The sequence below is a fragment of the Pseudoalteromonas sp. THAF3 genome (assembly GCF_009363775.1).
GTDB lineage: Bacteria > Pseudomonadota > Gammaproteobacteria > Enterobacterales > Alteromonadaceae > Pseudoalteromonas > Pseudoalteromonas ruthenica.
Genome location: NZ_CP045418.1, coordinates 2,992,652 through 3,050,322, shown reverse-complemented (window position 1 = coordinate 3,050,322; position 57,671 = coordinate 2,992,652). Strand labels below are relative to the sequence as shown.

Sequence of the window (57,671 nt, the reverse complement as noted above, 5' to 3'; positions counted from 1 at the left end):
TAGCTTCTCTAAGTTACGAGCAAACTGGGCTTGTTCGGTATTACTGTCGGTGCAAATGTCGGCTTGTGGTGGCAGCCAGTTTTCACCCTCAATTACTTGGGCAATAGCTTCACTGATCACATCCAAAGACGATGACTTGGGAATATAAGCACTGGCACCAATTGCCATGGCTTGTTCAATAATCTGTGCTTGTTCGTTGGCAGAAACCATAATCACCAAAATATCTGGGTATTGATTACGCAGCCGGGCAAGACCCTCCAGGCCTTGGGCTCCGGGAATAGTTAAATCCAGAAACACCAGTTCTATTTCTGGGTGCTCTGCTAAAGCGCTAAACAGTGCATCAAGGTCGCTGGCCTCTAAAATGGGCTCATCAGCCATGGCTTGCGCTGCGGCTTGCTTTAAAGCGCTGCGAAATAACGGGTGGTCATCGGCAATAATTGCTTGCACACTGGACATCCTATATAAACTCCGTGTTCCTCGTTATAGGGGATTTTTCCTTCCGCAGCAAGAGCATACGGTGAGTGACTAAGAATAAAAAGGTGGCCACATGACCGGGGGAAGGCCGGCCACCTGTACTAGCTGAACATTAGAAGCGATAGCCAACGGTTAACGATACAGTGCGAGGGTCACCATAGTAACCGATCAGTGTATTATCACCGCCTAAGCCTGGCGTGTATTTGCTCACATCACTGGGGTCAGTGGGATCAGGCGTAACAAACTGATAGCCGCCAATCATGTACTCTTCGTCAGTTAAGTTCTTAGCATGCAGACCCACTCGCCACTGGCCGTCTGGGCTATACCAATTAACGCTTAGGTTGAGCAAGCCATAGCTGTCTTGGCTTAGCAGGCTGTCCTCTTCGAACAGTACGTAGTCACCACGATGGTAATAGTTACCGTTTATGACCCAGTCGCCATGCTCGCTGTAAAGGCGGTAAGTCGCGCCTAAATTAAAGGTTAAGTCTGGGGTGTTAGAAATACTAAAGCGGTCTGACTTATCAAACACTTCACCGGTCTCTGGGTCCGTGTCGAGTACTTCTTCAAAGTCAGCATCAATATAGCCCAGTGAGGCATCAAAACTCAGTGCATCGGTGGCTACATAGTTAAGCTCTAGCTCCACACCGTTTGCAGACGATTTACCAATATTTCCCAAGCGCTGATTTAAATCGGCAGAGGTGTCTCCTGGGAGTACCGAAATGTATTGGCGATCTTCATGATCTAAGGTGAATAAGGTGACATTGGCACGCAGGTTATTGTTCCATTCGCTTTTCATACCGAGCTCAAAGGAGTCAACAATCTCCGGGTTGGCGGCTGGCTCGGCGGTGCTGGCACGCGGGTTAAAGGTGCCCGATTTAAAGCCCTGCGCATAGCTGGCAAAGAACATAATATCGTTATTGTATTGATACTCTACACCTACCCGAGGAGTAAACCGTGACCAATCTTTGTCATCATCGAGCACTGTCGGCACCAACTGACCTTCTGGGCGCACATAGCCGGGGATCCAGCCAGACTCAGGGTACACAGTGTCAAACACCAGGCCGTTGTTAACAATGGCTTCTTTACTGTCGCGGGTATAGCGCGCTCCGAGGGTCATTGACCACTGTTCACTTAAATCCACACTGCCTTGAATATAAGCTGCTTTGCTAGTGGAGTTGTTGCAACCACTCACCTCACGAGTGAGCCCCGGTGCTCCTAAGCTTTGTCCGAGTACTTCCAAAATGGCCTGGAATTGCCCGCAAGACTCACCATCGAAGTAATAGAGACCGGAAACAAGCTTGTAATTGTCGCCCTCGTGATTGAGCTGCAATTCGTGGGTAGTTTGCTCGTCATCATAGATGGCCGGCACGTCAAAAATGCGCACTGAGGTATTATCAAAGTCGATATTGGTCGGCGAGTAGCTATCGCGCTGCGCGCCAATATACTTTAATGAAGTGTTGTTATTGAGATACCAGCGCGCGGTAAGGCTGTAACCTTCTAACTCAACCTTATTCCATGTTGGTAAGCTGGTGTAAGAATCATAAACGCTATCTGGCACGGGAGCATCGGTGAGCAAGCTTGGCAGTAAGCGGTAACCCCCTTTGGAGTTCGACTCATCGTCGGTTTTATCCCAAGCGAGGCGGAAAAACAAATCGTCGCTAGGGCGATACTCTAAGGTCACCCGAGCTGCGGTTAGGTCTTTATTGTAGTTCTCACGGTCTTGGTCGGGCTGCGCTGAGGTTAAGAACTCCCCGAAACCATCGCGGTTTAAGGTGGCAAAGCCATAGCCGAGATAAAGCGTGTCATCCACTAAAGGCAGTTGCCCGGTGATCTTCAAGTCGCGCTGATTATAGCTGCCTACCGTACCTTCAACATCAAAGGTCATGTCGCCAGTCATTTCTTTGGTAACGTATTTTATCGCTCCGCCAATGGTATTTTTACCGTAAAGTGTGCCTTGGGGGCCGCGTAATACTTCAATTTGTTGTACATCAAGGAGATCTAAAACGGCGCCTTGTGGGCGGGCCACGTACACGTCATCGATATAAATACCGACCCCAGGTTCATAACCCCACAGCGGGTCTTGCTGGCCGACGCCACGAATAAATGCGGTAATCGTAGAGTTAGTGCCGCGACTCGCTTGTAAGGTGGTATTGGGTGAGAATTGTTGCACTTCTGTCATTACCGAAATGCCGTTTTCTAGTAACTCGGTCTCACCGATGGAGGTAACCGCCACTGGCACCTCTTGTAAGTTTTCCACCGATTTACGCGCAGTCACCTCAATGCGTTCCAACTCCGCTTTTTCGCCACCACCGCCAGCCAGTGCTGCGGTGCTCGTGAGTGCGGTACTAATGGCTAAGGCGATGCTTGAATGCCTTAAAGTTAGTGTGTTCATCCTGTGTCCCCTGTTGTTGTCGTTATGGGTGGCTGTGCTCACCCTATGGGTTGTTGGCAAAATGTCAATTAACTGTGAATGTAGGGGAAAAACATCTCCTTGGGGTTAGTACCTTAGTACTAATGCGCTTCTAGCCCTTATAGAGCAAGGCCTGGCGTCTTTCTATAACCTTAGTACTATGTATTTTATGGCACACTCTAGCCAGACTGGGACTAGCTTTGTTAACACATCTAGGTGCTATGCTGGATGCAGTTAATAGAAAAATAATAACGAAGGAGCGCATTTATGCTCAGTATGGTTGGCCTAATCGGTGGCTTAGTTTTACTTATAATTCTGACTTTGCGTGGCATGAACTTGTTTATCGCCGCGCCTCTGTGTGCGCTGCTTGTTGCTCTAAGTGGCAATATGGCGTTGTTTCCTAGCAGTGGTGTTGAGCTGGATTTTGTCAGCACCTACATGGGTGGCTTCGCAGGGTTTTTAAGCGCCTGGTTTTTCATGTTCTTACTGGGCTCGTTATTCGGTAAGTTTATGGAAGACAGCGGTGCAGCCGACAGCGTTGCCCGTGCCATAGTGAATAAACTGGGTATGAAGCACGCGGTCTTGGCCGTGGTTATTGCCTGTGCGGTGTTAACCTATGGTGGTGTCAGTGTATTTATCGTCGCCTTTTCGGTTTATCCAATGGCCCTTAGCTTGTTTAAAGATGCCGACTTACCACGACGCTTTATTCCCGCTACGCTCGCGTTTGGCTCGGTGACCTTTACCATGACCTCGGCGGGTTCACCAGAGATCCAAAACTGGATCCCCATTAAGTACCTCGGCACCTCACCCTACGCCGCATGGGAAGTCAGTTTAGTGATTGCCGTGTTTATGGCCATCACTGGCTACTGGTGGCTGAAACGGATGATCACCAAAGCGGTAAATAATGGCGAGCGCTTTGAAAGTCGTGATGATGACCCGGAAATACCAGAGCGTGACTATCCGCACCCCATTACCGGTGTTATTCCCTTGCTAGTGGTGCTCGCGCTGTCTTTTAGCTTACACGATGTCCTACAGCAGAGTGCCTTGATAGTGGCATTACTCGGCGGTGTACTCGCACTGCTGGTTATCAACTTTAAACACTTTCACAATCTCAGCGGTGCTATCAATCTAGGCACGACCGGCGCGCTGGTGGCTATCGGTAATACCAGTGCCGTGGTTGGTTTTGGTGCGGTGGCGAAAAACACCGAGGCCTTCCAATTGGCGGTCGAAGTCATGACTAATATGCCAGGTAATGAGTTACTAGGTGCAGCTGTGGCAGTGAGCGTTATTGCTGGGCTCACCGGTTCCGCCTCCGGTGGGCAGGCCATCGCCTTACCTTTAGTCGCTCCTCATTATCTTGATGCTGGGGTCAATCCTGAACAATTACACCGGGTGGTGGCAATCAGTTCAGGGGCGCTCGATACCCTGCCGCATAATGGCTATGTGGTCACCACCATCCGCGCAATTTGTAAAGAAACCCATCAACGCGCGTACTGGTCAATGGCGGCACTGACAGCGGTGATCCCATTAATTGGCGTGGCGCTAGCGCTGGCCTTATTTATCTTGTTTTAAGGAGTGAACACCATGTCTATACTAAAAGTCATTGGCGTTGTTTTAATTATTGCGAGCCATTGGGCGAGTGCGCAAAGCGACCCTATGCTAGTGGAAAAGCAGCGCTTTGCCTTTACAAACTACACCACTGAATCGGGCGAGACCCTGCCCAAGGTGCAGGTCGGTTGGGAAAGCTACGGCACCCTTAACGAAGCCAAAGACAACGTTATTCTCATCACCCACTTTTTCTCCGGGACGTCTCATGCTGCGGGTAAATACAGTGTTGATGATGCCCAGCCCGGGTATTGGGATGCGATTATTGGCCCAGGCAAGGCCATTGATACCAACAAATATTATGTGATCAGCTCTGACACCTTGGTAAACGCCAATTGGCATAACGAACAGGTGATCACCACCGGTCCTGCGTCTATCAACCCTAAAACCGGAAAACCCTATGGTTTAGACTTCCCGGTGGTAACCATTGGCGATTTTGTGGAAGTACAAAAGCGTCTGCTGGATAGCTTGGGAATCGACAAATTACACGCCGTTATAGGTGCATCAATGGGCTCATTTCAAGCCTTAGAGTGGTCGGTGCGCTACCCCGATATGGTCGAGCGGTTGGTGCATGTCATTGGCGCTGCGAAAATGGATGCTTGGACGGTCCCTGCATTAGAGAAGTGGGCATTGCCTATTCGCCTTGATGCCAATTGGAACAACGGCAATTACTACGACGGAGAACGCCCACTCGCTGGGGTGACCGCCACCATGTTGAATATCACCCAAGATGCCATGCATCCAAAAATTTACCAAGCGAGCTTCCCTAATTTTAAAGTGCAGGATGAAGGTGCTAAGCAAGATATTCGTACTTTACCGGCCATTAGCCAAACCTTATATCAACGTGCCGCTGCCCGCGCTCAGACCCAAGATGCTAACCATATTTTGTACTTGGTTCGCGCCTCTCAGCTCTACAGTGCCGGTATGCAAGAAGACTTAAGCGCCGCTGCACAGAAAATCAAAGCAGATATCTTATTGATGCCGGCGAGCAATGACTTACTGCTGCGCCCCGGCCCAGTACGAGCGTTTGCGCAATTGCTAAAAGCACAAGGAAAGAACGTAAAAATAGAAGAAATAGACGGTATTTGGGGGCACCTTGACGGTATTTTCTCGATTCAAACAAAAGCGCCTGTCATTGCCGAGTTTTTAGCGGAGTAACCATGAATAAGCGAATTTTAATTACCGGCGCGGCCAGTGGCATTGGTCGCTACGTAGCCGAACACCTCGGCAATCAAGGGCATGAAATATTACTTACCGACCTGGACGGTGAACGCGCAAAGACTGAGGCTAATCGACTCAAAGAGCAGGGCATTCGAGCCCAAGGACTTGCTTTGAATGTTGCAGACTTGCCAGCGTTAGAGCACTTTATCGCCAGTCAGCCAACAATTGATGTGCTAATTAATAATGCGGGCATTCAGCATGTGGAGCGCTTAGAGGATTACCCTTTAGATAAATGGCAGCTCCTGCAAGATGTGCTGCTTAATGGCCCTGCGATGCTCACCAAAGCGGTGTTGCCGGCAATGCGCGAACAAAATTTTGGCCGCATCATTAATATTGGCTCTATTCACGCTCAAGTGGCGTCCAAGTATAAGTCGGCGTATGTCGCTGCCAAGCATGGTTTGATTGGCCTCGGCAAAGTGCTGGCGTTGGAAACAGGAGATGTGGATATTACCGTAAACACCATTTGTCCTGCCTATGTAAAAACACCGCTGGTGGAGGCGCAGATCGCTAGCCAAGCTAAGCAACATGGCATTTCCGAGCAGCAAGTGATCGATACCATTATGCTCGCGCCGATGCCGAAAAAGGCCTTTATTGGTTTAGATGAAATAGCCCATACCGTTGATTTTTTAATGGCCGACGCGGCGCGCAATATCACCGCTCAAGCCATCGCCCTTGATGGCGGTTGGACCGCGCAATAGGAGAGCACATGGCAGGTTTTAATAAAGTTGTAAGCAGCTACCAAGAAGCAATGGCAGGGTTAGAAAATGACATGACCGTGATTGCCGGTGGTTTTGGTTTATGTGGGATTCCCGAGGGCCTGATAAAAGCAATTAAAGAAAGAGGCACAACTGGACTCACTGTGGTTTCCAATAACTGTGGCATTGATGGTTTTGGCTTGGGTATTTTGCTAGAAGACCGACAAATTAAAAAAATGGTGGCCTCCTATGTGGGGGAGAATTCACTGTTCGAGCAGCAATTGCTCAGCGGTGAATTGGCTGTGGAATTAACGCCGCAGGGCACCCTAGCGGAGAAGATGCGCGCCGGTGGCGCCGGCATTCCCGCCTTTTTCACCGCCACTGGGGTGGGCACTGTAGTGGCCGAAGGGAAAGAGATTAAGCAATTTAATGGCCGTGACTATGTGCTTGAACCGAGTATTGTCGGTGATTTTGCCATTGTTAAAGCATGGAAGGCAGACCGCTATGGCAATTGTGTGTACCGCCATACGGCGATGAACTTCAACCCTATGGCGGCAACGGCAGGTAAAATCACTGTGGTTGAAGCGGAAGAAATTGTTGAGCCGGGTGAGCTGCAGCCCAGTGAGATTCACACTCCAGGTATTTATGTGCAGCGGGTGATCAAAGGGCAATTTGAAAAGCGCATTGAAAAACGCACGGTAAGAGGATAACAGCATGGCATTAACGCGAGAACAAATGGCGCAGCGTGTGGCTCAGGAATTACGCGATGGCTACTATGTAAACTTAGGCATAGGTATTCCTACCTTGGTTGCCAACTTTGTGCCACAAGGCATTGATGTGATGCTGCAATCGGAAAATGGCTTACTGGGAATGGGTGAGTACCCAACAGAAGAGACGGTCGATGCCGATATGATAAACGCGGGTAAAGAAACGGTGACTGCGCGCATCGGCGCGGCTATTTTTAATTCCGCTGAAAGTTTTGCCATGATCCGAGGTGGCCATGTCGATTTAACCGTGCTCGGAGCCTTTGAAGTGGACCAAAATGGCAATATTGCTAGCTGGATGATCCCCAAGAAGTTGGTTAAGGGCATGGGTGGTGCCATGGACTTAGTTGCCGGTGCTAAAAACATTATTTGTACCATGACTCATGCCAGCAAGCATGGTGAATCGAAATTGCTAAAGCAATGCGCACTTCCCCTGACCGGTGTAGGTTGTATAAACAAGGTGATCACCGATTTAGCGTTATTAGAAATAAAAGATGGAGCTTTTCATCTGCTAGAGCGCGCACCGGGTGTGAGCGTGGAAGAAATCAAAGCCAAAACTCAAGGTCAGTTAGTCTGTCCCGATGAAGTGCCAGAGATGGCCTTGGCGTAAAACTTACTTACATTTTCATGGCTGCATAAGGCGGTATTTTGCGGCATGCTAAAGCAGTTAATGCAAAGGAGAAAGTGCAATGCAATGTCATGAAATTGATTACGAAATTATCGGCGAATCGATGCAAATGGTGGAGGTCGAACTGGATCCCAGTGAAACCGTTATTGCCGAAGCGGGCGCCATGAACTACCTCGAAGAAGGGATCAGCTACGAGGCGAAAATGGGCGATGGCTCGCAGGTAAACCAGGGCTTTATGAGTAAGCTGTTCAGTGCGGGTAAGCGCATGATCAGTGGTGAGTCCTTGTTTATGACCCACTTTACCAACCAAGGAGAGGGCAAAAAGCGTGTGGCTTTCGCGGCGCCTTTCCCTGGCTCGATTATCCCTTTAAATATGGCCGAACTAGGCGAGCAAGTGTACTTGCAAAAGGATTCGTTCCTGTGTGCGGCGATGGGCACCGAGGTGAATATCGCCTTTCAGCGCCGCCTAGGAGCAGGCTTTTTTGGTGGTGAAGGGTTTATCTTACAGCACCTCAAAGGTGATGGTATGGCCTTTGCCCATGCCGGGGGCACGGTAGTTGAGAAGCGTCTAAATGGCGAAACCCTGCGCTTAGACACCGGTTGTGTAGTCGGCTTTAGCGGCGATATCGACTTTGATATTGAGCGCGTGAAAGGACTTAGGTCAATGTTCTTCGGCGGCGAGGGGCTATTTTTAGCCACGTTGCGAGGCCATGGCACGGTGTGGGTGCAAAGCTTACCATTCTCCCGACTTGCCGACCGCGTGCTAGAGCATGCCCCGAGAGCGGGCGGTTCGCGCCAAGGTGAAGGCTCTATCTTAGGTGGCCTTGGCGATCTTATTGACGGTGACTAAGGGCTCAGCTGGATTACGGTTTGGCAATGCCGCATAGGTGTTGCCATTCTTGTTCGCTCACCGGCATGACCGATAAACGCCCTGACTTTTTTAAAGCCAGCTCGGCGATAGCGGGGTCTGCCTTAATTGCTTTTAAGGTTATCGGCTGCTTAAAGCTTTGTCGGTATTGCACATCGACACTAAACCAGCGTGGTGACTCTGGTGTGGCCTTAGGGTCATAATAATCACTACTGGCATCAAACTGCGTGGGATCGGCATAAGGGCCTCGCGTTACTTCACCGATGCCGACAATCGCGGGCACCTTGCAACTAGAGTGATAGATAAAGACCTTGTCACCCACTTGCATGCCATCGCGGATAAAATTACGGGCTTGGTAATTGCGTACCCCATCCCATACTGTAGTGCCGTTTTCGGCGGCTTGTAAGTCTGCCAACGAAAACGCGTCGGGCTCTGTTTTTAATAACCAGTAAGCCATGTTCTATCCTGTGCTGAACTAGGTAATCAGGTTCATTGTATAGTATTATCATTGTATTAGCTGCAATGTGGTAATGAGGACGCAATGAGCCAAGCATTAGATAAATTACTTTCCTTACTCAAGTTAGAAGAAATCGAACTCGGTCTTTATCGTGGTGCCAGCCAAGACCTTGGCTTTAAAGCGGTATTTGGTGGTCAAGTAATGGGCCAAGCGCTGTCGGCTGCGAAGGAAACTTTGCCAGAAGGGCGCGTTGTTCACTCATTGCACTCGTACTTCCTGCGCCCTGGCGATGCCTCTCGCCCCATTGTTTACGATGTCGAAAATATTCGCGATGGTCGAAGTCTAAGTACGCGGCGCGTCAGCGCTATTCAGTATGGTAAGCCCATTTTCTACATGACGGCGTCATTCTCTGGTGAATCTCAAGGGCTTGAACACCAAAGCGCCATGCCGGATGTGCCAGCACCTGAGGGGCTGCGCCCAGCACTTGAATTTTATCAGGAGCACGCTCATCAGATCCCCGAGCCAATCCGCAATAAATTTATCAGTGAAAAGCCTATTGAAATGCGCCCGGTGAACTTCCAAAACCCCTTTAAGCCAGAAGTTTCTGAGCCAGTGAAGCACATTTGGTTTAAAGCCAATGGCGAGATGCCAGATGACCAGCGTATTCACAATTATCTGCTAGCCTACGCTTCTGACTTCGAGTTTCTACCTACGGCGCTCCAGCCCCACGGTAAATCATTTATGCACCCCAGCATGCAAGTGGCGACCATCGATCACGCCATGTGGTTCCACCGCCCATTCCGTATGGATGAGTGGATGCTGTATAGCGTTGACAGCCCCAGTGCTAGTGGTGGTCGTGGCTTAGTGCGCGGACAGTTCTTTAATCGTGCCGGCGAACTCGTAGCCTCGACCATTCAAGAAGGGGTGATGCGCGAGCGCTAGGCATATAACTGCTGCGCTCATCAGCACGGCGCTATAAATCGCTTCAAAGCCCACGGCGCGACTGTAAGTCAGGTTTCAACCTGACAATGATTGTTGGGTCGTCGACATTGATGGCCTCTTGTAGGAGGCACTCGTTGTAGGTCAGGCTTTAGCCTGACAATCTATTCGAACAGGTTACCCATAGGTCGGCCTTCGCGCCAAGGACGGCGGTACTCGGGTAACGCAGGAGCAGTTACCTAGGCGCGAATCAAAACGGGAAAGATCACATCTCTTCTAACATGCCACGCGTGTAAGAAACCCATTGGTAAGCGGGAATACTTGAATCAAGATAGAAATCAGGTTGAATGCCTTTACCATCAATTGTCATTTCTGGAATTCGCAGGCTTTTACTAAGGCTGTAGTGCAGCGTTAGATTCTTACTTGGGGAATCGACTTGGTGCATATTAGAGATATCCAAAACACCACGCGTTGGAGCGCCTAATAGCTTCACTTTATAGCTTTGTTTTGCGGCAAGTAAAAACTGCTCTGCTGTGCTGCCATTACTCTCATCGATTAAAATACCCACCTTCTTTGGTAAAGGGTTAACGTTTTCTAACTTCTTTACGCTAACTGATTGTGCATCCAAATTAACAAATTGGCCTAGGCGTTGTTGCAGCGTTTTGTAACCCTCTTTGGCCCATTTTTTATCGTCATCACTGAAATTCTCATCGTCGATGAACTTTAGCATTCTTGAATTATTCAGCGGTGTTGATAAGAACTCAACTCCTACATTGCGTATAGGGTTGGTGTAGATGATAGGCAATATTTCTTCATAACTGATATCACTACCACCGCCGTTGCCGCGTATATCTATGATAAGATTTTCAGTACTTAGAATGGTTTCTAGGTTGTCTCGAATGACGGTATCAATGTGTTTTTTATCGGTATATGAAAATGATGGAATTCTAAGTAAGGCTGTTTCCTTACTTAATTGTTGAACCAATGGTGTTTTAGACTCCATAAGTTGAACATATTGAAGAACTTCAGCTTTGCTCTCTTCTTTGGGGTTCTGTCTTGATAAGGTTAGCCAATTATTTCCCAAGCTAAGATGGTTTTGATCTATAAAGCCTACTGAGTCTACATGGCGTATAGAATGGTCAGCCATATAATAGGTGGCTTTATAAGTACCATCATTCTCCTCATTGAGGATGAGTTTCAGTTGGCCTGGTTGCCACTTTGAATTTGTCGACTCAATCACATAGCCATTATAATTACTGCCTTCTTTTTTTAGTCCAACTGTATAGCTCGGCAAGCGCCATATTCCTTCTATATCCTCTTTGGTTTTATTATTTAAATGCTGTTGGAATTCTGTTTTATTAAAGTTGTGCACAGAAGCGTTATTCTCTTTTTTTACATTGAGGGTGAGTCCTATATGGCCTTCACGGAAAAATAACAACCATTGTTGAAGTCTTTGGTGGCAGTCACTTATGTCGTCAGCATTTTTTATAGCCTTAAGAGATGCTTTATTATGTTCGAGGTAGTTTCTTTCGCCTCTTTGAGATAGCGCATACTGAAAGCCCGCATCGTTGTTCTCAAAAGTTTTCTTTAGCCAATTAAATTCCTGTTCACAGCTATAGTCACTGGCGGTAGATATTAATGGAAAAAATGACAGTAAAAATGCTAACTTTTTCATAGGTGGCGAAGTCCTTTTATATATAAGTAGGGGAGTATGTCAGTACTATACCCTAAGAAATATTAAACCTAGAGCTATCTTTTATATCTATTTGCGTTGGTAGCACGGCTATTTCCCGGCGGATTAAGTGCTATATGTACAATCAGCAGCTTTAGGGCGTTATTTTTATGCGGGAGTTTAGATTATTATAAGTGAAGCTCTACGCTGGTACCTTTTGATACTGCGATGTCTATGATTGCAGTTATTCTTTATAGGGCAGGGCACGTCCATATAGGATGCGAAGAGTTGTAGGCCAGGCTTTAGCCTGACAACTGTGTAAGTTAATCTCGAGATTGTCAGGTCGCCAACAGTATCTAAACTATTTCACTGAGTTGTCAGGTTAAAACCTGACCCACAGATAACAAGCTCGGGGCAGGTTACTAGGTAACTGCTCCTGCGTTACCCTGGTTGGCGGCAAAGCCTGACCTACAGGTATCACCTAACCCGTTGTCGGCGGACCGACAAGATCTAAACTGTGTCACTGAGTTGTCAGGCTAAAGCCTGACCTACAGGTATCACCTAACCCGTTGTCGGCGGACCGACAAGATCTAAACTGTGTCACTGAGTTGTCAGGCTAAAGCCTGACCTACAACGCTTGGCTAATGCGGCAAAGCCAGAGCTAAAAATAGTACCTTTGTCGGCGCAGAGCACCGACCTACAAGTATTCATTCAAGCAAGGCAGTCAGGTACTTCCCCTTTAATAACAAAGGCTTGCACCTGACTCTTCGTTAGCGTGTTGCTGCCACCGTATCACTAATCGATTGCCAAATCCGTGCGGGTAACAGCTGATGTAAATCCTCATTGAGAATAAGCAGGGCATCACTGTGTATTAGTTTATTGTCATCTTGTTTGCTGATTAATTGTTGCTCGCTGAGGTTTGCAATAAAGCTGGAAAGCACTTTTTTGTCAAAGAACTCGGGGCTCTTAATGCCATGCAAAGTGCCTAAACGCTGCGCCACGGCGGTGCTTTCTTTTTCCAGTTCTGCTGGACTTAAGCTTTTGTCTTCGCTGAGTAAGCCAATGACTAAGGCGTAGCGCATCAAGGTGTGATGTACCACTTTACCCAGCATTTCAAGCGTTGCTGGGTTATCGCCGTCTTTAAGTACTTCAAGCTGGTCGCCCTGTTCGCGGATCAGCCCTTGGTCAACAAAGCTACTAAGAATATTGTCGATATACTCATCCTTTAGCTCCAGCAAGAACCATTCTTTGGCGAACAGCGGGTATAGGCGTTTAACCTGGGCTTTGCATTCACTGCGGGTAATTCGGTGGTTGTTAAACAGTTGTTGTGCAATAACGCTAGGCACGGCAAATAAGTGCAGCACATTATTACGGTAGTAATTAAATAAGGTGCGCTCTTTTTCGGTTATGGCAATGATGTCGCCGAATTGATCTTTAAGCACATCAAACTTGTTGAGTGTCAGTGCATGTTCCAGTAATTGCTCGGCGTTTTGTTCGGGCAAGGTTATTTGTTCGCTTAATGGCGCATCGCTGAGCATGCGCAGATAGAAGTTCATTTGCTCAATTAGCTGCACTTTACTGAGCGCAAACTGGTCGTTAGTCAGTAAAATGGTGGCTAATAGGTTGACCGAGTTGATGGCGGCAGCACTATTAATATTGACCATAATTTCATCGGCTAGCTTGCTTACCTGAGAGCCTAGCCATGCTGGTTTTTGTACATCGGTAGGGTGAATGGCGTCGCGCCAATCAGGCTGTTGCTCATTAAGGAATTGATTAACGTTAATGGGGGCGCCAAAATTCACATTACCTCGTCCATAGTTCTTCAGGTTTTTGATGGCTTTAAACACCCCAAAGACCGATTCGTTCTTTTTATTATTACCTGCCAATTCTTTTAGGTAGGTATTAATTTCCATGACGTGCTCGTAACCAATGTACACCGGTACAATAGAAATTGGGCGGTCAATCCCCCTTAGCATCGCTTGCAATGTCATTGCCAGCATTCCGGTTTTTGGCGGAAGTAAACGGCCAGTACGGCTGCGTCCACCCTCGGTATAAAACTTCACCGAGTAGCCTTTAATAAAGAGTTGACTGAGGTACTCTTTGAATACCGCTGAGTAGAGTTTATTACCGCTAAACGAGCGACGAATAAAGAACGCACCACTGCGACGGAATATCGGCCCTGCAGGGAAAAAATCCAGATTAATGCCGGCGGCAATATGCGGCGGTACTAAGCCTTGGTGATAAATTACATACGTGAGCAGTAGATAATCCATATGGCTGCGATGACAGGGGACATAAATGACTTCGTGGCCTTTGTCGGTGAGCTCACGCACTTGTTCGGCGTAACGTACATCAATACCGTTATACAGCTTGTTCCAAAGCCAAGTTAAGATTCTATCGGCAACACGAACCATGGCATCAGAATAATTGGCAGCGACTTCATCGAGTAAACGTAAGGCGTTTTGTCGTGCTTCTTCATGACTTAAGCCTTTCGCTTTGGCTTCATCAGCAATGGCCTTTTTGATCGTCGGTGAGGCCAACAGTGAGTTAAAAAGCTGTTCTCTCGAGGGGAGTTTAGGCCCGGTGGCGGCTAACTTTTGACGGCGAAAGTGCACTCGAGCGACGCGAATAAGTTTGTGAGGTAGCTCGTCTTTATCCCCTTTTTCATGCACTAATTGAGTTAAATCTAGGGGCTGGCTAAAGCGAATAAAGTTGTCTCGCCCGGAAAAAAGCACCACAAATATTTTGCGAAACCAGCTCGGTGTGAGCGAGTGGGAAATTAACGTTCCTAAACCAGGCTTTTCTTTTCCTGGATTACGGCCCCATAAAATGGTCACCGGTATTATTTGGATTTTCTGCTCTGGAGCTTGTTCTAACGCGGCGAAAATACGCTTGCCTTGTTCGGTGGCGTCACTGGGCTTGCTCGTTGAGCCGAACAATGGCGGCGGGTTTTGGATACCAATAAAGCGTGGTAACGACTTTGAAGCCAACAATTGTTCTTTGGTTGGATCTGGGAGGTTTAGGCGTCGACATACCTTGGCTAAGGCGGCGATATCGGTGCGCGAATTGAGTCGACCAATATAAAAGGTCGGTACGTTCACATCAAGCTCGTACTCTGTCACAGGCTCCTTGGGGAGCACCTTGGAGTTCACGCTCAAGGCGTTGAGGATGCGCGCTAAGAAATCTATACCACGGCTTAACACTTTCATGGAATGGGTCACTCACTAAAGCACTTTATCACTTTGCCACCATTGGCAATGGATAAGAAAACACAAAATAGTGCGATAGGATACCAAGTTATCACTGGACTGACCATTTTTGGGCAAGAAGCTGAAGGCTATTCATATTAGAAATCTTCACGTTAGCTTTTCTAATAAGGGGTTACTAATACGTTGGTTATAAAATAACCTGGCTTTAAGCTTGTTGTCAGTTCCCAAAACGGATAATACGAACAATGGCGCTTACATCAAGCATCAGGCTAGGTAATAAGTCGTATCCCTGGGACTGATTACCTCGTTACGAAGGACATGAAGAGGGCGCTTGCATAGCAGCAGCACCCTTGCTCTGTAGGCGTACTTCTTCTTGTCTAACGTACTTCTTTTATTATGCAAATAGTTGTTGCATTTATCACCAATCTCTCTATAATACGCAGACTTTCTTTGCCATAGGCTCGCCTAGGTAGAAGGAAGTTAAATATAGGCTTGGATTTCAAGCAATAAACAGGAGTTCCGATTTGGAACTCAACGTAGATATAAGAGAACAACCGACTCCTTAAAATATTAGGGATGCTTCGGCGGTTTTTTTATGCTCTTTTTAAATGCTCTTTTAATTGAGGTTTTAGAATGTCAAATCAACGCATTCGCATTCGCCTAAAAGCTTTTGACCACCGTTTGATTGACCAATCAACGGCGGAAATTGTGGAAACTGCGAAACGCACAGGTGCTCAGGTACGTGGTCCAATCCCACTTCCTACACGCAAAGAACGTTTCACTGTATTGATCTCTCCGCACGTTAACAAAGACGCGCGTGATCAGTACGAGATCCGCACCCACAAACGTCTGATCGACATCGTAGAGCCAACTGACAAGACTGTAGACGCACTTATGCGCCTAGACCTTGCTGCTGGTGTTGATGTTCAAATCAGCCTGGGTTAATCGGAAGATTAGAGAGGTTTTAGGAAAATGGCATTAGGTCTAGTCGGTCGTAAAGTGGGTATGACTCGCATCTTCACTGAAGATGGCGTATCTATCCCTGTGACAGTTATCGAAGCGACTCCTAACCGTGTTACGCAGATTAAATCTGACGAAACAGACGGTTATAACGCGCTTCAAGTAACCGCAGGCGAGAAAAAAGCTAGCCGTGTAAACAAACCAGCAGCGGGTCACTTCGCTAAAGCTGGTGTTGAAGCGGGTCGCGGTCTGTGGGAATTCCGTCTTAATGGCGGTGAAGGCGACTTTGAAGTAGGTAGCGAAATCACTGTTGATGTATTCAACGAAGTGAAAAAAGTAGACGTTACTGGTACTTCAAAAGGTAAAGGTTTCCAAGGTGGTGTTAAGCGCTGGAACTTCTCCATGCAAGACGCGACTCACGGTAACTCAATTTCTCACCGTGCTCCTGGTTCAATCGGTCAAAACCAATCACCTGGTAAGGTGTTTAAAGGTAAGAAAATGGCTGGTCAAATGGGTAATGTGCAATCCACAACTCAGAACCTTGAGCTAGTACGTGTTGACGCTGAGCGTAATCTGCTTCTAGTTAAAGGTGCAGTACCTGGCGCTATCGGCGGTGACGTTATCGTTAAACCTGCTGTTAAAGCATAAGTCCTGGAGATTTAGTGATGGAATTAGCAATTAAAGACGCGTCAGGCGCTCTTGAAGTTTCCGAAGCTACTTTTGGACGTGAGTTTAACGAAGCCTTAGTACACCAAGTAGTTGTTGCTTATGCAGCAGGTGCTCGTCAAGGTACTAAAGCTCAGAAGACACGTTCTGAAGTAAGCGGTGGCGGTAAGAAGCCATGGCGTCAAAAAGGTACTGGCCGTGCTCGTGCTGGTACAATCCGCAGCCCAATCTGGCGCAGCGGTGGTGTGACTTTTGCAGCTAAGCCGCAAGATCACAGCCAAAAAGTTAACCGTAAGATGTATCGCGGTGCGATTAAGAGCATCTTGTCTGAGCTTGTTCGTCAAGAGCGTTTAGTTGTCGTTGAGAACTTCGCTGTTGAAGCTCCTAAGACAAAAGAGCTTGTAGCTAAGCTTAAAGAGCTTGAGCTTAAAGACGTGCTTATCGTGACTGAGGAAGTAGAAGAAAATCTATTCCTTGCTGCACGTAACCTTTATAAGGTTGACGTCCGTGATGTAGCTGGCATTGACCCTGTAAGCCTAATCGCATTCGATAAGGTTCTTATTACTAAGGGTGCTGTTAAGCAACTTGAGGAGGCGCTAGCATGATCCGTGAAGAACGTCTTTTAAAAGTAATCCTTGCTCCACACATCTCTGAGAAGAGCACTGTATCTGCTGAAGAGAACAACACGATTGTTTTCAAAGTAGCAAAAGATGCAACTAAAGCTGAAGTTAAAGCAGCTGTAGAGAAGCTTTTCGAAGTAGAAGTAACTGGTGTTCGCACACTGAATGTTAAGGGTAAATCAAAGCGTACTGGTATGCGTTTCGGCCGCCGCAGCGACTGGAAGAAAGCCTACGTTACTCTTAAAGAAGGTAGCGAGCTAGACTTTGTCGGCGGCGCCGAGTAATAAGGGGAGTTAGAATTATGGCACTTCAAAAGTGTAAACCAACTTCTGCGGGTCGTCGTCACGTCGTTAAAGTGGTAAACCCTGATCTACATAAGGGTAAGCCATACGCTCCGCTTCTAGAGAAAAACTCTAAATCTGGTGGTCGTAACAACAAAGGTCGTATCACGGTTCGTCATATCGGTGGTGGTCACAAGCATCACTATCGTGTAATTGACTTTAAACGCACTAAAGATGGCATCCCAGCTAAAGTAGAGCGTCTAGAGTATGATCCAAACCGTAGCGCGAACATCGCGTTGGTTTGTTATGCAGACGGTGAGCGTCGTTACATCATCGCTCCAAAAGGTCTTAAGGCCGGTGATTCAATCCAATCTGGTGTAGATGCACCAATCAAGGTTGGTAATACATTGCCTATGCGCAATATGCCGGTTGGTTCGACTGTACACAACGTAGAGCTTAAGCCTGGTAAAGGTGCCCAGATGGCACGTTCAGCAGGTGCATACGTACAAATCCTAGCACGTGAAGGTCAATACGTGACTCTACGTCTTCGTTCAGGCGAAGTTCGTAAAGTTGAGTCAGACTGTCGCGCTACACTAGGTGAAGTAGGTAATGCTGAGCACATGCTACGTTCACTAGGTAAAGCTGGTGCTAACCGCTGGCGCGGTGTTCGTCCGACCGTTCGTGGTGTTGCCATGAACCCGGTAGATCACCCACACGGTGGTGGTGAAGGTCGTACTTCTGGTGGTCGTCACCCTGTATCTCCATGGGGCACGCCTACTAAAGGTTACAAGACCCGTAAGAACAAGCGTACTGATAAGTTCATCGTACGTCGTCGTACTAAATAATAGTTGAGGAATAGCCATGCCACGTTCTCTCAAGAAAGGTCCTTTTATTGACCTGCACTTGCTGAAGAAGGTAGAGAAAGCGTTGGAAAGCGGTGACAAGAAGCCAATTAAAACTTGGAGCCGTCGTTCAATGATCATACCTAACATGATCGGATTGACCATCGCTGTCCATAATGGTCGTCAGCACGTTCCTGTGTTTGTCACAGACGAAATGATCGGTCACAAACTAGGTGAGTTTGCACCTACACGTACTTATCGCGGCCATGCTGCTGATAAGAAAGCGAAGAAACGTTAAGGGGTTGAAGATGGAAGCATTAGCTAAACACAAATTCGCCTCTGGTTCGGCGCAAAAAGCACGTCTAGTTGCTGATCAGATCCGTGGACTACCGGTCGATCGCGCGCTAGAAATCCTGGCGTACAGCCCTAAAAAAGCGGCTGTGTTAGTTAAAAAAGTACTTGAGTCTGCTATCGCGAACGCGGAGCACAACGAAGGTGCTGACATTGATGAGCTTGTAGTAGCGAAAGTATTTGTAGACGAAGGTCCTACAATGAAACGCATTATGCCTCGTGCTAAAGGACGCGCAGACCGCATCCTTAAGCGTACAAGCCACATCACTGTTGTGGTTTCGGATAGCTAGGAGATATAAGTAATGGGACAAAAAGTTCATCCTACTGGTATTCGCCTAGGTATCTCTAAACCTTGGGTTTCTACCTGGTACGCGAATACAAAAGATTTCTCTGAACAGCTTTTTGGCGATCACAAAGTACGTTCTTTCCTTACTAAGGAACTTAAGAACGCTTCTGTGGCTAAAATCGTTATCGAGCGTCCAGCTAAATCAATCCGTGTAACAATTCACACAGCTCGTCCTGGTGTTGTTATCGGTAAAAAAGGCGAAGACGTTGAAAAGCTACGTCAAGCTGTAACTAAAATCGCTGGTGTACCTGCGCAAATCAATATTGCGGAAGTACGTAAACCAGAACTTGATGCACAACTAGTTGCTGACGGCATTGCCTCACAGCTAGAGCGTCGTGTTATGTTCCGTCGCGCAATGAAGCGTTCGGTACAAAATGCAATGCGCTTAGGTGCAAAAGGTATCAAAGTTGAAGTAAGCGGTCGTCTAGGCGGCGCAGAAATCGCACGTGCTGAGTGGTACCGTGAAGGTCGTGTACCTCTACACACTCTACGTGCTGATATCGATTACGCAACTTCTGAAGCTTCAACCACTTACGGCATCATCGGTGTTAAAGTATGGATCTTCAAAGGCGAAGTAATTGGTGGTCTTCCACTAAACGCTGAGCAAGAGAAGCCTGCTAAACGCGGACCGAAGAAAGCCAAGAAAAGTGCTAAGTAGGAGTAGCGAGTAATGTTACAGCCAAAACGTACAAAATTCCGTAAGGTGCATAAAGGCCGCAACCGTGGTCTTGCACAAAACGGTAACAAAGTAAGCTTCGGTACTTTCGGTCTTAAAGCCACTGGCCGTGGTCGTATGACTGCACGTCAAATCGAAGCAGCTCGTCGAGCTATGACACGTCACATCAAGCGTCAAGGTAAAATCTGGATCCGTGTATTCCCAGACAAGCCAATCACTGAAAAGCCGCTTGAAGTTCGTATGGGTAAAGGTAAAGGTTCTGTTGAATACTGGGTTGCTGAAATTCAGCCTGGTAAAGTACTTTACGAGATGGAAGGTGTTTCAGAAGAGCTTGCTCGCGAAGCATTTAACCTAGCTGCTCGTAAATTACCTTTCAAAACCACTTTTGTAACTCGGACGGTGATGTAATGAAAGCTAGCGAACTTAAAGACAAAAGCGTAGAAGAGCTTAACGCTGAACTTATCGAGCTTCTTCGTGAGCAGTTCAACCTGCGCATGCAAGCAAGCACTGGTCAGCTAGCTCAATCTCATATGCTACGTAAAGTACGTCGCGATATCGCGCGTGTTAAAACGGTTATCAACCAGAAGGCAGGTGCATAATGAGCGAGAAGATCCGTACTCTACAAGGCCGTGTAATTAGCGACAAGATGGACAAGTCTTTCACTGTTGCTGTGGCACGTTACGTGAAGCACCCGGTATACGGTAAATTCATGAAGCGTACAACCAAGTTGCACGTGCATGACGAGAACAACACTGCTCAAACAGGCGATACAGTTACTATTCGTGAATGTGCGCCTATCTCTAAGACTAAGTCTTGGACTTTGGTAGACGTTGTTGAGCGTCCTAAGAAAGCTTAATTTTATTAAGTTTGATTAGACGACTGAAAAGCCCCGGCATATGCTGGGGCTTTTTGTTGTTGGCGACCTTAAACCTTGGTGTCATAATGGGTTCACTTACCTAGTTTTCTCTAGCCCAGCTCGAAAAAGGGGCCTCAATGAGCACCTCACTACAAGACGTATTAATCCTTGGCAATGCGCCAATCAAAGACAATTTAGCTGCGCAGGTCGATGCCTTTGAGCGCGTAGTACGTTTTAACTTTTGTGCCGGAATGCCCGTAAATTTGGGTAGCAAGTGTACTGACTTATGGTTAACTGGACGCGGACGTCAGGCTGCAAAACTGTTGCAACAGCCTATCGCTGTGGACCCTGAGCGATTACAAAATGTGGTGATCACTGACCCGCCTGCACAGCCTGTTATGCAATCACTATTTCGACTGATCCGTCGTCAAGGAAAGTATGATCATGGTGCGGCACTGCTGGCTAAGTTCGCCCAAAGCCAGTCTGGTTGGCGTGTTAGTAAAGAGACTCGCAAGCAGTTACTAAAGCGTTTGCATACTTATGGTAAACCGCAATATAAGCCAGTTTGTCCGAGCTCTGGTACCTTAGCGATTGACCACTTCTTACAGCAAGGCCACCGCGTTACTATCACCGGGTTTGGTTTTCAGGGTTGGAAGCGGCACCCTTGGGACTTAGAGCAGCGTTATGTTGCCGAACTTGTCGATACTGGCAAGTTACAGTGGTTAACCTGAACACAAAGCGTCGAGACGACATAGCCTTAGATATCGCCTAACTTGGCATTATGCCATGGTACTTCTAAACTGAGTTTATCAATCACAGCTGTGTCGTGTAGATGAAAAGTGCAGTACCTATTTTATTAATCCTATTTTTGCTCTGTGGCAGCGCCAGCGCCAAGACGGTGCGATATATCGAGCCCTTTTTTGGCGATGCGACCAGTGATAACAGTTTTCATATCCAAGTTCTCAAACGTGCACTTAGTTTGTCAGAGGCCAAGTTTGGTGCAATTTCTGCGCAAGCAATAGATACACCTATGTTGCAGGGACGGCAATTTCGCGCATTGGCGCGTGCCGATATTGACGTATTGTGGTCGATGACATCCCGTGCCCGTGAGCTTGAAGCCCGACCTATTCGCATACCACTTACAATGGGACTCATTGGCTATCGTGTCTTTGTTATTAAGCAGCGAGATCGCCATCGCTTTGCCACATTAACTAGCAAAGCACAACTACAGCAATTACTTGCGTTGCAAGGCCATGATTGGCCGGATACGGAAATTATGAGTAGTAATGGTTTTAAAGTGCGTGGCGTAAGTTGGCATCAAAGTATGTATAAATTACTGGCCGAAGATAAGTTTGATTACTTTCCTCGGGGCGTCCTTGAAATTGGCGCTGAGGGGGAAGGGTTAGCGGCCTATGCGCTGAGTATAGACTCCAAATGGGTGCTTCATTACCCCGCCGCAAGCTATTTTTTTGTGCGTCATGAAGATACCTCATTAGCGCAGCGCTTAGAGTATGGTCTGGCGGCCATGCTGCAAAGCGGCGAGCTAAAAGCCATGATTCTCAATAACCCACACCATGTTAATGCGTTGCGTATGCTTAACTTCTCTGATCGCGAGTTTATTCGCTTGGATAATCCGCTCCTTCCCGATAGTACACCCACGCTGGATCCGAAATATTGGCTCACGCCACAAGAATTATCTGAATTAGTGTATTAAGCACTTGACCTTAAGCTAGGTTCAGGTTTTACAGTTTTGCTATCACACTGATAGTAAAGGAACTGAAGCATGACCCCTATGAACCAATATCTACAGGCGCTAAGTGTTCGCAACTACGAGAATTCATTCGCGCAAGTTAACCAGTTGATCCGCTCTCATTTGCAGCAATTTGCCTTTAGCAGTATCAATTCGCTACTCGGTCGAACGCTGAGTTTAGCGCCTGATGATTTAACCGAAAGAGTGGTTATCAAGCGCCAAGGAGGCTACTGCTTCGAGCACAATAAGCTGATGTACATATTGCTACAGCTCTTGGGTTATGACGTTCGTCCAGTGATTGCAAGGGTCATGGTTAATGGTCGCAATGACAACCCCCGTTCCCATCGCTTAACCGTATTACGGTGGCAGCAAAAAACCTTTCTAGTGGATGTCGGCTTTGGCGTATTGACACCGGCTGTAGCAATAGAGCTCGATAACACTGCTATACAGTCTGCCTTTGGGCGGCAGTATCGTGTAGAGGTGCGAGATGGTGAATATTTAGTATGGCAGGTTGCTCCCGAGCAAGTGTGCTTATATCAGGTTTCTTTGGCGAGATTTTACGAACAGGATTGTGAAGTCGCTCACTTTTATAGCCACCGGCATGATAAGGCGGCGTTCGTCAATAACCTGGTGGTGTCTCGTATTACCGCTGAGCAACGGTGGTTGTTGCGCAATGACAGCTTTACTCACTTTGAGCTTCAACAAGGACAATGGCAACAACACCAGCAGGCTATACGCAGTGTTGATCATTTGCACTGTTTGCTGAGCAATCAACTGCAGGTCAATATTAGCTTGGCAGATTCGCAGCTGCTTTTTCAGCGCTTTGTGAATAACTTTGCATCCGCCAATAGCCAAAGTGCAACCAGCATTGGAAGATGCTTAAAATCAGACCTAAATTTATAATAGCTATCTGCAGAGGCGAATGGTTTAGAGGCTTAAAATTAACAAGCCCTACATTTCTCTAGCGCTTCATACATTGAAGGGAGAAAAACTTTACGCAAAATATACAGCTCACCAGCGAAAATAGCTTTACTATAAAAGCTATAAGTTGATTGTACCTAGAGCTTTGTATGATTCATTGGTGGCGTAGAACTTCTTTCGTAGCCTTGCTTATCGTGTTGACGATTAATCTGCTAGCAGGTCTTTTAGATCATTACTTTTTACCAAAAACTGGCGTATTGTTGCTACTGCAACTGGCCGTCGTTGTCTGCACCTTCTTGTCATCTACATGGGTATCAATATTGGCGGCGTGTTTGTGTGCGCTTAGTTTTAACTTCTTCTTCACCGCGCCTCAATATACGCTACACATGAATGATGGTGAGGACATTATTAGCGTCCTCGTGTTCTTTATTATCGGATTGCTAACCAGTTATGCGGTAGGTTTTTGGCGTCGGCAAAAGCACCGTTTAGCACTTGCTGAACTGCGCACCAGCATGCTGATGTCTGTATCTCATGATTTGCGTACCCCCTTAGCAGCGGTTATGGGCGCATTGGAAACATTGCAAACTTACACTGACAAGCTTGAGCCGCAAGAGCGTGAAGAGCTACTTGCTAGCGCCCGCGCGCAAAGCGAGCGTTTGTATCGATACATTGAAAACATACTGCAGGCCACGCGCTTTGAACTCGACCAAGGAGTCTCATTAATACGCTCCAAACAGCCGCTGATGCCGATTATTGAGAGCGTATGTGCGCGTTTTGATGTGGATGAAGTGCGTATTTCGCACTCGCTCAGCGACCTTAAGCTCTCTGTTCAAGCCCCTCTTTTAGAGCAAGCCTTTCACAACGTGATCGACAATGCAGTGAGCTTCAATGAGGGCAATGCACCAGTCGATGTGAGTGTAACAGCCAGTACCGATAACATACTCATTCAGATTCACGATGAAGGGCCGGGCGTCCCTAAAGCATACAGGGATGAAATCTTTAAACCATTCACATCTTTACGTGAAAAAGAGTCGAGTGATGCTGGCACGGGAGTAGGGCTGACAGTCGCGCAAAGTATTATTCGTGCCCACGGCGGTGACATTTCTCTTGTGCCCTCTGCCAGCGGCTGCACGATGCAAATAACGCTACCGACAAAGCGAGTAGAACAATGAAAAGTACCATTTTATTAGTGGATGATGAGCAAGAAATTCGACGTTTTATTCGCTTGGCTCTCAAAGCTGAGGGCTTTGATTACCTAGAGGCAAGTACGGTCGAAGCTGCACTGAAGCAGGTACACAATGCCATGCCAGATTTGGTGATACTCGATTTAGGCCTGCCTGATGCTGATGGCTTCACTGTACTGAGAAAAATAAGGGAAACCAGTCGCTTGCCTGTTTTGGTGTTGAGCGCGCGCGATCAAGAACGTGAAAAAATTAAGCTACTAGAGGGCGGTGCCAATGACTATCTCACCAAGCCCTTTAGTGTCAAAGAGCTGCTTGCTCGTATTAAGGTATTGCTCCGTGATATTCGTCCAGTGGCACGTAATCTCAGTCTAAACTTCGGTGCTCTGAAAATTGATGCCCAACAGCGCAAAGTACATTTAGGCGATCAGCTTATTTCATTAACCAACAAAGAGTATGCAGTCTTGTATACCTTGGCAGAGCATGCGCAACAATTGGTGAATCAGCAAGACCTACTCGCACAGATATGGGGAGCAAGCCATGAGCATGATAGTCATTACTTGCGTATTGTTGTCAGTCAACTGAGAAAGAAGTTGGCGGATGATGCGAGTGCACCCACTTACATAGAAACCCATCCAGGAGTGGGGTATCGCTTTTTACTCCACCCCAAGTAAAGCAAACACAATAGTTAGCAGTAGCTTCATTTTATATTGAGAAAAAAGGTGAGCGTGTGAATCAATTTACTGTGATTGGCTTAGGCCGGTTTGGCTATGCCGCGTCGTTGGAGCTAGTTCGTTTAGGCAATAGCGTGCTGGGTATTGATACTCGTGATAGCTTGGTGCGAAGAGCGGCTGATCATATTCATTTGGCAACAATTGCCGATGCCACAGATGAGCACGCTCTGAAGGAACTTGGCGTGCAGCAAAGTGACGCAGTACTCGTTGCCATAGGTGAAAACTTAGAAGCAAGTATCTTGTGTGTACTGGCTTTGAAAAACCTCAAAGCAAAGCAAATATGGGTAAAGGCATGCTCAAAAGCACACCATACAATTTTGGCCAAGTTAGGTGTAGATCGCATTATTCACCCAGAGGAAGAAATGGGAATGCGCGTGGCGCAAAGCCTAAACTACCCGATGGTTAATCAATACATGCAGTTAAGTACCAGCCAGTATGTGGTTGAAATTGAGATAAATACGACGAGTGATGGCACCACTTTAGGTCAGTTACTGCGCAAAACTCATGGCGCTATTTGTGCGCTTATGATCTACCGTGATGAGGAAGTGCACGCACACCCTGACGATGAAGCAGTATTGCATTTGGGTGATCGCCTTGTATTGAGTGGCGCGCTAGAGGCGTTGAAAAAAATAGCGCCTAAGTTGAAAGCTTCATGAAAAACTGGTTACCGAGTAATCGACCTTATTCACGTCCGAAAGTGCTACAAAGCCAGATGACTAGCCTGAGCCCTGCGAGTTTGCTGATCATTGGTTTTGCTATCATGATAGCTATCGGCACGTGTTTACTGCTTCTGCCCATGGCCAATAACCACCCAATTAGTCTCAGTGAAGCACTTTTCACTGCTACGTCCGCAGTCACTGTGACAGGACTTATTGTGGTAGATACTGGAAGCCAGTTTAGCGACTTTGGGCAGTGGGTCATTGCCGCTTTAATCCAATTTGGTGGGCTTGGCTTTATGACTTTCGCTGTGGTTATTCTTAAGGGCATCGGCATTAAACTTGACCTTAAAAAACGCCTAATCATGCGCGAGGGTCTAGCGCAAACAAATTTGGGTTCGTTAGTGGATACAGCAAAGGCAGTGATTATCTTTGCGCTGACCATAGAGGCTGTGGCGATTGTTGTTTTAACTTGTCACTGGCAGTCAAGCCTAGGCTGGGAGAGGGCGCTGCACAATGCAATTTTCTACACCATATCAGCATTTAATAACGCAGGCTTCGCGCTACATAGCGATAGCTTAACGGGGTATCGTGATGACTGGGTCGTTAATGGCGTCATAAGCGGACTATTCATCGTCGGTGGCTTAGGGTTCTTGGTGCTGATTGATGTTATCAAAGTGCGAAAGTGGCAAAAGTTTAGCTTAAATAGCAAGGTCGTTATTGTTGCAACGTGCGTCATAAACGTCATAGCAATGTGCATGTTTTTACTATTGGAATGGCACAATACGCTAGCAGCAATGCCATTGGCCGAGCAACTTCAGGCTGCGTGGTTTCAAGCAGTGACCCCTCGTACTGCGGGCTTTAACACGCTCGATATGGCTGCGCTTAATGACTCCACAACCCTGTTAATGATGCTGCTAATGCTAATTGGTGGTGGCTCTATGAGTACGGCAAGCGGCTTGAAGATTGGTACCGTAGTGATCATGATAGTGGCAACGTATGCATCTTTACGCCAGCGTAGCTACGTAAACTTGGCGCGCAGGGAAATAGCGAATGGCTTAGTGTATCGCGCATTTTCTTTGTTCTTTATCTATTTTATAGCTGTGTTTGTGGCGGTGTTTGCACTGGCAGTGTCAGAGCAAAAATCGCTGCTAGATATTGTGTTTGAGGTAGTTTCAGCGGTCAGCACTGTGGGTTTGTCTCGAGGATTGACTGGTGAGCTCTCCGCATTTGGTGAGGGGATCATTATCGTGCTAATGGTTGTGGGTCGTATCGGGCCATTGACCTTCTTATACCTGCTGGCAAAACCTAAGGTTAAATATGCACGCTATGCGCCCGCCTCATTGCAAGTGGGGTAAAGTTGGATAAGCTAACCCCTGCCTTTGCGGCAGGGGTAACTCAATTCCTTCCTTATTCGTCAATCATATTGCGCAATACATACTGCAAAATACCGCCGTGTTTGTAGTAATCCCACTCCTTCGGCGTATCAATGCGCACATCGGCTTTGAACTCGGTTTTGTTACCGTCTTCATCCGTGGCAATGACTACAAGCTCATCAGCTTTGTCGAATAAGCCTTGGATATCGAAGGTTTCCTTACCTGTTAAACCAAGCTCTTCATGGCCTTCGCCTTCTTTAAACTGCAGCGGCAGCACGCCCATGCCGATTAGGTTAGAGCGGTGGATGCGCTCATAACTTTTAGCAATGACCGCTTTAATACCTAACAGTAAAGAGCCTTTTGCAGCCCAGTCACGCGAAGAACCTGTGCCGTACTCTGCGCCAGCAAGCACGACCAATGGCGTGCCTTGCTCTTGGTACTGCATCGCGGCATCGTAAATACTGGCAATGTCATCCTCGGGTTGAGTGCGAGTAATTCCGCCCTCGGTGCCGGGGGCAAGCTGATTGCGCAGACGGACATTAGCAAAGGTACCACGCATCATTACTTCGTGGTTACCACGACGTGAGCCGTAGGAGTTAAAGTCGCCTTTAGCTACGCCATTTTCAAGTAAATACTGACCTGCGGGAGCATCGGCTTTGATGGCACCTGCTGGTGAGATGTGGTCGGTCGTTACTGAATCGCCTAACTTGGCAAGACAGCGCGCGCCTTCAATAGTAGGAATACCTGGGGCTTCCTTACTCATGTTGTCAAAGAAAGGCGCTTTACGAATATAGGTTGAGTCGTCGCTCCACTCGTAACGCTTTGCCTCTGGCACCTTAATATTGCGCCAGCGTTCGTCGCCTTTGTAAACGTCGGCGTAGCTCTTAGCAAACATTTCTTTGGTGACAGTCGATTTCACCAAATCAGCCACCTCGCTAACCGATGGCCAAATATCTTTTAGATAGACATCTTCGCCATTGCTATCTTGCGTCAGTGGCTCGTTGTATACATCTATATCGGTGCGCCCGGCAATAGCATAAGCGACGACTAAGGGCGGCGAGGCCAAAAAGTTCATCTTCACATCTTGGTGAATACGACCCTCGAAATTACGGTTACCGGAAAGAATCGAGCTTACCACGAGTTTGTGCTGAGAAACGGCTTCCTGAATTTCATCAGGTAGCGGGCCAGAGTTACCGATGCAGGTTGTACACCCGTAGCCTACTAGGTTAAAGCCAAGGGCTTCCAAGTCGTCCATTAATTCAGCCTTTTTCAGGTAATCAGTGACCACCTGAGAGCCTGGCGCTAAAGACGTCTTCACCCAAGGCTTGACGTTTAGCCCCATCTCTTTGGCTTTTTTCGCTACCAAGCCCGCAGCAAGAATGACACTGGGGTTGGAGGTATTAGTACAACTAGTGATCGCGGCGATAACGCAGGCACCATCGTTTAACTCGAATTCTTCACCTTTGTAGTTTACTTTGGCAACACCGGTGACCTCAGGTTCAGTTTTAGACTGCTTCGGCTGGCCGCCTTCGGAAACGATGCGAGCTTCGTCTTCAACTTCCAATGCTTTCTTCTCTGCGCGTTCATCTTGGAAGCCGCGCAGGTGTTTGGTGATGGTGTCACCCGCTTCATTGAGCGGAATGCGGTCTTGTGGGCGTTTTGGCCCTGCTAAGCTGGGTACAACGTCACCTAAGTCGAGCTCCAAGGTGTCGGTGTACATAGGTTCGTCGCCTGGCTCTCGCCACATGCCTTGATGTTTGGCGTAAGACTCAATGAGTTCGATTTGCTCATCGCTGCGATTTGTGAGCTTAAGGTACTCTAGTGTTTCTTGGTCAATCGGGAAGATACCGCAGGTGGCGCCATATTCTGGTGCCATATTAGCGATAGTCGCGCGGTCAGCGAGCGGTAAATCTGCTAGGCCGTCACCGTAGAATTCCACAAATTTACCTACGACGCCTTTCTCTCTAAGCATCTGCGTCACTGTGAGTACTAAATCGGTTGCGGTGGTGCCCTCGGGCAGAGCGCCTTTGAGTTTGAAGCCAATCACTTGTGGGATCAGTAGACTTATTGGTTGGCCTAACATCGCAGCTTCGGCTTCGATACCGCCCACACCCCAACCTAATACACCTAGGCCATTAATCATGGTGGTGTGTGAATCGGTGCCCACGAGGCTATCGGGGTACGCTACGCGCTGGCCATTATCCTCTTTGGTAAACACCACACGTGCTAAATATTCGAGGTTAACTTGGTGAACAATACCGGTTGCCGGTGGCACAACTTTCAAGTTATCAAAAGCAGTTTGTCCCCAACGTAAAAATTCATAGCGCTCTTTATTGCGCTCGTATTCAAGTTTGGCATTCAGGTCAAAGGCACCGTCTTTACCATAGCTATCAACTTGGACCGAGTGGTCAATGACTAATTCAGCCGGCGATAACGGGTTAATCTTGCTGGGGTCGCCACCTAATTGCTCCATGGCATCGCGCATGGCCGCTAAGTCGACGATAGCCGGTACACCAGTGAAGTCTTGCATCACTACCCGAGCGGGTGTGAACGCGACTTCTTTACTTGGCTTGGCACTAGGGTCCCAATCAAGCAGAGCTTGAATGTCGTCTTTGGTAATGTTTTCGCCATCTTCATGGCGCAGGAGGTTTTCGAGTAAAATTTTCAACGAAAATGGTAAACGTTTCGCAGCATTACCGAGCGGACGAAGAGAGTGGATATGATATTGCTCAGCATTAACAGTAAGCTGTTCAAGCGTTTTGAAGCTGTTGTTCATTGTGACCCCTTTTATTTTTCCATTATTCCTTCATGGGTAACGCAAGATGCGATCCAACATGAATAATGCCCTTGATTATGACTAAATTTTAGTCATAAATTAGAAGTGGGGTAGAAAAGGATGTTTTCAAGGGGTCTTAGAGTTATCCAAAAGAAATAGGCTTGCGTCCGGTACGCTCATCTCGTTGTGGCTTTTTGGCTTTTTGTTTTTTTGCAGGAGTGTGGGTTTTAGCTTCTGGATGGGGCTTAGGTTGTCGTTGCACCATATTCTCTGCCGCGCTTAACGCAAATAGCTCGCCATTGAAATACAAGGTGTCTCCTGCACGCATTTTCTTGCGCTTTTGTGTGCAGACCTCTCCGTTAACACCTACGTAGCCGTCGGCGATAAGTAGTTTAGCATGCCCACCACCTTCAGCTAAGTCGAGCACTTTTAAGAGCTTACATAGCTCAATAGGCTCTTCCTCTAATTGCACCTCAATCATGTCGTCATTCATAGTTGAACCAAAGCGAATCGTTATTACGTACAGTATACCCGATAGGCTGCACCACAATGAGAAAATTTGCACTGAACTCATGCAAAATTTACCACTCTAATTGCTGTGACCTTCATGAAAGTGCCATTGAGGCCTATTAAAATAGCGCTTTGAGATTTTGGCGCAGTATTTGCTGGTAAGTGCCAGCCAAATATTTCAGGTAGGTGTAATGGCCCACCAACTTTAACAAATGGAGCTAAGAAAATGGGCGCAAGACAAGCTGTATTCGAAGAGCTTTTAAGTAGTAAATTTGCAGACCATTGCAGTGCAGAGCAAGTCCGTACATCGTTAACACGTGCTATTAAGGCTAATTCGCCACAACGTGAGTTGCTCTTCACTTTGTTATCTCGTTTTAATGACAATCATAACCGCATTCTGTACCAAGGGCACAGTGGCGAAGCTGAGCTTACTTATTGCCACCATAAGTTGTTCAAAGAAGTCACTTATCATAAAGATAGCATCAATAAGTGGTTGGCGAATCACGGTGTAAACACAGTAAACCTTTAGCCACTACAATAATGAGTTTATATACGAGCAGCACCTTGTGCTGCTTTTTTAATTGCTGTAAATTAATTGATTACAAGTGTAATCAATTGGTGAGTAATGAAGGAATTATTACTATTTATCGGTATTTTCGTTTTGGCAGGCTGCCAAAGTGCTCGCATTCATATAGTCGCGCCGAGTTTTGATAAGCAGCAAAAGCAGCAGCTAGCACAGCATTTTGCTGATCAAAACTTGAAGGTTAACTTTGCTCAAGGAGTGCTTGCCCCGAGCGAGTTCAATGAGGCAAGCATCACCATGAGCCCAACATTTGCTGACTTCAAGTTATTGGGCTTAGTAAAGGATGCGCTGCGCAGCGCAGGTTATTACAAGGTGGACGAACTGCGTTTCGCTCAGCAGCAACAGTTTTATTATGAAGGGCACATCGGTGTCTATTTATTGTTACCTAAAGAGCAAAGGTTGCCTTTATATGTGGAGAGCGAGGATTGCACCCCTTATCGCACGTTAATGCTAACGCCAGAGGGTCGATGGCAGCTTGATGATTTTGTCTCAAAACCTCTCGCTGGTACTTGGCGTCGCCAAGGTGACCGTGTGGTGTTAACTAGCGATAGCGGCGTTGATACCCACCTTCATTATGAGCGTACCACGCGGATAACCTACCGGGGTGAGCGCCCGGCGCATGTACTTAAAGCGTTGCCAGGCACACAAGGTGCATTCAAGTGCACCTTTGTTGCTATTAATATGAATTAAAGGCGATATTAGTCGTTTAATGCGCTAACGATGAAGTACGGATTGAGGTAGCTGTCTTTTTGGTTGTAGCGCAGTGGCTCACCTTCAATCGTTGTGACCCGGGCTCCGGCAATTGCGGCAACAGCGTGCCCGGCGCCGGTATCCCACTCCGATGTCGGCCCTAAACGTGGATATATATCAGCTTCTCCTTCGGCGACTAGGCATAGCTTGAGCGAACTGCCTTTAGCGACCATATCCACCTCATCGAACTGAGTAAGGTATTGCGCTAACTCCTCAGATGGGTGCGAGCGACTGCCGACCACTCTTATTAACCCTTGGTTTTGCTTTGCCGTCACTTTAAGCTCAATGCGCTCTTCGCCTTGTTGTTTAAAGGCGCCAATCTCTTTTGCAGCAAGATAGCTGACTCCCAGAGCGGGTGCATCAACGACACCCAGTACCGGCTCACCCTTGTCAATCAGCGCAATATTGACTGTAAACTCACCATTTTTCTTTATAAATTCTTTGGTCCCGTCGATAGGATCAACGAGCCAGTAACGTTGCCACTGCTGGCGCTGCTGCCATGAAATACCCGCGCTTTCTTCACTGAGAATGGGAAGCTCCGGAGTCAGTGCTTGAAGCCCTGCGACGATCACCTTGTGAGCCGCTAAATCGGCATCAGTGACCGGGCTTTTATCATCCTTATACTCCACGGCGAAATCTTTGTTATAGATTGTCATCGCAGCTTGGCCTGCGTCACGAGCAAGGTCGAGGATATTTTCTAGCAACTCTGGAGGGTTCATACTCTAGCCTATGATATTTCGGGTACGTAAATGGGCAATGAGCTGGGCGACACATGCTTGTACATCCAACTCAGCGGTATTTAGTGTGAGCTCTGGATGCTGCGGAATTTCATAATCGGAGTCAATGCCTGTAAAGTGGGCAATTTCTCCAGCACGGGCCTTTTTGTATAAGCCTTTTGGATCGCGCTGTTCGCAGGTTGCCAATGGCGTATCAAGGTATACCTCAATAAACTCATGCTCTTGCACTAGGTTACGAACCATATCACGCTCGGCTTGAAAGGGAGAAATAAAGGCGGTCAGTACTAACAAACCCGCATCTACCATGAGTTTGGCACTTTCGCCAACACGGCGGATATTTTCCTTACGATCAGCATCGCTAAATCCTAAATCGCCACACAAACCATGGCGAACATTATCACCATCCAGTAAGTAAGTATGATGACCTAAATGATAAAGCGCTGACTCTAAGGCTCCGGCGATGGTGCTTTTTCCTGAGCCTGAAAAGCCAGTAAACCAAATAATGCAACTTTTATGCTTGTTAAGCTGTTGGCGCTTGGCTTTATCGACACCATGGTGGTGCCACACAATGTTTTCGTCCATTTCTCGGTCTCGATATTAAAACGGAAAGACATAAGTAATGAGGCTGAGCACTACCACCGCATAGGCGATAGACATGATCACGCCTATGCGGGCAAAATCGGCAAAGCGATACTGCCCTGCATTCATTACAATCATATTGGTTTGATAACTATAAGGGCTGATAAATGCGGCACTAGCGCCATAAGCAACAGCCATGGCAAAGGGCATCAAATTCACCTCCAAGGAGCTGGCTAAGCCATAAGCCAATGGAAACATCAGCGCCGCTGCGGCATTATTGGTGATGAGCTCAGTCATCACCACGGTGATCACATACACCACTATAAGCGCGACAAACGGTGTGAGTGCGCTGTAGCCAGCCAACCATTGTTGTAAGGCTTGCTCTGCTCCGGAGCCACTGAAAGCGTGAGCTAAGCCCAGTGCTGAGGCAATAATAATGACTAGCTCAAAAGGAAAGCGCCTTTTGAGCTCTTGACCATCAAGCACCTTAGTGGCTAACAGCAAGGCAATAAATAGCAATAGCCCTTGCACTAAGGCAATCGTCCCCGTCGCCGCCAGGGCGATAACAGCGGCAAACCCTGCCAATAAAGTGGCTTCACTTTTACGGCCATAGGTTTTATCAACCTCATGTTCACTGACGAAGTAAAAGTTTTTATCTAGGTTGGAGCGATTATGAAAATCATGACCGACTGCGAGCATAAAGCGGTCGCCCGGGCGGATTGTCACTTCGCCAAGCTTACCGGAGAGGCGCTCACCATTGCGGTGAATAGCCACGACAGCGGCGTCGAACTTCGCACGAAAGCCCGTTGCTTTTAAGGTTCGTCCCACAAGCGTTGAGGTGTGTGTGACAATCACTTCTTGTAGGTTCGAGCTCAATAGTCCATTGCTGTCGGCAAATAAAGTTAAGCCCGGGATGCGCTGTAAGGCGGCGACGCTGTGCACATGACCGGTAAAAATAAGCTTATCGCCAGCCCGCACTTTATTCTCTGGCCGTACGGGGCTTATCAACCGTCGCTCGCGGACAATCTCAACCAGAAACAGGCCATCAAGATCTCTCAAGCCATTTTTTTCTATGGTTTTACCAATGAGTGGTGAGTCTGCATTGACCTTTGCTTCAAGGAGATACTCTTTGTGCTCACCTTCTACCCTTGGGTAGTTTGGCAGTAGTCGCCGACACAAAATCAGCACGGCTATTCCACTTAAGGTGACTGCGATACCTATGGGTAAAAAGCTAAACATGGCGAGGTTGAAGCCGTCATACTGCTGCGTAAAGCTATTTACAATGAGGTTTGTTGAGGTACCAATAAGCGTGGTCGTCCCTCCTAAAATGGCAGCATAGGATAGCGGGATAAGTAGCTTAGAAGGAGCGTGATACTTATTGCGAGTAAGGGGCCCCACCAATGAAGCGACTACGGCGGTGTTATTCAAAAAAGCCGAGGCGGCAGCGGTCACGGTGCTTACTTTAACAATACTGGCTCGCAATGATGGGCTGACGATACCTTTAGCAACGTGCTGTAACAGCGACGTGCGTTCCAAGGCGATAGACACCAACATCAACAACACCAGAGTGACTAAACCAGTATTAGTAAAGTTGCCAAGTAATGTTGGGGTATCAATATACCCCAACACATAGCAGCCTAATAATGCAGCGAAAAACAGTGTTGCTGGGCGTACATGAGTCAGTACCAACCCGGCAAACAACGCGACTATAATCGCTGCATAAAAGACCACATCCATCGTTTATTTCAACTTGCTAATATCGATGGCTTGCCAATGCGGGAAGTGCTTACGTACTAAGGCATTGAACTCGATTTCAAAATCGCTGTATTGAGCGTTCTGCTGAGACGTTTGAGTCGCTAGCACTTGCTCGACCATTCCCGCTCCCACGGTCAGGTTACTGAGACGATCAATAAGAATAAAGGCGCCGGTTTCGCGGTTATCACGATAAATATCGGCCATCATCGGCTCGGTCAACTCCAACGTGACGATGGCAATTTCGTTGAGCTGTAAGCTCTCAGCTTGACCCTTTTCTAGAGTGTTGACGTCAATGGTGTGGTCAATGCGTGACACCACCGCTGCGGTTTTTTTAGTACCTAGCTTGAAATTATAGGTTTTACCCAGCTCTAAGGGTTGCTCGTGCATCCATACCAATTTTGCTTGCAGTTGGTTGGTTGCTTGCGCACTTGAGTGGGCAGGCACAATGACATCCCCACGGCTTACGTCAATTTCATCGTTCAAAGTCATAGTGATAGCTTGACCTGCCTCAGCATGATCAAGGTGACCATTGAAAGTGACCAGCTCCTTGACGCTGGATATTTTACCTGAAGGCAGCACTTTTATGGCATCACCGACTTTAAATTGTCCTGACGTAATGGTTCCTTGGAAGCCCCTAAAGTCAAGGTTCGGACGTACTACATATTGCACCGGTAACCGTGGCTCAAAGCCGTTATCGGTCGCTGCTGCAGGCGAGTCTTCTAACAGCTCTAGTAGCGGTTTGTCGGTGTAGTAAGGAGTATGCTCTGAGCGGGTAACCACGTTATCGCCTTTAAGCGCCGACATCGGTACGAACTTAATGTCTTTAACATTAAGTTGCTCAGCAAATTTTAAGTAGTCCGCCTTAATTTTTTCATAAACAGTTTCATCAAAGTCGACAATATCCATTTTGTTAATCGCGACTACAAACTGTTCAATGCCTAGTGAGTCACAGATAAAGCTGTGGCGTTTGGTTTGCACTTGCACGCCATAGCGGGCATCAACCAGAATGACAGCAAGATCGCTGGTTGATGCACCCGTTACCATGTTGCGGGTGTACTGTTCATGCCCTGGAGTGTCGGCAATGATGAACTTGCGCTTGGCGGTAGAGAAGTAACGATAGGCCACGTCAATGGTAATACCTTGCTCGCGCTCAGCTTGCAAGCCATCGACTAACAGCGCTAAATCAAGCTCTTCACCCGCATTCCCGACTTTCTCATTATCTTTATGCAGTGCGGCTAACTGATCTTCATAGATTTGGTGACTATCATGTAGCAAACGACCAATTAAGGTTGATTTACCGTCATCGACACTGCCACAAGTTAACAAACGCAATAAACTTTTGTCTTGTTGACGTGCTAGATAGGCTTCGATGCCTAGCTCTTTGACTTCATTAGCAGTTGCTGACATTAGAAATACCCCTCACGTTTCTTCTTCTCCATAGACCCTGCTGAATCATGGTCAATGACCCGACCCTCACGCTCTGATGAGGTTGATAGCAGCATCTCCTCGATGATCCCCGTTAGTGAGTCAGCCGTCGACTCGACTGCTCCAGTCAGAGGGTAGCAGCCTAAGGTACGGAAACGGACCGACTTCATTTGTGGCTGTTCACCTTCATTAAGAGGCATACGTTCATCGTCCACCATGATTAGGGTGCCGTCACGTTCGACCACCGGACGCTCTTTTGCTAGGTAGAGCGGCACAATCTCGATGTTTTCTTGGTAGATATATTGCCAAATGTCCAGCTCAGTCCAATTTGAAAGAGGGAATACACGAATACTTTCACCTTGGTTTACTTCACCATTGAAAGTGCTCCATAGTTCTGGGCGCTGGTTTTTTGGGTCCCATCTGTGATGCTTGTCACGGAATGAATAAACTCGCTCTTTGGCACGCGATTTCTCTTCATCACGGCGAGCGCCACCGAAGGCGGCGTCGAACCCATATTGATTCAAGGCTTGTTTCAAACCTTGAGTCTTCATTATGTCAGTGTGCTTGGCTGAACCGTGCTCAAAGGGGCTGATATTCATTGCCAAGCCCTCAGGGTTTTTATGCACTAGCAAGTCAAAGCCATATTCTTTGGCCATGCGATCGCGAAAGGCAATCATTTCCCGAAACTTCCAGTTGGTGTCTACATGCAGCAAAGGGAAGGGGATCTTGGCTGGGTAAAACGCCTTACGTGCTAAATGGAGTAACACCGATGAGTCTTTACCAATGGAGTAAAGCATCACCGGGTTGTCAAACTCAGCCGCAACCTCGCGGATGATTTTGATACTTTCAGCCTCAAGTTGCTGAAGATGGGTTAAAGCCATAGCTTCCGTCCTACTAATTTCTAGATAAACCTGTTAATACCAAGGGTTAGGCCACATCAGTGAGAGGCTGAGCAAAACTGCTAGTCTGCGTTGTTTTACCGAACCATGCAAGTTGCTGATGTAGCGAAGCGACCTCGCCAATTATTAATAACGCTGGGGATTGAATCGCATGTGTTTCAATCAGTTCGCTGAGCTGCGCCAGCTGCCCGGTGATTACACGCTGATCTTTGCGCGTGCCATTTTCTACTATCGCCACAGGAGTAGTAGCACTGCGCCCATGAGCCAGCAGCTGGCTTTGAATATGCGGTGACTTAATCACACCCATATAGATAGCCAAAGTTTGATTGGGTTTAGCCAAAGAGAGCCAATCCAGTTCTTGACCATCTTTTTTGCAGTGCCCGGTGACAAATTGGATGGCCTGAGCATGGTCGCGATGTGTCAGCGGGATACCCGCATAGGCGCTGCACCCTGCTGCTGCAGTGATGCCTGGTACAATTTGATAGCTTATACCGTGACTGGCTAGCACCTGTACTTCCTCACCACCACGACCATAAATAAAGGGGTCACCGCCCTTAATGCGGCAGACCTTCTTGCCTTGTTGTGCTAATTCAACCAACAATTCGTTGGTGCGCTCTTGAGGTACGCTGTGATCGCCTGCGCGTTTGCCGACACAGATGAGTTCGGCATCACGACGCACCAGCTCCATAATTTCATCTGATACTAAGTAGTCATATACCACCACATCGGCTTGCTGCATAAATTGCAGGGCTTTGAGGGTCAATAACTCAGGGTCGCCAGGGCCTGCGCCAACCACATACACTTCGCCTTGAGGTGGTAGGTTGTCATCAAGCATAGTCGTGAGCTCGTCACTGGCCTGTTCGATGTTGCCTTTTTGCACGGTGCTTACGACATTGGAATCAAACACCCGTTCCCAAAATTGACGGCGATCATCAAAGCTTGTAAAACGTTGCTTTACTTGTTTTCGGAAACTACCTACTAATTTGGCCAATGCGCCTATATGCTGAGGAATTAACGTTTCTAACTTTTCCCGTAGTCGGCGAGCCAATACTGGCGCAGTTCCTGCACTGGAAATAGCAATGGTGATTGGATCTCTATCCACGATAGAGGGGAAAATAAACCGGCATTTAGGTTGATCGTCGACAACATTGACGAAAATATTATGCTGTTCAGCGGCTTCGAATACTTGGGTGTTTACGGTATCGTTATCAGTAGCAGCAATAATCAACATATAGCCAAGCACTTGCTCTGGCTGAAAATAAGCTCGTTGTAACGTTAATTTTTGCTGCTTTGCAAGGGCTTCAAGTTCAGCGCAAAACTCAGGTGCAATAACCGTAACTTTAGCGCGTGCTTTGAGGAAAGCTTGTGACTTACGCAGTGCGACCTCGCCGCCGCCGATCACGAGTACCGGCTTGTCATCAAGTTTTGTAAAAATGGGTAAATATTGCACCGCGCACCACCTAATTTGTTAACACCGAAAGCGACAATGTTTTATTGAGCTTGGAGAATGCAAGGATATAGGCAGCATTAACGGTTAAAAAATAATTTGTTCCAAGCTTATATATCTAAAAGTTATATGCCGACTTGTGAAATGGCTTAAGGCAATGAAAATCAATATTAAGGCGCTATTTTAAGTAGATTAAAGTGATAAAATTGAAAGCGATAACGGCGATATAATCACTAAGCGCAGAACCAGGAGATGACCATGAGTGATGTTCACGATGCGCAGTTAGCGCTCGCTTGTTTAGATTACACCCGGTTGCAAGAGCACGACAGTGAGGATGCAATGTGTCAATTCGTGGCGCAAATTAATAGCGCTTATGCACTGCCTGCAGCGCTGTGCGTCTACCCACAATGGTTGCAGCTAACCCGTCGCGAGCTCGATAATCGCAACTTACAACAAATTCCGTTGGCCACAGTGACCAACTTTCCAACTGGTGACGAGGATTTGGCCACTGTTTTGGCGCAGACGCGCGAAGCGCTGCAATTGGGCGCCAATGAAATTGACTTGGTGCTACCTTATCGAGCGTTGCAGCAGGGCGACGAGCAAAAAGCTTTGGAATATGTACGTCAAAGCCGTGAACTCTGTGCCAATAAAGCGAAGCTAAAGGTGATTATTGAAAGTGGTGAATTGAGCTTGTCGCAAGTACGTATTGCCAGTCGCATTGCCATAGCCGGCGGCGCCGACTTTATTAAAACCAGTACCGGGAAAGTGGCAATCAACGCGACGCCAGAGGCCGTCGCGGTGATTTTTGACGAAGTTGCGCACAGTGAACGAGCAGTGGGTGTTAAGGTCTCTGGTGGCGTAAAAAACCTAAGCCAAGCGCAGTTATATCTGGATATGGCGGTAAACACTATGGGTGGAGCATGGTTGACGCCTTTTAACTTTCGTTTCGGGGCATCATCATTACTGGGTGAGTTGTACAAAGTGTTATGAGTGACAGTGAAGCGGAAAAAATAGCGCTAGAGCACGATGCTGCGCGACGCTTTCTGCGCGCCTATGAGCGCTATTATCATATTCCGATGCGTCATATTTGGCACAATCAACCAGCGAAGCCCGATGTCAGTTGCTACATGGAAAGTGAGCGCTTAGATATCGAGATTGCGCATTTGTATGCCAACGAGCATGAAGCGATGGCCGTGCTTGGTCGACCTTTGAGCCTCGATATACAACGCCAGCTGGCGCAGTTGGCACTAAACCCAGATACAGAGCAGCTGCGCTATGCACTCTCTAAACTACTCAGTGCCAAGGCCGCCAAACGTTATGACAGCAAGCGCGTATGGCTGCTAATTCGTAATGCTAGCACGCTTTGGCACCATCAAGACTTTCTTGAAGTAAAGCCGCAGTTGGTCCTTGCCCCAGGTCATCCATTCGAACAAATTTGGCTATTAACCGACTGGCAAGGCACGCATGAGCCATTACAGCTTTATAGCGCTAAATAAATCACAGCCACTACCACTAAATTAATTTTCGGTGGCCTTTGTTTTGCTCTTGTTTTAGCGTCACTGGTCAGTATAATGGGCATCCACTTTGCAGGGGCGTAGTTCCAATTGGTAGAACAGCGGTCTCCAAAACCGACGGTTGGGAGTTCGAATCTCTCCGCCCCTGCCACTTTTCACAGACAAGTCTAAGTCTAAAAATCTGTTTTAAAGCATGTTTTTAAGGTTAGATTTGGATAGATTTACCCTGTCGTGTGACGGGGTTGTTGTGTCTGTATTTAAGGTATTAGGATTATGAGTGCAAATGTAGAAAACTCGTCAAGCCCGATGGACTTGGTAAAATGGCTTATCGCCATTGCGTTGCTGGCAGCAGCAGTAGTAGGCAACACCATGTATGGTGAAGAGTCTGCGTTAATTCGAGCTATTGGCGTGGTTGCTGCAATCGCCGTTGCCCTGGGTATTGCGGCAACGACAGGCAAAGGTCGCTCCTTCATCTCGTTTGCGAAAGAAGCTCGCATCGAAGTACGCAAAGTTGTTTGGCCAACACGCCAAGAAACCACACACACAACATTTATCGTGATGATCGCGACAGTGATTATGGCGCTTATCTTGTGGGGATTGGACGGAATTTTATTCCGCCTAGTGGGCTTTTTAACTGGATTGGAGATCTAATCCCATGACGGATGAGAACAAAGAAAAGAAATTACGTTGGTATGTAATCCAGGCTTTCTCAGGTTTTGAGAAGCGTGTTGCGCAAACCATCAAAGAGCACATCAAAATCCAAGGCCTTGAAGATAGCTTTGGAGAGGTGCTGGTGCCAACTGAAGAAGTAGTGGAAATGCGCGCCGGTCAAAAGCGCAAGTCAGAACGTAAATTTTTCCCAGGCTACGTACTGGTAGAAATGGACATGAATGATGAGAGCTGGCACCTAGTGAACAGCACCCCTCGCGTGATGGGTTTCATTGGTGGTACTTCTGATCGTCCAGCACCAATCAGCAAGCGCGAAGCCGACCGCATTCTTAATCGTCTCGAAGAAAATGCTGAAGCGCCGAAGCCAGCCACCTTGTTTGAAGCAGGTGAAGTGGTTCGTGTTATTGATGGCCCATTTGCTGATTTCAACGGTGTGGTTGAAGAAGTGGATTACGAGAAAAGCCGCTTGAAAGTATCAGTACTTATCTTCGGTCGTTCTACCCCTGTTGAACTTGAATTTGGTCAGGTTGAACAAGACAAGTAAGTTGCTCGTAAAACACGCAAACTAATGTTGAAAAAGGCCGCTGACTAACTTATAATCAGCGGCCTTTTTGTAGCAGCTGAAAATGCTGGCTGCAAAATAGGTTTTTTATTAATTGGGAAGCCGTTTGAGTACGCGTCCTCGCGCGCACGAGGCTAAGACCCACCTAACGAGGTATAATCATGGCTAAAAAAGTTGAAGCTTTAATCAAGCTACAAGTTGCTGCTGGTATGGCTAACCCTAGTCCACCAGTAGGTCCTGCTCTAGGTCAACACGGTGTAAACATCATGGAATTCTGTAAAGCGTTCAACGCTCGTACAGAGTCTCTAGAGAAAGGCGCTCCGGTTCCTGTAATCATCTCTGTTTACAATGACCGTTCTTTCACGTTTGACATGAAAACGCCACCTGCTGCTTACCTACTTAAGAAAGCTGCAGGCATTAAGTCTGGTTCAGGCCGTCCTAACACTGAAAAAGTGGGTACAGTTACTCGTGCTCAACTTGAAGAGATCGTTGAGATGAAGAAACCTGACCTTACAGCGGCTGATATGGACGCTGCGGTACGCACTATCGCAGGTTCTGCGCGTGCAATGGGCTTGAACGTAGAGGACTAAGATAATGGCAAAATTAACTAAACGTATGCGTACTATCCGCGAAAAAGTGGATGTCACTAAAGATTACGAAATCAACGAAGCTGTTGCACTTCTAAAAGAGCTAGCAACTGCTAAGTTCGTTGAAAGTGTTGACGTTGCTGTTAACCTTGGTATCGATGCACGTAAATCTGACCAAAACGTACGTGGTGCGACTGTACTTCCAAATGGTACTGGTCGTGACGTTCGCGTTGCTGTATTCACTTCAGGTGCTAATGCAGACGCAGCTAAAGAAGCTGGCGCGGATATCGTAGGTATGGAAGATCTTGCTGACAAAGTAAAAGCTGGCGAGATGGACTTTGACGTTGTTGTTGCTTCTCCAGATGCAATGCGCGTTGTTGGTCAACTAGGTCAAATCCTAGGTCCACGTGGTCTTATGCCTAACCCTAAAACTGGTACTGTAACACCTAATGTTGCTGAAGCAGTTAAAAACGCGAAAGCGGGTCAGGTTCGTTACCGCAACGACAAGAACGGTATCGTTCACTCTACCATTGGTAAAGTTGACTTCACTGCTGAACAGCTACAACAAAACCTTGAGTCTCTTATCGTAGCGCTTAAGAAGGCTAAGCCTTCACAAGCAAAAGGTACTTACATCAAGAAAGTAAGCATCTCGACTACTATGGGCGCAGGTGTTGCTGTTGACCAAAACTCACTAAGCACGCAAGTAGCGTAATTTAGGAGTTTACGTGGCGCGATTTTTATACTATAATTTCGCGCCATTTTGTTGAGTATTGAACTCAACAATCAACGAATTCGGGTTGAAGCCAACGTTGTTGGCTTCCGTCCAAGACCGTAGGTGCAGTCACGTATTGCTTAATTTCCTACGTAGACGGTGTGAATCCCAGCTAGATTTTTCCTAATCTTCTGGCTCTCGCCGTAACAAGCAGCTCCGTCATGATGATGGAGTAGAGTAAAACTGAGGTATTTCGGTATCTCACTGAACCAGGAGTAACACCCATGGCTTTAAATCTTCAAGACAAAAAAGCAATTGTTGCTGAAGTCAACGAAGCTGCCAAAGGTGCTCTATCTGCAGTAGTTGCAGATTCTCGTGGTGTAACTGTTGACGCTATCACTTCACTTCGTAAAGAAGCTCGTGAAGCAGGTGTATGGATGAAAGTCGTTCGTAACACTCTAGCTAAACGCGCTATCGAAGGGACTGATTACGAGTGTCTTAACGATTCACTAGTAGGCCCTAGCCTAATCGCTTTCTCTTCTGAGCACCCAGGTGCTGCAGCGCGTATCTTCACAGATTTCGCAAAGAGTAACGAAGCATTTGAGCTTAAAACGGCTGTATTTGACGGTGAAATCGTAGATGTAGATATGCTAGCTAAGCTACCTACATACGACGAAGCAGTTGCACGTCTAATGAGCGCTATGAAAGAAGCTTCTGCAGGCAAGTTGGCAAAAACTCTTGCTGCAGTTCGCGACCAGAAACAAGAACAAGCTGCTTAATTTTTATTTATAAGCTATTGTTCTTTATCGGTGTAATGAATTTAATGAACCCTCGGGTTCGAGAATATTAGGAAATTTATAATGTCTGTAACTAAAGACCAAATCCTTGACGCTATTGCTGAAATGTCAGTAATGGAAGTTGTTGAACTAGTAGAAGCAATGGAAGAAAAATTCGGCGTAACTGCAGCTGCTGCTGTTGTTGCTGCGGGTCCTGCTGAAGCTGCTGAAGAGAAGACTGAGTTCGACGTAATCCTAGCTGGCGCTGGCGGTAACAAAGTTGCTGCTATCAAAGCGGTACGTGGCGCAACAGGTCTTGGCCTTAAAGAAGCTAAAGCACTTGTTGAATCAGCTCCTGCACCTATCAAAGAAGGTGTTTCTAAGGAAGAAGCTGAAGCACTTAAGAAAGATCTTGAAGAAGCTGGTGCTGAAGTTGAGATCAAGTAATCTAGCGTATGCTAGGTTCGCTGCCTGAGTAATCAGGCAAGGGCTGGTGATTATTTAATCACCGGCCCTTTTGCGCTATAGAGCGAAAATTTGCTCCAGGGTGCTCTAAACCTAAATTTCACTTTTATTTTCAATTGGTTACGCAACTTCATTGGCAATAGCAGTGACATTTAGGAACAACAATTCTAAATGTTGTAAATATTGGCATAGATGCCAGTTATGTCTGTTCTTACAAGAACAGGTAGGGTCAAAGATCAGCAAGCTGAGGAACCCCATGGCTTACTCTTATTCTGAAAAGAAACGTATCCGTAAGGATTTTGGTAAACGTCCACAGGTTTTGGACGTACCTTTCTTACTGCAAATGCAGTTAGAATCGTTTAAAAAATTCTTAACTCCGGACGCTGACGGCGATTTCGGTTTGGAAGCTGCCTTCCGCTCCGTTTTCCCGATTAAAAGCTATTCGGGCAACTCTGAGCTTCAATACGTAAGTTATCGTATTGGTGAGCCAGTGTTCGATGTTAAAGAATGTCAAATCCGCGGTGTGACTTATTCTGCTCCACTTCGCGTAAAACTTCGTCTTGTGCTTATGGACAAAGAAGCACCCGGCACAGTTAAAGACATCAAAGAGCAAGAAGTTTACATGGGCGAAATTCCGCTCATGACTGACACAGGTACCTTTGTTATCAATGGTACTGAGCGTGTTATCGTTTCTCAGCTACACCGTTCACCTGGTGTATTCTTTGATAACGACCGCGGTAAAACGCACTCCTCTGGTAAGGTGCTTTATAACGCTCGCGTTATTCCTTACCGTGGTTCATGGCTCGACTTTGAATTCGACGCTAAAGATAATCTCTACGTGCGTATCGACCGTCGCCGTAAGTTGCCGTCGTCGATCATTTTGCGCGCGCTTGATTACTCAACAGAAGAAATTCTTAATATCTTCTTTGAAACCACTACCTTTGAGGTGAGTGACGGTAAAGTTCTTATGGAACTTGTGCCTGCGCGTCTACGTGGTGAAACCGCAGCCTTTGACATTAAAGGCGAAGATGGCGAAGTCTTGGTAGAACAAGGCCGTCGTATTACTGCGCGTCACATCAAGAGCATCGAGAAAAAAGGCATCAAGCAGCTAGAAGTACCGCATGAGTACGTCATCGGTCGAGTATTAGCGAAAAACTATGTTGATGAGTCAACAGGTGAAGTAATCGCCAATGCCAACGATGAACTATCGCTTGAGCTAATGGCTGAGCTTGTTAAAGCAGGTCATACCGAAATTGCTACTTTATATATCAATGAAGTAGACAGCGGCTCTTACATGTCAGATACCGTTCGCATCGACTCAACTACAAATCGCCTTGAGGCCTTGGTAGAAATCTACCGCATGATGCGCCCAGGTGAGCCGCCGACAAAAGAAGCTGCAGAAGCGCTATTTGAAAACTTATTCTTTACCGATGAGCGCTATGATCTATCAACCGTAGGTCGTATGAAGTTCAACAGCCGCGTTGGTTATGATACCGACGAAGGCCCAGGTACTTTGTCTAAAGAAGACATCGTTGCCGTGATGAAAGTGCTTATCGATATCCGTAACGGTAAAGGCGATGTTGATGACATCGACCACCTTGGTAACCGTCGTATCCGCTCTGTAGGCGAAATGGCAGAAAACCAGTTCCGTGTCGGTCTAGTTCGTGTTGAGCGTGCTGTACGTGAGCGTCTAAGCCTTGGTGATCTTGATGCTATCATGCCGCAAGACCTTATCAACGCCAAGCCAATTTCGGCAGCGGTGAAAGAGTTCTTCGGTTCATCACAGCTTTCTCAATTTATGGACCAAAACAACCCGCTATCAGAAGTTACGCACAAGCGTCGTATTTCTGCATTAGGTCCGGGTGGTCTTACGCGTGAGCGTGCAGGCTTCGAAGTACGTGACGTACACGTAACGCACTACGGTCGCGTATGTCCAATCGAAACGCCTGAAGGTCCAAACATCGGTCTAATTAACTCATTGTCTACGTATGCACGTACCAATGACTTTGGTTTCCTAGAAACACCTTACCGTAAAGTGGTTGATGGTGCGGTTACCGACGAGGTTGATTACCTTTCTGCTATCGAAGAAGGTCAATTCGTTATTGCTCAGGCAAATGCTGACTTAAACGATGACAACGGATTTGTAGAGGAACTGATTACTTGCCGTCACAAAGGTGAGTCGACCTTGATGCCGCGCGATGACATCCAGTATATGGACGTTTCGCCACAACAGGTTATTTCAGTCGCTGCTGCGCTTATCCCATTCCTAGAGCACGATGATGCGAACCGTGCATTGATGGGATCGAACATGCAACGTCAGGCTGTACCGACACTACGTGCTGATAAGCCACTAGTAGGTACAGGTATCGAGCTTACACTTGCGAAAGACTCAGGTGTAACTATCGTTGCTAAGCGTGGTGGTGTGGTTGATTACGCTGATGCGAGCCGTATCGTTATTAACGTAAATGAAGATGAGCGTGTACCTGGCGAAGCGGGTATCGACATCTACAACCTAACTAAGTACACCCGTTCTAACCAGAACACCTGTATTAACCAAAAGCCAACTTGTATGGTTGGTGAGCCAATTGTACGTGGTGACGTACTTGCTGATGGTCCGTCAACAGACCTTGGCGACTTGGCGTTAGGTCAAAACTTACGCGTGGCATTCATGCCTTGGAATGGTTACAACTTCGAGGATTCAATCCTCCTTTCAGAGAATGTTGTAAAAGAAGATCGTCTAACGACTATCCACATCCAAGAGCTTCAGTGTATTGCTCGTGATACTAAGCTTGGGCCGGAAGAAATCACTGCTGATATCCCGAACGTGGGTGAGTCTGCACTGGGCAAGCTAGATGAGTCTGGCGTTGTTTACATCGGTGCAGAAGTGAAAGGCGGCGACATTCTAGTAGGTAAAGTAACACCTAAAGGTGAAACTCAGCTTACGCCTGAAGAGAAGCTACTGCGTGCTATCTTTGGTGAGAAAGCGTCTGACGTTAAAGACAGCTCGCTACGTGTACCAAACTCAGTATCAGGTACCGTAATCGACGTACAAGTCTTCACCCGTGACGGTGTAGAAAAAGACAAACGTGCGCTTGAAATCGAAGAAATGCAGCTTCGTGAAGCGAAGAAAGACTTCAACGAAGAGTTCAAGATCCTTGAAGAAGGTGTGTTAAGCCGTGCTCGTGGTTTATTGACCGGCGCAGGCATGGATGCAGCCAGCCTTGAAGGCCTCGCTGCTGATAAGCTATTAACACAAAGCCTTGCTGATGAAGGCAAGCAAGCAGAACTTGAGCAACTAGCAGCGCAGTACGATGAGCTTAAAGCTGAGTACGATAAGAAGTTTGAAACGAAACGTCGCAAGATCACTCAAGGTGATGACTTAGCACCAGGCGTATTGAAGATTGTGAAGGTTTACCTCGCGGTTAAACGTCGCATCCAGCCAGGTGATAAGATGGCGGGTCGTCACGGTAACAAAGGTGTTATCTCGACTATCGTACCTGTAGAAGACATGCCTTACGATGAGAAAGGCCGTACCGTTGATATCGTATTGAACCCGCTGGGCGTACCATCGCGTATGAACATCGGTCAGATCCTAGAGACTCACATGGGTCTTGCGGCACGCGGTATCGGTGAGCGTATTGAAGAAATGATGAAAGAGCAGCGTGAGCTTCACGAACTGCGTGAATTCATCAAGAAAGCTTACGAACTGGGTGAGTGTCGCCAGCAAGTAGACATCGCTAGCTTCTCTGATGACGAAGTTCGTCGCCTAGCAGAGAATCTAAAAGGCGGTCTACCGATTGCTACTCCTGCATTTGACGGTGCTCGCGAAAGCGAAATCAAGGAAATGTTGGAGCTCGGTGGTTACCCATCAAGCGGTCAGGTAACGCTGTATGATGGTCGTACTGGCGATCAGTTTGAGCGTCAAGTAACGGTTGGTTACATGTACATGCTGAAACTGAACCACCTTGTTGATGACAAGATGCACGCGCGTTCTACTGGCTCATACAGCCTAGTAACGCAGCAGCCGCTAGGTGGTAAAGCACAGTTCGGTGGTCAGCGCTTCGGTGAGATGGAAGTCTGGGCACTAGAAGCGTACGGCGCGGCTTATACCCTGCAAGAGATGTTGACTGTGAAGTCGGATGACGTGAATGGTCGTACTAAGATGTATAAGAACATCGTTGACGGTAACCACAAGATGGAACCGGGTATGCCAGAATCATTCAACGTATTGTTGAAAGAAATCCGTTCACTCGGTATCAACATCGAGCTGGAAGAAGAATAAGCCGGTCGGGCGCAAGGCGCCCAAACCTGCGAACAAATAAATGGGCGGCTTGCCGCCCTCGAGATTAACCTCCGACAGGAGAGCTAAGGTGAAAGACTTACTTAAGTTTCTGAAGCAACAAAATAAGACCGAAGAATTCGATGCAATTCGCATTGGTCTTGCTTCGCCGGACATGGTGCGTTCATGGTCATATGGTGAAGTAAAGAAACCTGAGACCATTAACTACCGTACTTTCAAGCCTGAGCGTGACGGCTTATTCTGTGCCCGTATTTTCGGCCCAGTGAAAGATTACGAGTGTTTGTGTGGTAAATACAAGCGCTTGAAGCACCGTGGTGTTATTTGTGAAAAGTGTGGCGTTGAAGTAACGCTAACTAAAGTGCGTCGTGACCGTATGGGTCACATTGAACTGGCAAGCCCAGTGGCGCACATTTGGTTCTTAAAATCACTGCCATCACGTATCGGCTTAATGCTAGATATGACGCTTCGTGATATCGAGCGCGTGCTGTACTTCGAATCATTCGTGGTAACCGAACCCGGTATGACGACGCTTGAGCGTGGCCAGCTTTTAGGTGAAGAAGAGTACCTCGACGCCCTTGAAGAGCACGGTGATGAATTTGAAGCGAAGATGGGTGCAGAAGCTGTACTTGATCTTCTGAAAGAACTCGACCTAGGTCAGCTGATTGCAGAAATGCGTGAAGAGCTACCAACTATCAACTCTGAAACCAAGCGTAAGAAAATTACCAAGCGTTTGAAGTTGATGGAATCATTCCACCAGTCAGGTAATAACCCTGAGTGGATGGTGATGAGCGTTCTTCCGGTACTACCGCCAGATCTACGTCCACTTGTACCACTAGACGGCGGTCGTTTTGCGACGTCAGATCTAAACGACCTTTATCGTCGTGTGATCAACCGTAACAACCGTTTGAAGCGCCTTCTCGATTTAGCCGCGCCAGACATCATCGTACGCAACGAAAAGCGTATGCTGCAAGAAGCGGTGGATGCGCTCCTTGATAACGGTCGTCGTGGTCGTGCTATTACCGGTTCTAACAAGCGCCCACTTAAGTCGCTTGCAGACATGATCAAAGGTAAGCAAGGTCGTTTCCGTCAAAACCTTCTTGGTAAGCGTGTTGACTACTCAGGCCGTTCTGTAATTACCGTAGGTCCTACACTGAAACTACACCAGTGTGGTCTGCCTAAGAAAATGGCTCTTGAGCTATTCAAGCCTTTCATCTACGGCAAACTTGAGCGCCGTGGTATGGCGACAACCATCAAAGCTGCGAAGAAGATGGTTGAGCGCGAAGTACCAGAGGTTTGGGACGTACTAGACGAAGTTATTCGTGAACACCCAGTGCTACTTAACCGTGCACCAACCCTTCACCGTTTGGGTATCCAGGCGTTTGAGCCGGTACTTATCGAAGGTAAAGCGATTCACCTGCACCCATTGGTGTGTGCGGCGTATAACGCTGACTTCGACGGTGACCAAATGGCGGTTCACGTACCATTGACGCTAGAAGCGCAGCTAGAAGCGCGCGCGTTGATGATGTCAACCAACAACATTCTTTCGCCTGCGAACGGTGAGCCAATCATCGTACCTTCACAGGACGTTGTTTTGGGTCTTTACTACATGACCCGTGACCGCATTAATGCCAAAGGTGAAGGCCTGGTATTTAAAGACGCGAAAGAAGCTGAAAAAGCCTATCGTACTGGCACTGCCGAGCTACATGCCCGAGTAAAAGTACGGATGACAGAAACGGTAATCGAAGAAGACGGCAGCACTGAAGAAGTGACCGGCGTTATCGATACCACTGTTGGTCGTGCTATTTTCTCGTTGATCATGCCTAAAGGCTTACCTTTCTCACTGGTTAACCGTGCGTTAGGTAAGAAGCAAATCTCAGGTATGCTTAATGAGTGTTACCGTCGTCTAGGCTTGAAAGACACCGTAGTGTTTGCTGACCAAGTGATGTATACCGGTTTCCACTATGCGATGAAATCGGGTGTATCAATCGGCATCAACGACATGGAAATCCCGCCGGTTAAAACTGAGATCATCGATGCAGCGGAAGCTGAGGTTGCCGAAATCAACCAACAGTTCCAGTCTGGTCTTGTAACAGCGGGTGAGAAGTACAACAAAGTTATCGATATTTGGTCACGTGTGAACGAAAACTTATCACGCGAAATGATGGCGAACTTATCGAAAGACACTGTTATCAATGCTGAGGGTAACGAAGAGGAGCAAGACTCATTCAACTCAGTGTTTATGATGGCCGACTCGGGCGCACGGGGTAGTGCAGCTCAGATTCGTCAGCTAGCGGGTATGCGTGGTCTAATGGCTCGTCCAGATGGTTCAATCATCGAAACGCCAATTACCGCGAACTTCCGTGAAGGTCTAAACGTACTTCAGTACTTCATCTCAACGCACGGTGCGCGTAAAGGTCTTGCCGATACCGCATTGAAGACAGCGAACTCGGGTTACCTAACGCGTCGTCTCGTAGACGTAGCGCAAGACTTGGTAATCAATGAGAGCGACTGTGGCACGGAAGATGGTCTAACTATGAAGCCACTCATTGAAGGTGGTGACGTAGTAGAGCCGCTACGCGAGCGTGTACTAGGGCGTGTAGTTGCTGAAGACGTACTTAAGCCAGGCACTGAGGAAGTGTTGGTTGAGCGTAACATCATGCTTGATGAAAAGCTGTGTGACCTACTTGAAGAGCACTCAGTGGATGAAGTACGTGTTCGTTCTGTTATCACCTGTGACAATGACTTTGGTGTATGTGCTAAATGTTACGGTCGTGACTTGGCTCGTGGCCATATCATCAACCCAGGTGAAGCGGTCGGTGTTATTGCAGCACAGTCAATCGGTGAGCCAGGTACACAGCTTACCATGCGTACCTTCCACATCGGTGGTGCAGCATCGCGGGCATCTGCAGAAAACAGCGTACAAGTTAAAAACAACGGTCGTCTGAAACTTCACAATGCGAAATATGTATTGAATTCAGAAGGCAAGATCGTTATCACTTCACGTTCTACCGAGATCACCATCATTGATGAGCATGGTCGTGAGAAAGAGCGTTATAAAGTACCTTACGGTGCAGTGTTAACGGTACAAGATGGTGCCGAAGTGAAAGGCAACGACATCGTAGCGATGTGGGACCCGCACAGTCACCCAATCATCATCGAGCACGAGTCAAAAGTATCGTTCAGCGATATCGATGACTCTAACACCGAAGCTCAGACCGACGAGTTGACTGGTCTAACGCGTGTGGTTGTTAAAGACCTCGCTAAGGTGAATGCGAAAGAGCCTAAGCTTATCATTGAGAATGAAGAGCGCGGCCTGCAAGAGATTCGCCTACCGTCATTCACCACCATTGAGGTGAGCGATGGTGCCACGGTGAACCCAGGTGATGTGCTTGCACGTATCCCGCAGGAAGGTTCGAAAACTCGTGATATTACCGGTGGTCTACCACGTGTTGCTGACCTATTCGAAGCGCGTAAGCCGAAAGATCCAGCCATCCTAGCAGAGATCTCAGGTACGGTAAGCTTTGGTAAAGAAACCAAAGGTAAGAAGCGTCTTGTAATCACCCCAGCGGAAGGTGATGCATACGAAGAGATGATTCCAAAGTGGCGTCAGCTTAACGTGTTCGAAGGTGAGACAGTGAGCAAAGGTGAAGTAATCGCCGATGGTCCAGAGTCTCCACATGATATCCTTCGCCTACGTGGTGTGACCGATGTTGCTAACTACATCGTTAATGAAGTGCAAGACGTTTACCGTCTGCAAGGTGTAAAGATTAACGATAAGCACATCGAAACTGTAATTCGTCAGATGCTACGTAAATGTATCATCCTTGACGGTGGCGACACTGAATTCCTAGCCGGTGAACAGGTTGAAGTTGCACGCGTAAGCATCGCAAACCGTGAACTTGAAGCTGAAGGTAAGATCCCAGCGAAGTATGAAATTCAGCTAATGGGTATTACCAAAGCGTCATTGGCAACCGAATCATTCATTTCAGCAGCCTCGTTCCAGGAGACTACACGTGTCCTAACTGAAGCCGCTGTAAATGGTAAGAGCGATGAACTTCGCGGTCTGAAAGAAAACGTAATCGTGGGTCGCTTGATCCCAGCCGGTACTGGCTTTGCGTATCACCAAGACCGCCAAAATCGTCGTAAACAGAATGCAGAGGAACTGCTTGAGCCAACAGTAAGTGCCGAGGAAGCAACCCAAGCACTGACTGATGCACTTAATGCAGATTTGTCTGGCGACCAAGAATAACCGCTTAATTTCATAATTAAGTCACGCTGAGGGCGGTATAATACCGCTCTCGGCGTTGTTTTGGTTGACAGGCTAAACTTTGCTCATTAAAATTCCGCCACCCTTTTACTCGCTGGTGTTATCGCAGTGTGTAAATTGGGCGGAATTTTTAATTTCAGTAGTAACTTTAATTTTTCATCAGGAGCTATTTGATGGCAACTATTAACCAGCTAGTGCGCAAGCCACGTCGCAGCAAGGTTACAACTAGTAACTCAGCCGCGCTTAAGGCATGTCCACAAAAGCGTGGTGTATGTACTCGTGTATATACCACTACTCCTAAGAAACCAAACTCGGCTCTACGTAAAGTAGCCCGTGTACGTTTAACAAACGGTTTCGAAGTAACATCTTACATCGGTGGTGAAGGCCACAACCTTCAAGAGCACAGTGTAATCCTTATCCGTGGTGGTCGTGTTAAAGACTTACCTGGTGTACGTTTCCACACTGTTCGCGGTGCACTTGACTGTGCCGGCGTAAATGACCGTAAACAAGGTCGTTCTAAGTACGGTGCAAAACGTCCTAAGGGCTAATGGTTCTCCGTTAGTAAGGCCAAGCACTTAAGTTTTAATTAAATATTAGTTTTGGGAATCTGTTCAAAAAACAGACCTGAAGAAATCGGAGAGATAAAATGCCTAGAAGACGCGTAATAGGTCAACGTAAAATTCTTCCAGATCCTAAGTTCGGATCAGAATTACTTGCAAAGTTCGTCAACGTAGTAATGCTTGACGGCAAAAAGTCTACTGCTGAAAACATCGTTTATGGTGCGCTAGACGTGGCTGCTGAGAAATCAGGCAAACCGCACCTAGAAATCTTTGAGTCTGCACTTGAAAACGTTCGCCCACAGGTAGAGGTTAAATCTCGCCGTGTAGGTGGTTCAACGTACCAAGTACCAGTTGAAGTTCGTCCAGTTCGCCGCAACGCACTAGGTATGCGTTGGTTGGTTGAAGCTGCACGTAAGCGTGGTGAAAAATCTATGGGCCTTCGTCTGGCTCAAGAGATGATCGACGCAGCTGATAACAAAGGCACTGCGGTTAAGAAACGTGAAGACGTTCACCGTATGGCTGAAGCGAACAAAGCATTCGCTCATTACCGTTGGTAATCTGTCCTTAACCTTTAAGAGGATTATATGGCACGTACAACTCCAATTGAGCGCTACCGCAATATCGGTATTTGTGCTCACGTAGATGCAGGTAAAACCACCACGACGGAACGTGTACTTTTTTACACGGGCCTATCTCACAAAATTGGTGAGGTACACGATGGTGCTGCAACTATGGACTGGATGGAGCAAGAGCAGGAGCGTGGTATTACTATCACGTCTGCTGCGACCACTTGTTTCTGGAAAGGGATGGACGCGCAATTTGACGACCATCGCATCAATATCATCGATACCCCAGGGCACGTAGACTTCACCATTGAAGTTGAGCGTTCACTGCGTGTACTTGATGGTGCTGTTGTCGTGCTTTGTGCTTCATCAGGTGTACAGCCACAGACAGAAACCGTCTGGCGTCAGGCCAATAAATACGAAGTTCCACGTATGATCTTCGTAAATAAAATGGACCGTATTGGCGCCGACTTTTTGTCGGTTGTAGATCAGGTGAAAACCCGTCTGGGTGCAACTCCTGTTCCGATTCAGCTGCCTATTGGTACTGAAGAAGACTTTAAAGGTGTAATTGATCTTATCAAGATGAAAGCCATCAACTGGAACGAAGCGGACCAGGGGATGTCATTCACATTTGAGGAGATCCCGGCAGAGCTTCAAGACCAAGCCGAAGAATACCGCTCACTTCTTGTGGAAGCGGCGGCTGAGGCCAATGAAGAGCTAATGGACAAATATTTAGAAGAAGGTGAGCTCAGCGAAGCTGAGATCAAGCAAGGCCTTCGTGCTCGTACTCTAAGCAACGAAATTGTGCTGATGAGTTGCGGCAGTGCGTTCAAGAACAAAGGCGTGCAAGCGATGCTTGATGCCGTGATTGAATACATGCCTTCACCTACCGAAGTTAAACCGATTCAAGGTGTTCTTGATGATGGCGAGACTGAAGACACGCGTCCAGCAGATGACAAAGCGCCTTTCTCAGCATTGGCCTTTAAAATTGCTACCGACCCGTTCGTAGGCACGCTAACCTTCTTCCGTGTGTACTCAGGCACAGTTGCCCAGGGTGACACGGTATATAACCCAGTTAAATCAAAGCGTGAGCGCTTCGGTCGTATCGTCCAGATGCACTCAAACTCACGTGAAGAGATCAAAGAAGTTCGTGCCGGCGATATCGCCGCTGCGATTGGTCTCAAAGACGTAACAACAGGTGATACCCTGTGTGACGGGAATGCAATCATTACGCTAGAGCGTATGGAATTCCCAGAGCCGGTGATCTCTGTTGCGGTAGAGCCAAAAACCAAGGCAGACCAGGAAAAGATGGGTATCGCGCTAGGTAAACTAGCGGCAGAAGATCCTTCTTTCCGCGTACAAACAGACGAAGAATCTGGCCAGACTATTATCTCTGGTATGGGTGAATTACACCTAGATATTATCGTCGACCGTATGAAGCGTGAATTCAAAGTTGAATGTAACGTTGGTAAACCTCAGGTTGCCTACCGTGAGGCGATTCGTTCAGCCGTTAAGGTTGAGGGTAAGTTTGTTCGTCAATCGGGTGGTCGTGGCCAATATGGTCATGTTTGGGTCAAACTTGAACCGCTTGATATTAGCGATGAAGAAGCACCAACATTCGAGTTCGTTAACGAAATCGTTGGTGGTACTGTACCGAAGGAATATATTCCAGCGGTAGAAAAAGGTCTCCACGAGCAGATGGAGCAAGGTGTTCTTGCTGGTTATCCGCTTCTGGGCGTTAAAGCGACGTTATTCGATGGCTCGTTCCACGATGTCGACTCCAACGAAATGGCCTTTAAGATCGCAGGTGCAATGGCAATGCGTAACGGCGCGCTTGAAGCGAACCCCGTGTTGTTAGAGCCTATCATGAAGGTAGAAGTGATCACTCCTGAAGTAAACATGGGTGATGTTGTAGGCGACCTAAACCGTCGTCGCGGTATGATCGAAGGAATGGAAGAGGCACCAGGCGGCTTAAAACAAGTGAACGCCGAAGTACCACTTTCAGAAATGTTCGGTTATGCAACTGACTTACGATCAGCTACACAAGGTCGTGCCTCGTACTCGATGGAATTCCTCAAGTACGCAGAAGCGGCTAAAAATGTAGCTGATGGAATTATTGCAGCTCGCGCTGTTAAGTAATTTGAGTTCGGTCCGATCTTCGGGTCGGACTTTAATTTCTTTATAGGAATTTTGAAAATGGCAAAAGAAAAGTTTGAACGTTCGAAACCGCACGTAAACGTAGGTACAATCGGCCACGTTGACCACGGTAAAACAACTCTAACTGCAGCGATCACTAACGTACTAGCAAAAGTATACGGTGGTGTAGCACGTGATTTCGCACAAATCGATAACGCTCCAGAAGAGCGTGAGCGTGGTATCACAATCGCAACTTCACACGTAGAGTACGACACTCCGACACGTCACTATGCACACGTTGACTGTCCAGGACACGCTGACTACGTTAAAAACATGATCACAGGTGCTGCACAGATGGACGGCGCGATCCTAGTAGTTGCGGCTACTGACGGTCCTATGCCACAAACACGTGAGCACATCCTACTATCTCGTCAGGTTGGCGTACCTTACATCATCGTATTCATGAACAAATGTGACATGGTTGATGACGAAGAGCTACTAGAGCTAGTAGAAATGGAAGTACGTGAACTACTTTCAGAGTACGACTTCCCAGGTGACGACCTACCACTAATCCAAGGTTCAGCTCTTAAAGCGCTAGAAGGCGAGAAAGAGTGGGAAGACAAGATTGTAGAGCTTGCAGAAGCACTAGATTCTTACATCCCAGAGCCAGAGCGTGACATCGATAAGCCATTCATCATGCCTATCGAAGACGTATTCTCAATCCAGGGTCGTGGTACAGTAGTAACTGGTCGTGTAGAAGCGGGTATCATCAACGTGAACGACGAAGTTGAAATCGTAGGTATCAAAGAAACTACGAAGACAACGTGTACAGGTGTTGAGATGTTCCGTAAGCTTCTAGACGAAGGCCGTGCAGGTGAGAACATTGGTGCCCTACTACGTGGTACTAAGCGTGACGAAGTAGAGCGTGGTCAAGTACTAGCAGCTCCAGGCACAATCACTCCGCACACGAAGTTCGAAGCAGAAGTATACGTACTGTCTAAAGATGAAGGTGGTCGTCACACGCCATTCTTCAAAGGCTACCGTCCACAGTTCTACTTCCGTACAACTGACGTAACTGGTGACATCCAGCTACCAGAAGGCGTAGAAATGGTAATGCCAGGTGACAACATCAAGATGGTAGTAGAGCTAATCTGCCCAATCGCGATGGATGAAGGTCTACGTTTCGCAATCCGTGAAGGTGGCCGTACAGTTGGTGCTGGTGTTGTAGCATCAATCGTAGAGTAATAGCTACTCTCGAGAAAAAGGTCGCTTAGGCGACCTTTTTTATGCCTGAAATTTGGGTGTTGTTGTAGGTTAGGCTAAAGCCCAACCCACAGGGGCTGATGTGGTAGGCAAGGCTTCAGCCTTGCAACCGCCCAAGACGGTCACATTCAAGAGGCAGTGCCTAGTCACAACCAATTATTCACAGCGTAGTGAGATTCAACTGTATCTGCGAATCTATACTCACTCATTCCTCTTGATATCATTGCGTCGCAATGAGAGCGTCTACCAGCTCAATGCTACCTCACCTATGATGTTGCCTACCGGAACGAAGCCCCAATAGCGGCTATCTAAGCTATTATCACGGTTATCTCCGAGCACAAAGTAGTGATTATCCGGCACTTTCCACTTTGATTTTCCTTGATAATATCGCTCAGTTCGTGGGGAAGCATGTTTGTTTAGCCAGATATTATAAGTGTGTTCCTCTATCGACTCTGAATAACCCTGATACGGCGGCTCGCTTATTGCGCCTTGCTCAATTTGAGGCAGAGCTCGCATAGGTGCACATTGAGCATCAAGCGTATCGCACGCGGGTTGAATGAATACTTGCTTGCCCTTCAGCGCTATTGTATCCCCGGGCAGGCCAACAACGCGACTTATGTAGTTGATACTAAGCTGCTCTGGGAACTGAAAGACAATAAGACTACCTCGCTGAGGCCT

Annotated in this window: 55 protein-coding genes and 1 tRNA gene (2 of these 56 running past the window's edge); 42 read left to right on the top strand and 14 right to left on the bottom strand. The window is 47.3% G+C overall.

All coding sequences use genetic code 11. From position 1 onward, the window contains the following. Together FIU82_RS14300 and FIU82_RS14295 are read right to left on the bottom strand one after the other, a co-directional pair. Positions 1–456: the 5' portion of a response regulator transcription factor gene (locus tag FIU82_RS14300; protein WP_151173577.1), read on the bottom strand. 201 nt of this gene lie to the left of the window's left edge; 456 of the gene's 657 nt are visible here — the first part of the coding sequence; it begins with the start codon at positions 454–456; its stop codon lies off the left edge, out of view. Between the two features lie 130 nt (positions 457–586). Continuing rightward, complete coding sequence (locus FIU82_RS14295; protein ID WP_151173576.1) at positions 587–2,866, bottom strand: TonB-dependent receptor; 2,280 nt, start codon at positions 2,864–2,866, stop codon at positions 587–589. 285 nt (positions 2,867–3,151) lie between these two features. On the opposite strand from FIU82_RS14295, the gene FIU82_RS14290 reads away from it, so the two are divergent. From FIU82_RS14290 to FIU82_RS14265, 6 genes are all read left to right on the top strand, one after another. Next, positions 3,152–4,456 carry a GntP family permease gene (locus FIU82_RS14290; protein WP_022944328.1) on the top strand — a complete coding sequence of 435 codons (1,305 nt, stop codon included), beginning with the start codon at positions 3,152–3,154 and terminating at the stop codon, positions 4,454–4,456. Positions 4,457–4,468: 12 nt separating this feature from the next. Beyond that, positions 4,469–5,647, top strand: a complete 1,179-nt coding sequence (locus tag FIU82_RS14285; RefSeq protein ID WP_152441343.1) for a homoserine O-acetyltransferase — start codon at positions 4,469–4,471, stop codon at positions 5,645–5,647. Between the two features lie 2 nt (positions 5,648–5,649). Then, positions 5,650–6,408, top strand: a complete 759-nt coding sequence (locus FIU82_RS14280) for a 3-hydroxybutyrate dehydrogenase (protein WP_045979789.1) — start codon at positions 5,650–5,652, stop codon at positions 6,406–6,408. An 8-nt stretch (positions 6,409–6,416) separates the two neighbouring features. Beyond that, positions 6,417–7,115, top strand: coding sequence for a CoA transferase subunit A (locus tag FIU82_RS14275; RefSeq protein WP_138508898.1), 699 nt, complete (start codon positions 6,417–6,419; stop codon positions 7,113–7,115). Between the two features lie 4 nt (positions 7,116–7,119). Next, the gene (locus tag FIU82_RS14270) at positions 7,120–7,779 is read left to right on the top strand and encodes a 3-oxoacid CoA-transferase subunit B (RefSeq protein WP_138508899.1); all 660 of its coding nucleotides are present in this window, start codon (positions 7,120–7,122) and stop codon (positions 7,777–7,779) included. Positions 7,780–7,858: 79 nt separating this feature from the next. After that, positions 7,859–8,647, top strand: a complete 789-nt coding sequence (locus FIU82_RS14265; protein WP_045979791.1) for a TIGR00266 family protein — start codon at positions 7,859–7,861, stop codon at positions 8,645–8,647. Positions 8,648–8,660: 13 nt separating this feature from the next. On the opposite strand, the gene FIU82_RS14260 is transcribed toward FIU82_RS14265, so the two are convergent. Continuing rightward, the gene (locus tag FIU82_RS14260) at positions 8,661–9,122 is read right to left on the bottom strand and encodes an EVE domain-containing protein (RefSeq protein ID WP_138508900.1); all 462 of its coding nucleotides are present in this window, start codon (positions 9,120–9,122) and stop codon (positions 8,661–8,663) included. A gap of 84 nt (positions 9,123–9,206) precedes the next feature. Here FIU82_RS14260 and tesB point away from each other — a divergent pair, with 84 nt between their 5' ends. Continuing rightward, positions 9,207–10,064 (top strand): acyl-CoA thioesterase II, encoded by an 858-nt coding sequence (gene tesB, locus FIU82_RS14255; protein ID WP_022944321.1) that lies wholly within the window; start codon positions 9,207–9,209, stop codon positions 10,062–10,064. Between the two features lie 262 nt (positions 10,065–10,326). Here tesB and FIU82_RS14250 read toward each other — a convergent pair whose 3' ends face one another. Both FIU82_RS14250 and plsB read right to left on the bottom strand, forming a co-directional pair. Continuing rightward, positions 10,327–11,736, bottom strand: coding sequence for a S41 family peptidase (locus FIU82_RS14250; RefSeq protein ID WP_152441342.1), 1,410 nt, complete (start codon positions 11,734–11,736; stop codon positions 10,327–10,329). A gap of 767 nt (positions 11,737–12,503) precedes the next feature. Further along, entirely contained in the window at positions 12,504–14,942 is a 2,439-nt protein-coding gene (plsB, locus tag FIU82_RS14245; RefSeq protein WP_022944319.1) for a glycerol-3-phosphate 1-O-acyltransferase PlsB, read from the bottom strand. Positions 14,943–15,575: 633 nt separating this feature from the next. Here plsB and rpsJ point away from each other — a divergent pair. The 18 genes from rpsJ to FIU82_RS14155 all read left to right on the top strand — a co-directional run bounded on the left by rpsJ (position 15,576) and on the right by FIU82_RS14155 (position 27,140). After that, positions 15,576–15,887, top strand: a complete 312-nt coding sequence (gene rpsJ, locus FIU82_RS14240) for a 30S ribosomal protein S10 (RefSeq protein ID WP_010376390.1) — start codon at positions 15,576–15,578, stop codon at positions 15,885–15,887. A gap of 27 nt (positions 15,888–15,914) precedes the next feature. Then, on the top strand, positions 15,915–16,550 hold the full coding sequence (rplC, locus tag FIU82_RS14235; RefSeq protein WP_022944317.1) for a 50S ribosomal protein L3: 636 nt from the start codon (positions 15,915–15,917) through the stop codon (positions 16,548–16,550). 17 nt (positions 16,551–16,567) lie between these two features. Then, a complete protein-coding gene (gene rplD / locus FIU82_RS14230) occupies positions 16,568–17,173 on the top strand; it encodes a 50S ribosomal protein L4 (protein ID WP_022944316.1) in 606 nt (201 codons plus the stop codon). Next, a complete protein-coding gene (gene rplW / locus FIU82_RS14225) occupies positions 17,170–17,472 on the top strand; it encodes a 50S ribosomal protein L23 (RefSeq protein ID WP_022944315.1) in 303 nt (100 codons plus the stop codon). The genes rplD and rplW overlap by 4 nt, the downstream gene beginning before the upstream one ends. Positions 17,473–17,489: 17 nt before the next feature. After that, entirely contained in the window at positions 17,490–18,314 is an 825-nt protein-coding gene (gene rplB / locus FIU82_RS14220; RefSeq protein ID WP_022944314.1) for a 50S ribosomal protein L2, read from the top strand. A gap of 16 nt (positions 18,315–18,330) precedes the next feature. Beyond that, positions 18,331–18,609, top strand: coding sequence for a 30S ribosomal protein S19 (gene rpsS / locus FIU82_RS14215; RefSeq protein WP_010367084.1), 279 nt, complete (start codon positions 18,331–18,333; stop codon positions 18,607–18,609). Between the two features lie 10 nt (positions 18,610–18,619). Continuing rightward, complete coding sequence (gene rplV, locus FIU82_RS14210) at positions 18,620–18,952, top strand: 50S ribosomal protein L22 (protein ID WP_022944313.1); 333 nt, start codon at positions 18,620–18,622, stop codon at positions 18,950–18,952. A gap of 12 nt (positions 18,953–18,964) precedes the next feature. After that, positions 18,965–19,666: a 30S ribosomal protein S3 gene (gene rpsC, locus FIU82_RS14205; protein WP_022944312.1), complete on the top strand. Its 702-nt coding sequence runs from the start codon at positions 18,965–18,967 to the stop codon at positions 19,664–19,666. 12 nt (positions 19,667–19,678) lie between these two features. After that, positions 19,679–20,092, top strand: a complete 414-nt coding sequence (gene rplP / locus FIU82_RS14200; RefSeq protein WP_022944311.1) for a 50S ribosomal protein L16 — start codon at positions 19,679–19,681, stop codon at positions 20,090–20,092. Beyond that, entirely contained in the window at positions 20,092–20,283 is a 192-nt protein-coding gene (gene rpmC / locus FIU82_RS14195; RefSeq protein WP_022944310.1) for a 50S ribosomal protein L29, read from the top strand. The genes rplP and rpmC overlap by 1 nt, the downstream gene beginning before the upstream one ends. Further along, positions 20,283–20,540 carry a 30S ribosomal protein S17 gene (gene rpsQ / locus FIU82_RS14190; protein WP_022944309.1) on the top strand — a complete coding sequence of 86 codons (258 nt, stop codon included), beginning with the start codon at positions 20,283–20,285 and terminating at the stop codon, positions 20,538–20,540. Before rpmC ends, rpsQ begins: the two co-directional genes overlap by 1 nt. 137 nt (positions 20,541–20,677) lie before the next feature. Then, the gene (locus tag FIU82_RS14185) at positions 20,678–21,271 is read left to right on the top strand and encodes a hypothetical protein (RefSeq protein ID WP_138508903.1); all 594 of its coding nucleotides are present in this window, start codon (positions 20,678–20,680) and stop codon (positions 21,269–21,271) included. 101 nt (positions 21,272–21,372) lie between these two features. Continuing rightward, entirely contained in the window at positions 21,373–22,254 is an 882-nt protein-coding gene (locus tag FIU82_RS14180) for a hypothetical protein (RefSeq protein ID WP_152441341.1), read from the top strand. Between the two features lie 69 nt (positions 22,255–22,323). After that, complete coding sequence (locus tag FIU82_RS14175; protein ID WP_152441340.1) at positions 22,324–23,193, top strand: arylamine N-acetyltransferase; 870 nt, start codon at positions 22,324–22,326, stop codon at positions 23,191–23,193. A gap of 167 nt (positions 23,194–23,360) precedes the next feature. After that, complete coding sequence (locus tag FIU82_RS14170) at positions 23,361–24,383, top strand: ATP-binding protein (protein WP_152441339.1); 1,023 nt, start codon at positions 23,361–23,363, stop codon at positions 24,381–24,383. Continuing rightward, positions 24,380–25,066, top strand: coding sequence for a response regulator (locus FIU82_RS14165; protein ID WP_152441338.1), 687 nt, complete (start codon positions 24,380–24,382; stop codon positions 25,064–25,066). The genes FIU82_RS14170 and FIU82_RS14165 overlap by 4 nt, the downstream gene beginning before the upstream one ends. A 56-nt stretch (positions 25,067–25,122) precedes the next feature. Continuing rightward, on the top strand, positions 25,123–25,782 hold the full coding sequence (locus FIU82_RS14160) for a TrkA family potassium uptake protein (RefSeq protein ID WP_152441337.1): 660 nt from the start codon (positions 25,123–25,125) through the stop codon (positions 25,780–25,782). Beyond that, positions 25,779–27,140 carry a TrkH family potassium uptake protein gene (locus FIU82_RS14155; RefSeq protein WP_152441336.1) on the top strand — a complete coding sequence of 454 codons (1,362 nt, stop codon included), beginning with the start codon at positions 25,779–25,781 and terminating at the stop codon, positions 27,138–27,140. Before FIU82_RS14160 ends, FIU82_RS14155 begins: the two co-directional genes overlap by 4 nt. A gap of 52 nt (positions 27,141–27,192) precedes the next feature. On the opposite strand, the gene acnA is transcribed toward FIU82_RS14155, so the two are convergent. Then, positions 27,193–29,934, bottom strand: coding sequence for an aconitate hydratase AcnA (gene acnA, locus FIU82_RS14150; protein WP_152441335.1), 2,742 nt, complete (start codon positions 29,932–29,934; stop codon positions 27,193–27,195). A 142-nt stretch (positions 29,935–30,076) separates the two neighbouring features. Next, positions 30,077–30,427: an RNA-binding S4 domain-containing protein gene (locus FIU82_RS14145; protein WP_045979796.1), complete on the bottom strand. Its 351-nt coding sequence runs from the start codon at positions 30,425–30,427 to the stop codon at positions 30,077–30,079. A 243-nt stretch (positions 30,428–30,670) separates the two neighbouring features. Here FIU82_RS14145 and FIU82_RS14140 point away from each other — a divergent pair, with 243 nt between their 5' ends. Both FIU82_RS14140 and FIU82_RS14135 read left to right on the top strand, forming a co-directional pair. After that, positions 30,671–30,973: a hypothetical protein gene (locus FIU82_RS14140; protein ID WP_022944303.1), complete on the top strand. Its 303-nt coding sequence runs from the start codon at positions 30,671–30,673 to the stop codon at positions 30,971–30,973. Between the two features lie 96 nt (positions 30,974–31,069). Then, the gene (locus FIU82_RS14135) at positions 31,070–31,717 is read left to right on the top strand and encodes a hypothetical protein (RefSeq protein ID WP_022944302.1); all 648 of its coding nucleotides are present in this window, start codon (positions 31,070–31,072) and stop codon (positions 31,715–31,717) included. Positions 31,718–31,725: 8 nt separating this feature from the next. On the opposite strand, the gene cysQ is transcribed toward FIU82_RS14135, so the two are convergent. Genes cysQ through cysG form a run of 6 tightly spaced genes read right to left on the bottom strand, consistent with a single transcriptional unit; the run spans position 31,726 to position 38,622 of the window. Next, positions 31,726–32,496, bottom strand: coding sequence for a 3'(2'),5'-bisphosphate nucleotidase CysQ (cysQ, locus tag FIU82_RS14130; protein ID WP_152441334.1), 771 nt, complete (start codon positions 32,494–32,496; stop codon positions 31,726–31,728). 3 nt (positions 32,497–32,499) lie between these two features. Further along, the gene (gene cysC, locus FIU82_RS14125) at positions 32,500–33,096 is read right to left on the bottom strand and encodes an adenylyl-sulfate kinase (RefSeq protein WP_022944300.1); all 597 of its coding nucleotides are present in this window, start codon (positions 33,094–33,096) and stop codon (positions 32,500–32,502) included. Positions 33,097–33,111: 15 nt separating this feature from the next. After that, the gene (locus FIU82_RS14120) at positions 33,112–34,830 is read right to left on the bottom strand and encodes an SLC13 family permease (RefSeq protein ID WP_152441333.1); all 1,719 of its coding nucleotides are present in this window, start codon (positions 34,828–34,830) and stop codon (positions 33,112–33,114) included. Between the two features lie 3 nt (positions 34,831–34,833). Beyond that, a complete protein-coding gene (cysN, locus tag FIU82_RS14115) occupies positions 34,834–36,255 on the bottom strand; it encodes a sulfate adenylyltransferase subunit CysN (RefSeq protein ID WP_152441332.1) in 1,422 nt (473 codons plus the stop codon). Beyond that, positions 36,255–37,154, bottom strand: coding sequence for a sulfate adenylyltransferase subunit CysD (gene cysD / locus FIU82_RS14110; protein ID WP_045979801.1), 900 nt, complete (start codon positions 37,152–37,154; stop codon positions 36,255–36,257). The genes cysN and cysD overlap by 1 nt, the downstream gene beginning before the upstream one ends. A 46-nt stretch (positions 37,155–37,200) precedes the next feature. Then, on the bottom strand, positions 37,201–38,622 hold the full coding sequence (gene cysG, locus FIU82_RS14105) for a siroheme synthase CysG (protein ID WP_152441331.1): 1,422 nt from the start codon (positions 38,620–38,622) through the stop codon (positions 37,201–37,203). A gap of 255 nt (positions 38,623–38,877) precedes the next feature. Here cysG and deoC point away from each other — a divergent pair, with 255 nt between their 5' ends. The 15 genes from deoC (at position 38,878) to tuf (ending at position 56,975) form a co-directional block, all read left to right on the top strand. Further along, positions 38,878–39,609, top strand: coding sequence for a deoxyribose-phosphate aldolase (deoC, locus tag FIU82_RS14100; protein WP_253946326.1), 732 nt, complete (start codon positions 38,878–38,880; stop codon positions 39,607–39,609). Next, entirely contained in the window at positions 39,606–40,115 is a 510-nt protein-coding gene (locus FIU82_RS14095; RefSeq protein WP_022944294.1) for a hypothetical protein, read from the top strand. Before deoC ends, FIU82_RS14095 begins: the two co-directional genes overlap by 4 nt. A gap of 92 nt (positions 40,116–40,207) precedes the next feature. Next, a tRNA-Trp gene (locus tag FIU82_RS14090) sits at positions 40,208–40,284 on the top strand. Positions 40,285–40,406: 122 nt separating this feature from the next. Next, positions 40,407–40,784 (top strand): preprotein translocase subunit SecE, encoded by a 378-nt coding sequence (gene secE / locus FIU82_RS14085; RefSeq protein WP_022944293.1) that lies wholly within the window; start codon positions 40,407–40,409, stop codon positions 40,782–40,784. Positions 40,785–40,788: 4 nt separating this feature from the next. After that, complete coding sequence (gene nusG / locus FIU82_RS14080; RefSeq protein WP_022944292.1) at positions 40,789–41,346, top strand: transcription termination/antitermination protein NusG; 558 nt, start codon at positions 40,789–40,791, stop codon at positions 41,344–41,346. Positions 41,347–41,525: 179 nt separating this feature from the next. After that, positions 41,526–41,954, top strand: coding sequence for a 50S ribosomal protein L11 (rplK, locus tag FIU82_RS14075; RefSeq protein WP_022944291.1), 429 nt, complete (start codon positions 41,526–41,528; stop codon positions 41,952–41,954). Between the two features lie 4 nt (positions 41,955–41,958). Next, positions 41,959–42,663 carry a 50S ribosomal protein L1 gene (gene rplA, locus FIU82_RS14070; protein ID WP_022944290.1) on the top strand — a complete coding sequence of 235 codons (705 nt, stop codon included), beginning with the start codon at positions 41,959–41,961 and terminating at the stop codon, positions 42,661–42,663. A 284-nt stretch (positions 42,664–42,947) separates the two neighbouring features. After that, a complete protein-coding gene (rplJ, locus tag FIU82_RS14065; RefSeq protein WP_022944289.1) occupies positions 42,948–43,442 on the top strand; it encodes a 50S ribosomal protein L10 in 495 nt (164 codons plus the stop codon). 81 nt (positions 43,443–43,523) lie between these two features. Beyond that, positions 43,524–43,886: a 50S ribosomal protein L7/L12 gene (gene rplL / locus FIU82_RS14060; protein ID WP_022944288.1), complete on the top strand. Its 363-nt coding sequence runs from the start codon at positions 43,524–43,526 to the stop codon at positions 43,884–43,886. A gap of 274 nt (positions 43,887–44,160) precedes the next feature. Next, positions 44,161–48,186, top strand: a complete 4,026-nt coding sequence (gene rpoB, locus FIU82_RS14055; protein WP_053911724.1) for a DNA-directed RNA polymerase subunit beta — start codon at positions 44,161–44,163, stop codon at positions 48,184–48,186. A gap of 88 nt (positions 48,187–48,274) precedes the next feature. Next, a complete protein-coding gene (gene rpoC / locus FIU82_RS14050; protein WP_022944286.1) occupies positions 48,275–52,453 on the top strand; it encodes a DNA-directed RNA polymerase subunit beta' in 4,179 nt (1,392 codons plus the stop codon). A gap of 191 nt (positions 52,454–52,644) precedes the next feature. Continuing rightward, positions 52,645–53,019 (top strand): 30S ribosomal protein S12, encoded by a 375-nt coding sequence (rpsL, locus tag FIU82_RS14045; protein WP_022944285.1) that lies wholly within the window; start codon positions 52,645–52,647, stop codon positions 53,017–53,019. 98 nt (positions 53,020–53,117) lie between these two features. Then, on the top strand, positions 53,118–53,588 hold the full coding sequence (gene rpsG / locus FIU82_RS14040) for a 30S ribosomal protein S7 (protein ID WP_022944284.1): 471 nt from the start codon (positions 53,118–53,120) through the stop codon (positions 53,586–53,588). A gap of 27 nt (positions 53,589–53,615) precedes the next feature. Next, positions 53,616–55,733 (top strand): elongation factor G, encoded by a 2,118-nt coding sequence (gene fusA, locus FIU82_RS14035; protein ID WP_152441329.1) that lies wholly within the window; start codon positions 53,616–53,618, stop codon positions 55,731–55,733. Between the two features lie 57 nt (positions 55,734–55,790). Then, positions 55,791–56,975, top strand: coding sequence for an elongation factor Tu (tuf, locus tag FIU82_RS14030; RefSeq protein WP_022946954.1), 1,185 nt, complete (start codon positions 55,791–55,793; stop codon positions 56,973–56,975). 261 nt (positions 56,976–57,236) lie between these two features. Here the strand turns inward: tuf and lepB are convergent, their stop codons facing one another. Next, positions 57,237–57,671: the 3' portion of a signal peptidase I gene (gene lepB / locus FIU82_RS14025; protein WP_172972734.1), read on the bottom strand. 417 nt of this gene lie beyond the right edge of the window; 435 of the gene's 852 nt are visible here — the last part of the coding sequence; its start codon lies off the right edge, out of view; its stop codon occupies positions 57,237–57,239.

What these genes read in the sequence shown, in the direction of transcription:
- FIU82_RS14295 (WP_151173576.1), bottom strand. Translation starts at nt 2,866, where the DNA reads ATGAACACACTAACTTTAAGGCATTCAAGCATCGCCTTAGCCATTAGT.
- FIU82_RS14290 (WP_022944328.1), top strand. Translation starts at nt 3,152, where the DNA reads ATGCTCAGTATGGTTGGCCTAATCGGTGGCTTAGTTTTACTTATAATT.
- FIU82_RS14285 (WP_152441343.1), top strand. Translation starts at nt 4,469, where the DNA reads ATGTCTATACTAAAAGTCATTGGCGTTGTTTTAATTATTGCGAGCCAT.
- FIU82_RS14280 (WP_045979789.1), top strand. Translation starts at nt 5,650, where the DNA reads ATGAATAAGCGAATTTTAATTACCGGCGCGGCCAGTGGCATTGGTCGC.
- FIU82_RS14275 (WP_138508898.1), top strand. Translation starts at nt 6,417, where the DNA reads ATGGCAGGTTTTAATAAAGTTGTAAGCAGCTACCAAGAAGCAATGGCA.
- FIU82_RS14270 (WP_138508899.1), top strand. Translation starts at nt 7,120, where the DNA reads ATGGCATTAACGCGAGAACAAATGGCGCAGCGTGTGGCTCAGGAATTA.
- FIU82_RS14265 (WP_045979791.1), top strand. Translation starts at nt 7,859, where the DNA reads ATGCAATGTCATGAAATTGATTACGAAATTATCGGCGAATCGATGCAA.
- FIU82_RS14260 (WP_138508900.1), bottom strand. Translation starts at nt 9,122, where the DNA reads ATGGCTTACTGGTTATTAAAAACAGAGCCCGACGCGTTTTCGTTGGCA.
- tesB (WP_022944321.1), top strand. Translation starts at nt 9,207, where the DNA reads ATGAGCCAAGCATTAGATAAATTACTTTCCTTACTCAAGTTAGAAGAA.
- FIU82_RS14250 (WP_152441342.1), bottom strand. Translation starts at nt 11,736, where the DNA reads ATGAAAAAGTTAGCATTTTTACTGTCATTTTTTCCATTAATATCTACC.
- plsB (WP_022944319.1), bottom strand. Translation starts at nt 14,942, where the DNA reads ATGAAAGTGTTAAGCCGTGGTATAGATTTCTTAGCGCGCATCCTCAAC.
- rpsJ (WP_010376390.1), top strand. Translation starts at nt 15,576, where the DNA reads ATGTCAAATCAACGCATTCGCATTCGCCTAAAAGCTTTTGACCACCGT.
- rplC (WP_022944317.1), top strand. Translation starts at nt 15,915, where the DNA reads ATGGCATTAGGTCTAGTCGGTCGTAAAGTGGGTATGACTCGCATCTTC.
- rplD (WP_022944316.1), top strand. Translation starts at nt 16,568, where the DNA reads ATGGAATTAGCAATTAAAGACGCGTCAGGCGCTCTTGAAGTTTCCGAA.
- rplW (WP_022944315.1), top strand. Translation starts at nt 17,170, where the DNA reads ATGATCCGTGAAGAACGTCTTTTAAAAGTAATCCTTGCTCCACACATC.
- rplB (WP_022944314.1), top strand. Translation starts at nt 17,490, where the DNA reads ATGGCACTTCAAAAGTGTAAACCAACTTCTGCGGGTCGTCGTCACGTC.
- rpsS (WP_010367084.1), top strand. Translation starts at nt 18,331, where the DNA reads ATGCCACGTTCTCTCAAGAAAGGTCCTTTTATTGACCTGCACTTGCTG.
- rplV (WP_022944313.1), top strand. Translation starts at nt 18,620, where the DNA reads ATGGAAGCATTAGCTAAACACAAATTCGCCTCTGGTTCGGCGCAAAAA.
- rpsC (WP_022944312.1), top strand. Translation starts at nt 18,965, where the DNA reads ATGGGACAAAAAGTTCATCCTACTGGTATTCGCCTAGGTATCTCTAAA.
- rplP (WP_022944311.1), top strand. Translation starts at nt 19,679, where the DNA reads ATGTTACAGCCAAAACGTACAAAATTCCGTAAGGTGCATAAAGGCCGC.
- rpmC (WP_022944310.1), top strand. Translation starts at nt 20,092, where the DNA reads ATGAAAGCTAGCGAACTTAAAGACAAAAGCGTAGAAGAGCTTAACGCT.
- rpsQ (WP_022944309.1), top strand. Translation starts at nt 20,283, where the DNA reads ATGAGCGAGAAGATCCGTACTCTACAAGGCCGTGTAATTAGCGACAAG.
- FIU82_RS14185 (WP_138508903.1), top strand. Translation starts at nt 20,678, where the DNA reads ATGAGCACCTCACTACAAGACGTATTAATCCTTGGCAATGCGCCAATC.
- FIU82_RS14180 (WP_152441341.1), top strand. Translation starts at nt 21,373, where the DNA reads ATGAAAAGTGCAGTACCTATTTTATTAATCCTATTTTTGCTCTGTGGC.
- FIU82_RS14175 (WP_152441340.1), top strand. Translation starts at nt 22,324, where the DNA reads ATGACCCCTATGAACCAATATCTACAGGCGCTAAGTGTTCGCAACTAC.
- FIU82_RS14170 (WP_152441339.1), top strand. Translation starts at nt 23,361, where the DNA reads ATGATTCATTGGTGGCGTAGAACTTCTTTCGTAGCCTTGCTTATCGTG.
- FIU82_RS14165 (WP_152441338.1), top strand. Translation starts at nt 24,380, where the DNA reads ATGAAAAGTACCATTTTATTAGTGGATGATGAGCAAGAAATTCGACGT.
- FIU82_RS14155 (WP_152441336.1), top strand. Translation starts at nt 25,779, where the DNA reads ATGAAAAACTGGTTACCGAGTAATCGACCTTATTCACGTCCGAAAGTG.
- acnA (WP_152441335.1), bottom strand. Translation starts at nt 29,934, where the DNA reads ATGAACAACAGCTTCAAAACGCTTGAACAGCTTACTGTTAATGCTGAG.
- FIU82_RS14145 (WP_045979796.1), bottom strand. Translation starts at nt 30,427, where the DNA reads ATGAATGACGACATGATTGAGGTGCAATTAGAGGAAGAGCCTATTGAG.
- FIU82_RS14140 (WP_022944303.1), top strand. Translation starts at nt 30,671, where the DNA reads ATGGGCGCAAGACAAGCTGTATTCGAAGAGCTTTTAAGTAGTAAATTT.
- FIU82_RS14135 (WP_022944302.1), top strand. Translation starts at nt 31,070, where the DNA reads ATGAAGGAATTATTACTATTTATCGGTATTTTCGTTTTGGCAGGCTGC.
- cysQ (WP_152441334.1), bottom strand. Translation starts at nt 32,496, where the DNA reads ATGAACCCTCCAGAGTTGCTAGAAAATATCCTCGACCTTGCTCGTGAC.
- cysC (WP_022944300.1), bottom strand. Translation starts at nt 33,096, where the DNA reads ATGGACGAAAACATTGTGTGGCACCACCATGGTGTCGATAAAGCCAAG.
- FIU82_RS14120 (WP_152441333.1), bottom strand. Translation starts at nt 34,830, where the DNA reads ATGGATGTGGTCTTTTATGCAGCGATTATAGTCGCGTTGTTTGCCGGG.
- cysN (WP_152441332.1), bottom strand. Translation starts at nt 36,255, where the DNA reads ATGTCAGCAACTGCTAATGAAGTCAAAGAGCTAGGCATCGAAGCCTAT.
- cysD (WP_045979801.1), bottom strand. Translation starts at nt 37,154, where the DNA reads ATGGCTTTAACCCATCTTCAGCAACTTGAGGCTGAAAGTATCAAAATC.
- deoC (WP_253946326.1), top strand. Translation starts at nt 38,878, where the DNA reads ATGAGTGATGTTCACGATGCGCAGTTAGCGCTCGCTTGTTTAGATTAC.
- FIU82_RS14095 (WP_022944294.1), top strand. Translation starts at nt 39,606, where the DNA reads ATGAGTGACAGTGAAGCGGAAAAAATAGCGCTAGAGCACGATGCTGCG.
- secE (WP_022944293.1), top strand. Translation starts at nt 40,407, where the DNA reads ATGAGTGCAAATGTAGAAAACTCGTCAAGCCCGATGGACTTGGTAAAA.
- nusG (WP_022944292.1), top strand. Translation starts at nt 40,789, where the DNA reads ATGACGGATGAGAACAAAGAAAAGAAATTACGTTGGTATGTAATCCAG.
- rplK (WP_022944291.1), top strand. Translation starts at nt 41,526, where the DNA reads ATGGCTAAAAAAGTTGAAGCTTTAATCAAGCTACAAGTTGCTGCTGGT.
- rplA (WP_022944290.1), top strand. Translation starts at nt 41,959, where the DNA reads ATGGCAAAATTAACTAAACGTATGCGTACTATCCGCGAAAAAGTGGAT.
- rplJ (WP_022944289.1), top strand. Translation starts at nt 42,948, where the DNA reads ATGGCTTTAAATCTTCAAGACAAAAAAGCAATTGTTGCTGAAGTCAAC.
- rplL (WP_022944288.1), top strand. Translation starts at nt 43,524, where the DNA reads ATGTCTGTAACTAAAGACCAAATCCTTGACGCTATTGCTGAAATGTCA.
- rpoB (WP_053911724.1), top strand. Translation starts at nt 44,161, where the DNA reads ATGGCTTACTCTTATTCTGAAAAGAAACGTATCCGTAAGGATTTTGGT.
- rpsL (WP_022944285.1), top strand. Translation starts at nt 52,645, where the DNA reads ATGGCAACTATTAACCAGCTAGTGCGCAAGCCACGTCGCAGCAAGGTT.
- rpsG (WP_022944284.1), top strand. Translation starts at nt 53,118, where the DNA reads ATGCCTAGAAGACGCGTAATAGGTCAACGTAAAATTCTTCCAGATCCT.
- fusA (WP_152441329.1), top strand. Translation starts at nt 53,616, where the DNA reads ATGGCACGTACAACTCCAATTGAGCGCTACCGCAATATCGGTATTTGT.
- tuf (WP_022946954.1), top strand. Translation starts at nt 55,791, where the DNA reads ATGGCAAAAGAAAAGTTTGAACGTTCGAAACCGCACGTAAACGTAGGT.